Raw genomic sequence first — 56,988 nt, 5'->3', positions numbered from 1 at the left:
ATAGTGGTGCTGATGCTGACGACGGTACCCGACGCGGCGACGGCCGCGGCGCTCGCCGACGGTGCGCTCGACGCGCGGCTTGCCGCTTGCGTGTCGGAGCTCGGCACGATCAAGTCGCGCTATCACTGGCAGGGCAAGGTCGAAACGGCCGACGAGATCCAGTTGCTGTTCAAGACGAGCCCCGTGCGGGCGCTCGAACTGGAACGATTTATTCTTGCGCATCATCCGTACGAGACGCCCGAAATCGTCTCGTGGCAGGCGACGGCATCGGCCGCGTACAGCCAGTGGGTGACCAGCGAAACTCAACGTCTATTTCATGTTTAACGGTATGGCGCTTCCCGTGCGCGTGCGCGCGCTGCGGTTTCTTGCAGTTCTGTTGTCGTGCGTGCTCGTGCTGGGCGGGCTGTCGGTTGCGCGCGCGGCCGACGATTTCCTCGATCCGTCGGTTGCGTTCAAGTTCAGCGCGAGCGAATCGCCGGGACAGGTGGACGTCCGCTTCAAGGTCGCCAACGGCTATTACCTGTATCGCGAGCGGTTCTCATTCGCAGTGAAGAGCGGGCAGGCGACGCTCGGCGAGCCCCAATTGCCGGCCGGCCACGTGAAGTTCGACCAGACGTTCCAGAAGAACGTCGAGACCTATCGTGACGAAGTCGTGGTGCACGTGCCGGTCAAGCAGGCGTCGGGGCCGTTCGAGCTCGCGGTGACGTCGCAGGGGTGCGCAGACGAAGGGATCTGCTATCCGCCGGCGGAGCACGTCGTGAAGATCGACGGCGCCGCGCTGGGTGCAGCCGCATCGTCGTCCGGCGAAACGGCTGCCGGCAGCTGGTTCGACAAGGTCACGAGCGCCGATTTCGCGCAGTCGCTGCTCGAAGGGCACGGCTTCTTCACGATCGTCGCGCTGTACTTCGTCGCTGGCGTCGTTCTGAGCCTCCTGCCCTGTTCGTACCCGATGATTCCGATCGTGTCCGCGATCATCATCGGCCAGGGCACGCGCGCGACGCATGCGCGCGGCTTCGCGCTGTCGCTGACCTACGTGGTCGGCATGGCGCTGGTCTATACGGTGCTCGGCATCGCCGCGGCGCTGGTCGGCCAGAGTCTCGGCGCGTGGCTGCAGAACCCGTGGGTGCTCGGCGCGTTCGGCGTGCTGCTCACCGCGTTCGCCGTATCGCTGATTTCGGGTAAGGACATCGCGCTGCCCGAGCGCTGGCAGAACGGCGCGGCCGAGGCATCGAGCGCGCGCCGGGGCGGCCACTTCATCGCGGTCGCCGCGATGGGCGCATTGTCGGCGCTGGTCGTCGGCGCATGCATGACGGCGCCGCTGTTCGCGGTGCTCGCCTTCATCGCGCACACCGGCAATGCGCTGCTCGGTGGTGCGGCGCTGTTCGCGATGGGGCTGGGGCTCGGCGTGCCGCTGCTCGTGGTCGGCATCGGTGCGGGTACGGTGCTGCCGCGCGCGGGCGCATGGATGGATGGCGTGAAGGTGTTCTTTGGCATCGTGTTGCTCGCGGCCGCGCTGTGGATCGTGTGGCCCGTGCTCGCGGGCGGTCTGAAGATGGTGCTCGCCGCGTTGTGGCTGCTCATCGCGGCCGCGGCACTCGGGTTGTTCACGCCGAATGCCGGCGCCGCGTCGATCTGGCGCCGTCTGGGCCGCGGCGTGGGCGCCGCGCTCGCGATCTGGGCAGCGACGCTGCTCGTCGGCCTGGCTGCAGGGTCGACCGATCCCGTCAAGCCACTGGCCGTCCTTGCGGCTCGCACGGTTGCGTCGGGCGGTGCGGCGGCGGGCACGGCAGCCGCGCAGGACGGGCCCGCGTTCGCATCGGTGCGCTCCAGCAGCGAGCTCGACGTGTTGCTGAAGACGTCGGGCCGGCCCGTGATGCTCGATTTCTACGCCGACTGGTGCGTGAGCTGCAAGGAGATGGAGCATTTGACGTTTACCGACGCGCGCGTGCAGGCGAGGCTCGCGAAGCTTCACCTCGTGCGCGCGGATGTCACCGCGAACAACCCGGACGATCAGGCGCTGCTCAAGCGCTTCAACCTGTTCGGGCCGCCGGGCATCATCTTTTTCGATCGCAGCGGCAACGAAATCGGGCGCGTGGTCGGCTATCAGGCGGCCGAGACGTTCCTGCGCAGCCTCGATCGGGCCGCTGTCCCGACGGTATGACAGTGTCAGCCGGTGGCGAACCGGGGTGCTCGCGCGGCATGAGTTGACAGCTCGACGTCGGCACGCGGCCTCGATCGACGGTAAACAAAAAAACGGCGGAACACCGAGGTGTCCCGCCGTTTTTCCTTACGCCTGCCGGCGCGCGATCAGCGTTGCGCTTTCAGCAGACGCGCGGCGTCGAGCGCGAAGTACGTGAGCACGCCGTCGGCGCCTGCACGCTTGAACGCGAGCAGCGATTCGAGCACGACCTTGTCGTGGTCGAGCCAGCCGTTCATCGCGGCAGCCTTCAGCATCGCGTATTCGCCGCTCACCTGGTACACGTAGGTCGGGAAGCGGAACTCGTCCTTCACGCGACGCACGATGTCGAGGTACGGCATGCCGGGCTTGACCATCACCATGTCGGCGCCTTCGTCGATGTCGAGGCGCACTTCGCGCAGCGCTTCGTCACTGTTCGCCGGATCCATCTGGTAGGTCATCTTGTTGCCCTTGCCCAGGTTGGATGCCGAGCCGACCGCGTCGCGGAACGGGCCGTAGAACGCCGACGCGAACTTGGCCGAGTAGGCCATGATGCGCGTATGGATATGGCCGTCGCTTTCCAGCATCTCGCGGACCGCGCCGATGCGGCCGTCCATCATGTCCGACGGCGCGACGATGTCGACGCCTGCTTCGGCCTGCGCACGCGCCTGATCGACCAGGATCTCGATCGTGTCGTCGTTGATCACGTAGCCGTTCTCGTCGAGCACGCCGTCCTGGCCGTGGCTCGTGTACGGATCGAGTGCGACGTCGGTCAGCACGCCGAGCTCGGGGAAGCGCTTCTTCAGCTCGCGCACCGCACGCGGGATCAGGCCTTCCGGATTGGCTGCCTCGCGGCCGTCAGGCGTTTTCAGCGACGGCTCGATGGCCGGGAACAGCGACAGCACGGGCACGCCGAGTTCGACGCATTGCTCGGCGACATGCATCAGCAGATCGACGGACACGCGCTCGACGCCGGGCATCGACGGCACCGGCTGCCGTTCGTTGGTGCCGTCGACGACGAACACCGGATAGATCAGGTCGTCGGTGGTCAGGCGGTTTTCGCGCATCAGGCGCCGGGAGAAGTCGTCGCGGCGCATCCGGCGCGGACGATGAAGCGGATGGAAGCTCATGTCGATTGGGCAGAAATCAGGGCAGTAAGAACCTTACGGAACCCTTAGGTCATTTTCGGGAGCGTTGGTATATGATAGCGATCGAGCGGCACGCGTCGCGTGCAACTCCCCGCTTCTCCTCCCTGAGCGGGTGCCTGTCGTTTTTCGATTAGGCTGTTTGACCCGCCGTTAAACGGCGGGTTTTTTTATGAGCCGGCCGAATCCGCAGGCGCCGTCAGGTGCGCGCCGCCGATCCCGGCCGCGCGTTGCCCGATCATTGTGCTACAGGCTCGCTTTTTTCGTCGGCGACGGACGGCCGCACCCAGCTCTCGATCAGCTCATGCGCCTCGTCGAGTCCCGTGCGCTTCAGCGCGGAGAACAGCTGGACCGTCAGCTTGCCCTGGACGCCCTGGTCGCGATACGCATCCAGCCCCTTTTGCGCGGTCCGCAGCGCGTTGATGCTTTCCTGCCGCGTCAATTTGTCGCACTTCGTCAGCAGCGTGTGGATCGGCTTGCCGGTCGGCGTGAACCACTCGATCATGCGGCGATCGAGGTCGGTGAGCGGACGGCGCGAATCCATCATAAGGATCAGGCCGCAGAGCTGCGAGCGGGTCGCGAGGTAGGACGACAGCAGCATTTCCCAGTGCGCCTTCGCGGCGCCCGGCACTTCCGCGTAGCCGTAGCCGGGCAGGTCGACGAGGTTCGCGACGGGCTCGGCGGCCGGGCCGACGGAGAAGTAGTTGATATGCTGCGTGCGGCCGGGCGTCTTCGATGCGAAGGCCAGCCGCTTCTGGTTGCACAGCACGTTGATCGCCGTCGACTTGCCGGCGTTCGAGCGGCCCGCGAACGCGATTTCCGGCTGTACCGTCGGCGGCAGGTCGCGCAGATGGTTGACGGTCGTGTAGAAGCGGGCTTGATGGAGCAGAAAGGCCATGGGAACCGGAAGGACGGGCGGCGCGAGCCGCTTGGTGGAGGCGGGGTAGCCCCGATAGGCGCGGGAGCTTTCAACACGATATTGTACAATACGGCGGTTTTGCCGAAGGCCACCGGGCGCCTGCCTCGCGCTTTTATGTGGCTTCTGCGGTAGACTGGTCGCCGTCGTTTTTTGCAGAACCTCAAATTCCCACAAGACGAAACAGGGTGTGCGAATGAATCGACTGTGCAAGTCTCTGATGGTGCTTCAGGTTGCAGCAGGGTTCGTAGGTTTCGTAGCGGAGGCAAACGCGGCGGATGCGGCAAAGCCGGATCTCGACCGCGGCAAGGCGATTGCCGGGCAGGTCTGCGCGTCGTGTCACGGCGCCGACGGCAATAGCGCGTCGGGCAGTTTCCCGAAGCTTGCCGGCCAGCATCCCGAGTATCTGGTCAAGCAGTTGAACGACTTCAAGACGCAGCCGGGCGCGAAGGGGCCGGTGCGTACCAACGCGGTGATGGTCGGATTCGCGAGTGCGCTGAGCGCGGACGACATGCGCAACGTCGCCGCGTACTACGGGTCGCAGACGACGAAGCTCGGTACCGCACGCGATGCGGCGACCGTGCCGATCGGCCAGAAGATCTATCGCGGCGGCATCGCGGAGAAAGGCGTGCCCGCCTGCGCGAGCTGCCACGGGCCGACCGGGCAGGGGCTTCCGGTCCAGTACCCGCGTCTGTCGGGGCAGTGGGCCGATTACACGGTCGCGCAGTTGACCGCGTTCCAGCAGGGAGTTGGCGCGCGCAACAACAACGACGCGATGCATCAGATCGCGACGCGCCTGTCGGACAACGAGATCAAGGCCGTCGCGGATTACATCGCGGGCCTGCGTTGAGCGGTTGGTCGCGAATGGAATGACCGGGCGCCCGAAGGGCGTCCGGAGTCAGAACAAGAAAAGGGTGGGGCGCCGCACCGTTGCGGTCGCCTTGCCCTTTTTTGTTGTCAGTCGGAGTTTGAATGAGCGTTACCACGTCGGGATTGCAGTCGAAGTCGGGTCAGGGTGCGTCGAAGCGCGCAGTCGAGCTGCTGAGCTCGATGCGTTTCGCGATCGCGCTGCTGGTGGTGCTGTCGATCGCGAGCATCGTCGGCACGGTCCTGACCCAGGACGATCCGTATCCGAATTACGTGAACCAGTTCGGGCCGTTCTGGGCGGACATCTTCCGCTCGCTCGGCCTGTACAACGTGTACAGCGCGTGGTGGTTCATGCTGATCCTGATCTTCCTCGTCGTGTCGATCTCGCTGTGCGTGATCCGCAACGCGCCGAAGATGCTCGCCGATGCGAAGAGCTGGAAGGACAAGGTCCGCGAAGGCAGCCTGCGCGCGTTCCACCACAAGGCCGAGTACACGGCTTCCGGCACGCGCGCGACCGTTGCGGCGACACTCGCCACGTTCGTCACCAAGGCCGGCTACAAGCACGTCGTGCGTGAAACCGACGGCGCAACGCTGATCTCCGCGAAGCGCGGTGCGATGACCAAGTGGGGCTACATCTCAGCGCACGTCGCGATCGTCGTGATCTGTATCGGCGGCCTGCTCGACAGCAACCTGCCGATCAAATTCCAGATGTGGATGTTCGGCAAGAGCCCGGTCAACACGAGCGCGACGATCAGCGAGATTTCCCCCGACCATCGCCTGTCCGCGTCGAACCCGACGTTCCGCGGTTATGCGTGGGTGCCCGAGGGCCAGTTCGTGTCGACCGCGATCCTGAACCAGCCGAGCGGCTCGCTGATCCAGGACCTGCCGTTCTCGATCCAGCTCAACAAGTTCATCGTCGACTACTACACGACGGGCATGCCGAAGCTGTTCGCGAGCGACATCGTCGTGATCGATCGCGAGACCGGCCAGAAGATCCCGGCGCGCGTCGAGGTCAACAAGCCGTTCACGTACAAGGGCGTGTCGATCTACCAGTCGAGCTTCCAGGACGGCGGCTCGCAGATGCAGATGACGGCCTACCCGATGACGGGCGGCAACGCAAAGACCTTCCCCGTGCAGGGCACGATCGGCAGTTCGGCACCGCTGCAGATGCCGGGCGCCGACGGCGATACGATCGAGTTCTCCGATTTCCGCGCGATCAACGTCGAGAACATGGTCGACGCAAACGGCAAGCCGGACGTGCGCGGCGTCGCGAAGACGGCGTCGCTGAAGGAGGCGTTCGACGAACGGCTCGGCTCCGGCGCGAAGACGTCGAAGCCGATGCAGCTCCACAACATCGGCCCGTCCGTGCAGTACAAGATCCGCGGCAAGGACGGCCAGGCGCGCGAATTCAACAACTACATGCTGCCCGTCGACATGAACGGCGTGCGCGTGTTTCTCGCCGGCGTGCGCGCGAGCCCGAACGACCCGTTCCGCTACATGCGGATTCCGGCCGACAGCCAGGATTCGATCGGCGAATGGATGCACCTGCGCGCCGCGCTCGAGGATCCGGCCGTGCGTGCCGAAGCCGCCGCGCGCTTCGCGCAGCGTTCGCTGCCGGGCACCGACGCATCGCTGCGCGGCCGCCTGCAGGACAGCGCATCGAAGGTGCTGACCCTGTTTGCCGCCAGCGACGACAGCGTCGGCCGCGGCGCCGACGGCCAGCCGATCGGCGGCTTCCAGGCCGTGGCGACGTTCATCGATCGCTCGGTGCCGAAGGCCGAGCAGGAGAAGGCCGCGAGCCTGCTGCTGCGGATGCTCGAGGGCTCGATGTGGGAGGTCTGGCAGATCGCGCGCGAGCGGGCCGGCGAGCCGGCCGCCCAGCAGGGCACCGACACGATCCGATTCGTGCAGAACGCGATCAATGCGCTATCCGACAGCTTTCTGTATGGATCACCCGTCTATCTGCAGCTAGACTCATTCAAGCAGGTGCAAGCTTCGGTATTTCAGCTGACGCGCGCACCCGGCAAGAATCTGGTGTATCTTGGCAGCCTGCTGCTGGTCGCCGGCATCTTCTCGATGTTCTACGTGCGCGAACGGCGCCTCTGGTTCTGGCTCAAGGATGCCGGCCCGGGTGTCGAGGTGGTGATGGCGATGTCCACGGCCCGCAAGACCTTCGATTTCGAGAAAGAATTCGTGCAGACGCGCGACGCGGCTGGCGCCGCCTTGCGCGCCGCACCTCGCGACGCCTCGCCCGCCGGCGCGGCATCGACGGCCCGCCCGCCTGCCGGCGGCGGTTCCGATTCCGAGAATTCCACCCGGTAACATCATGGATCTCACGCAAGTCTCCTCTTCCCGTCGGGCGTCGGCCCAGGCCCCGGTTTCGGCGCCGCTGTTCGACGATCGTCCGTTCCTCGCGCGCCTGTCGCTGATCGACTGGCTGTTCGCACTGGCGCTCGTGGCGGGCGCGGGTTATGCGCTCGTGCACTACAACGCGCACATGGATTACTACGACAAGGCGGTGATGATCGGCACCGTGCCGGCGCTCGTCGCGCTCGGCTGGCGCTGGAAGCCGGCTCGGCTGATGATGGCGTCGATCGCCGTGCTGTCGCTGCTGTCGATCCAGATCTACCAGGGCGATCTCGCGCGCGCCGATTCGGCGTTCTTCCTCAAGTACTTCCTGTCGAGCCAGTCGGCGATCCTGTGGATGAGCGCGTTGTTCGTGCTCGCGACGATCTTCTACTGGATCGGCTTGCTCGCGCGCTCGGAAACGGGCGCCGCGATCGGCCAGAAGCTCACGTGGGTCGCCGTGCTGATGGGCTTCACGGGGCTGATGGTGCGCTGGTACGAGTCCTACCTGATCGGCGCCGACGTCGGGCATATCCCGGTATCGAACCTCTACGAGGTGTTCGTCCTGTTCAGCCTGATCACCGCGCTGCTCTATCTGTATTACGAAGGCCACTACGGCACGCGTTCGCTCGGCGCGTTCGTGCTGCTGGTCATCAGCGCGGCAGTCGGCTTCCTGATGTGGTACTCGGTCGCGCGCGATGCGCAGCAGATCCAGCCGCTCGTGCCTGCGCTGCAGAGCTGGTGGATGAAGATCCACGTGCCGGCGAACTTCATCGGCTACGGCAGCTTCGCGCTGTCGGCGATGGTGTCGGTCGCGTACCTGATGAAGGAGCGCGGCGTGCTCGCCGATCGCCTGCCGACGCTCGAGGTGCTCGACGACGTGATGTACAAGTCGATCGCGGTCGGTTTCGCGTTCTTCACGATCGCGACGATCCTCGGCGCGCTATGGGCGGCCGAGGCATGGGGCGGCTACTGGAGCTGGGACCCGAAGGAAACCTGGGCGCTGATCGTGTGGCTCAACTACGCGGCGTGGCTGCACATGCGGCTGATGAAGGGCCTGCGCGGCGCGGTTGCCGCCTGGTGGGCACTCACGGGCCTGCTCGTCACGACGTTCGCGTTCCTCGGCGTCAACATGTTCCTGTCGGGGCTGCATAGCTACGGCAAGCTGTAAGATTTCGGCCGCTCGTCCGACTATAAGACCGCCGGTGCACTGCGTGCCCGGCGGTTTTCTTTTGTAACGGGCGGGCGATCCGGGCGTCGAACGGCGCATGACGGGCCGGGTCGAACGCTCATGAAGCGTGCGCGCGGCGCATGCAGGAGGAGCAGCACGATGTGGATCAAACGCCCTTTGCGGAACGTACTGACCGGCGCCGATATCGCGCACAGCGAGATCACGCCGCGCGCGGTGTTCGAGAACCGGCGGCGCGTCTTGCAGGCGGCCGGCCTCGCGGCGGCGGGCGGGTTGCTCGGCGGCAGCGGTGCGGCATTTGCCGCGTATGCGTCGCCCGACGCGCGGGCGGCGAAGCTCGTGGCGAAAACGAACCCGAAGTTCGTCGCGGCCGACAAGGTGACGCCGTTCAAGGACATCACGTCCTACAACAACTTCTACGAATTCGGCACCGACAAGAGCGACCCGGCGCAGAACGCCGGCACGCTGCGGCCGCGCCCGTGGCGCGTGAGCGTCGAGGGCGAGGTGCTGCACCCGAAGGTGTTCGATCTCGACGAACTGCTGAAGCTCGCACCGCTCGAGGAGCGTGTGTACCGGCTGCGCTGCGTCGAAGGCTGGTCGATGGTGATCCCGTGGATCGGCGTGCCGCTGTCCGAGCTGATCAAGCGTGTGCAGCCGACCGGCAATGCGAAATACGTGCAGTTCGTCACGCTGGCCGATCCGTCGCAGATGCCGGGCCTCTCGACACCCGTGCTCGACTGGCCGTATTCGGAAGGGCTGCGGATGGACGAGGCGATGAATCCGCTGACGCTGCTGACGATGGGTGTCTACGGGCAGGTGCTGCCGAATCAGAACGGCGCGCCGGTGCGAATCGTCGTGCCGTGGAAGTACGGCTTCAAGAGCGCGAAGTCGCTCGTGAAAATCCGCTTCGTCGACCAGCAGCCGAAGACGAGCTGGAACACGTACGCAGCGAACGAATACGGCTTTTATTCGAACGTGAACCCGAACGTCGATCATCCGCGCTGGAGCCAGGCGACCGAGCGGCGCATCGGCGAGGACGGCTTCTTCACACCGAAGCGCAAGACGCTGATGTTCAACGGCTACGGCGATCTGGTTGCGTCGATGTATCAGGGCATGGACCTGAAAAAGAACTTCTGAGCGCGACGGTGAGAAACGACATGCCTCCTTCGACGCTGACACCCGCACGCGCAGCCGGCACGGGATCGACCGCACGCGCGGCCCGGGCCGGTGCGATCCGTACCGGCGCGCCGCGCTGGCTCGTGCCGGCCAAGGTGCTGGTGTTCGCGGCCGGCCTCTATCCGCTTGCGCGTCTCGTGCTGTTCGGGCTGACTGACCGGCTCGGCGCGAACCCGATCGAATTCATCACGCGCTCGACCGGCCTGTGGACGCTCGTGATGCTGTGCATCACGCTTGCCGTCACGCCGCTGCGGCGCATGACGGGCTTCGCGACGCTGCTGCGCTTTCGCCGGATGATCGGGCTGTTTGCGTTTTTTTACGCGACGCTGCATTTCACGACCTACCTGTGGTTCGACAAGTGGTTCGACGTCGTCGCGATCCTGAAGGACGTCGGCAAGCGCCCGTTCATCACGGTCGGCTTTGCCGCGTTCGTGCTGCTGATCCCGCTCGCCGCGACGTCGCCGCGCGCGATGGTGCGCCGGCTCGGCCGCCACTGGGCGACGCTGCACTGCGCGATCTACGCGATCGCGCTGTTCGGCGTGCTGCACTTCTGGTGGATGAGAGCCGGCAAGCACGATCTCGCGCAGCCGAAGCTTTACGCGGCGATCGTCGCCGCGCTGCTCGGCTGGCGGCTGGCCGCATGGGGATGGCGGCGCGTGCGCGCGTGACGGCACGGCCTGCAAAAACAAAAGGCGATGACCGGGAAGTCATCGCCTTGTTTCGCGAGCTGCGCGGGCGCCGTCGCGTCGCTACTGCGCGACGGCCGAGCCCGACGCCGGTGCGGGCATTTTCGATGCGTCGCTCGACAGTTCTGGCGTCAGCGTGAGCGGCGTGCCGGACGAATCGGGCACACTGTCGGATGACGCGTTTTCATCGGTCGGCTTCACGTCCGACGGCGGCGTGTCCTGCTGCTGGATCGGCTTGGGCAGCGGAGGCACGGTAGGCAGATAGAGCGGGCCGCTTTGACCGCAGCCGGCAAGAATCGCCAAAGCCGCTACAATCGCGCTCATCCGGAAAACGACTCGCATGATCGTCCCTGAACAATTGAACCGATAGAGTTTAGCATGTCCGATACCGAATACCTGACCCGTGCCGAGGCCGTGCTGACGGCCGTCGAGCGTACCGTCGACACCGCGAACGACGGCGACCACGACATCGATCTGGAGCGCAACGGCAGCGTCCTGACGCTGACGTTCGAGAATGGCTCGAAGATCATCGTCAACCTGCAGCCGCCGATGAAGGAAGTGTGGATCGCCGCGAAGGCGGGCGGATTCCACTACCGTTTCGTTGATGGCGAATGGCGCGATACGCGCACGGGCACCGAGTTCTACGCGGCGCTCACCGAATACGCGACGCAGCAGGCCGGCCTGCCGATCACGTTCAGTGCGTGACGGCCGGGGCGCCGGGCCCCGAACGTCGTACCAAAAGAAAAAGCGCCCCGCAGTTCATTCACGGGGCGCTTTTTTCATGTCCGTGGCTGCGGTCAGTGGCCGCGGAACAGGTTCATGATGTCCTGCTTTTCCTGCTCGTCGACGTGCGGCGCCGGCGCCGCTTCGTCGACGTTCTGCGCGGCCGGCGCCTGCGGCACACCGACCGTCGACACGAAACCGTGCCCCGGCGTGAAGTCGGTGAAGTACAGCTCGCTGCCGAGCGACTCGACGCCGTCCGGCACCGTCGGCTTGAACTCCGGCACGCCCTTCAGCGCCGCGCCCATGTAGTCGATCCAGACGGGCAGCGACAGGCCGCCGCCGGTTTCGCGATCGCCGAGGCTGCGCGGGTTGTCGTAGCCGATCCACGCGATCGCGGCGAGCGTGTGCTGGTAGCCGGCGAACCACGCGTCGTGCGAATCGTTCGTCGTGCCGGTCTTGCCCGCGAGGTCGGTGCGCTTCAGGATGTTGGTCCGCGCGCCCGTGCCGCGCTGCGCGACGCTCTGCAGCAGGCTGTTCATCACGTATGCGTTGCGCGCGTCGATCGCGCGCGGCGCGTTCTGCTCGGCGACGAGCGGTTGCGCGCGCGCGACGATCGCGCCGTTCGGATCGGTGACTTCGGCGATCAGGTACGGATTGACGCGGTAGCCGCCGTTCGCGAAGACCGAGTATGCGCCGGCCATCTGCAGCGGCGTGACCTGGCCCGCGCCGAGCGCCATCGGCAGGTAGGCCGGATGGCGCTCGGCGTCGAAGCCGAAACGCGTGATGTACTGCTGCGCGTACTTCGTGCCGATGTGGTTCAGGATCCGGATCGACACGAGGTTGCGCGAGCGCTGCAGCGCGGTGCGCATCGACATCGGGCCTTCGAAGCCGCCGCCGTAGTTCTTCGGCTCCCACGGCTGGCCGCCCGTTTCGGCGGCGCTGAAATACAGCGGGCCGTCGTTGATCACGGTTGCCGGCCCGAGGCCCTTGTCGAGCGACGCCGAGTAGATGAACGGCTTGAACGACGAACCCGGCTGCCGCCACGCCTGCGTGACGTGGTTGAACTTGTTCTTGTTGTAGTCGAAGCCGCCGACGAGCGAGCGGATCGCGCCGTCCTGCGAGATGATCGACAGGAACGCGCCTTCGACCTGCGGCAACTGCGTGATCGACCATTTGCCGGTGTCGCTCTTCACGACGCGGACGATCGCGCCCGGGCGGATGCGGCGGTTCGGCTGCGCGTTGGTCGACAGCGCGCCCGACGCGAAGCGCAGGTTGTCGCCTTCGATCGTCGCAGTGCTGCCGTCGATGAACGCGACCGTGATCTGGCGCGGGCTCGCGGCCGTGACGACCGCGGCTATCAGTTCGCCGTTGTCGGGGTGCTCGAGCAGCGCGTCGTCGATCGCCTGTTCGCGGTCGTCCGCACCGGCCGGCAGCTCGATGAAGCCTTCCGGCCCGCGATAGCCGTGCCGGCGCTCGTAATCCATGATGCCCTTGCGCAGCGCGGTGTACGCGACCTGCTGGTCAGCGGAGTCGATCGTCGTGACGACGTTGAAGCCGCGCGTGTAGGTCTCCTCGCGGTACTGCGCGTACATCATCTGTCTGACCATTTCCGCGACGTACTCGGCGTGCACGCTGAAATCGCGGCCCGGGCCCTTGACGACGAGCGGCTGCGCGACGGCCTCGTCGTACTGCTCGCGCGTGATGAAGTTCAGCTCGAGCATCCGCTGCAGGATGTATTCCTGGCGCACCTTCGCGCGCTTCGGGTTCACGACCGGGTTATACGCGGACGGCGCCTTCGGCAGCCCCGCGAGCATCGCCGCCTCCGCGAGCGTGATGTCCTTCAGGTCCTTGCCGAAATAGACCCGCGCGGCGCTCGCGAAGCCGTACGCGCGCTGGCCGAGATAGATCTGATTCATGTAGACCTCGAGAATCTGATCCTTCGTCAGCGCGCGCTCGATCCGGTACGCGAGCAGCATCTCGTAGATCTTGCGCGTGTAGGTCTTCTCGCTCGACAGGAAGAAGTTGCGCGCGACCTGCATCGTGATCGTGCTCGCGCCCTGCGATGCATGACCGTTCGTCAGCGCGACGAAGCCGGCGCGGATGATGCCGGTGAGGTCGACGCCGCCGTGATCGTAGAAGCGTGCGTCCTCGATCGCGAGGATCGCCTTCTTCAGCGAGTCGGGCACGTCCTTGAAATGGACGACGTCGCGGCGCTCTTCGCCGAATTCGCCGATCAGCACGTGATCGGACGTATAGATGCGCAGCGGCACCTTCGGGCGATAGTCGGTCAGCGCGTCGAGCGACGGCATGTTCGGCCACGCGACGACGAGCGCGTAGCCGAGCACGAGGCCGCCGGCCACGACGAGGGCCACGCACATCGCGGCGAAGCCGAGCAGGACTTTTTGCCACCAGGGACGCTTCTTCGGCTCCGGGGCGGGAGGCGGGGACGTAGGAGTCGTGGATTGCATAGGCATACCGGAAAACAGTCTCGCGATTATAGCTGCCCGGTAAGACCGGTCCTGACACGGGGGCTGCCCGCCGGAAAGCCGCGGGTTGACGTGTCTTCAGCATAGCCCGCGCACGGCTGTTCCGAGCCGATGCTGGCCGTTCGGCCGACTGTCGGCCGAACGCGCCGCTTTGCAGAATCAGGTCTCGGAAACGCGGCGTGGGCCGCGACGATCGCGGGAGGCCGGGATGGCGGGACGATGGGGGGCGCGGTTCGCGCAGGGCAGGCACGGGGCGACGGGAATCGACGTCGGTGCGGACGAGGTGAGGGTGGTCGCGCTGAGCCGGCGCGCCCGTGCTGTCGATGTGCGCGTCGAGGGGCTCGAGCGGGAGCCGGTCGGGTTGGCGGGCGGGCCGGAAGACGCGCGCTGGGCGGCGGTCGCGCGCTCGCTGGCGGCGGCCGTGTCGCGGCTGTCGGCGGCGGGTGTGCGGTGCGAGGTGTGCGGCGTGATGGCGCTGTGCGATGAAGAGATCCGTACCGCGACGCTCGACCTGGCCGGGCGTGGCGACGTCGAGGATGCCGCTCGGCAGGCGGCCGAGCGCATTTCGGGGCTGGCGCCGGACAGCCTCGCGTTCGACTGGCGGCAGGATGGCGGCGCGCAGTCTGGCGAGATCGAGGTCGCGGTGGCCCCGCTGGCGCTGCTCGAACGGCGGATCGACGTGGCCGCCCAGGCCGGTGTCGACCTGACGGCCGTCGACGGCGAGTCGGCGGCCGCGCTGCGCGCGTTGCGTTATGCGGCGCAGTTCGAGCTCGACGCGCATGGTCCCTATGCCGCGCTCTGGTTCAGCGACTCGGGCGTGCGAGCGTGGCGGGTCGACGGTGCGCTGGCCGCGCAGGTGCTCGCGCTGTCAGGCGGGGCGCCGGAGGCGTTCATCGACGCATTGCGCCAGCGCGTGCTCGGGGCCGTGCGTTGCGTACTCGTGGCCGGGGACGAGCGGTGCATCGCCCGTTTCGGGACGTCCGTGGCCGATATCGGCGACGTGCTCGGCGCGGTTGCGGTCCCGTTCGACTGCACGGGCTGGGATGGGCAGCCGTGCCCGCCCGCCGGCATGCCGGGCGGCCCTGCATTCGCTGTCGCGTTCGGGCTGGCGTTGCGCGGGGTGTGGGAATGATGACCGGTCGCATGCCGGTACGCGCGTCCGGGCCGGCTGAGGTCGATCGTGCGGGGCTCGGCGGCTTCAACCTGCTGCCGTACCGCGAGCGGCTGGCGCAGGCGTTGCGACGTCGCCGGGCCGCGCAGTGCGGGACGGCAATCCTGCTCGGCGTGCTCGGCGCCGGTCTGTGGACGGGCGCTGCCGCATGGCTGCGGTGGCGTGTGGACGCCGAGCACGTAAGCGTGGAGACGCGGCTGCGGCAGTTGCAGCCGCGAGTGGAAGTCGCGACGCGCGCCGCCAGTGCAGCAGCCGCCGCCGCTCGGCGCGGCGCGCGGGCAGCCGAACTCGCCGCGCCTTACCGGCGCGTCGCAGCGCTGCTGGCGACGCTGGCGCTGGTGCGAGACGACGCGGTTCGGCTCGACACGCTGCGCACGACACCGACGGGTGCCGAGCTCGATGTGCGCGCCACGAGTTACCGGGCGGCCGAGCGATGGCTCGCCGGGATGGCGCGCGAGCAGCGGGGCTGGCGGATCGATATCGACGCGTTGAAGCCTGCTTCGGATGCACCGGTCGCGTCGACGGGGATGCCGTTCCGGTTCTCGGTCCAGCTGAGCTGGCGCGATGCGATGTCGTCGCGGAAGGCGGCGGGAGGCGGAGCATGATGGCGATCGCGCATCGGCCTGCGCCGCGCGGCGAAGCATGGCTGCGCGGGATGCGGCGCGTGTCGCCCGAGGCTGCCCATGCGGCCGGCTGCGCGCTGGCGTTCGCAGCCGTGCTGGCAGGGGGAATTCATCTGGCGAATACCGCCGACTGGAGCGGGCTCGCGCACAGTCGCACGTTGCTGGCAGAGGCGCAGGTGCGTGAGGCCGATGCACGGCGCGTGCTTGCGGCCGCCGGGCAGCGGCGCGACGCAGGTCCGGCACCAGCGCGCGATGGCCGCTTGTCGCCTGCGCCGGAATGGGGCGCGCTGATGCTCGAACTGGCCGATCTCGCAGCGTCGAGCGGGCTGCGTCGCGTATCGATCGAACCGCAGCAAGCCAGCGGCACGGCGCCGGACGGCCGGCGCACGGTGCGTGTCGTCGCGGATGGCGGTTTTCGCGCGTTGTTGCACGTGGTCGGCGGGCTGGCGAGCTTCCCGGTGCTGGCGGTGCCGGCGGCGCTGTCTGTCGAGCGAGGATTGCAGGCGGCGCGCGTGGAAATGTCCGTCGACGTTTTTCCGGCGCTGCCGGCTGCAACGGGCGCTGGCGGCACGGTGGCGGTTCCGGCAGCGGCGCTCGACGAGGACCCGTTCGACACGGCTGGCGTGTCCGCAGCGGATGGTCAGGCTGCCCGCCTGGCCGGCACGATTCGCGATGCGCGCGCCGGTCTCGCGCTGTTCGACGGCGGCGACGGCACGTTCACCGCCGTGGCGCCCGGCGAAGCGCTCGGGGCTGCGCGCGTGGTGCGTGTCGAGCCCGCGGCCGTGACGCTCGCGACGGCGGACGGGGCGCACCGGCTCGTCCTCGATGACGGAGACCGGCCATGATGAAGTACGGATGTCGGGCACTCGCCGTCGTCTGGGCCGGATTGACGGCGGCCGGGGCAAGCGCGTCATTGCCACCGCTGCCGGCCGTCTGGCCAGCAGCGGCGATGGATGCGCAGGTGCCGGGCCTGCCGCCGCCCGAAGGCTTGGCCGATGGCGTGGATGATGCCGTGTCGGCGGGGGGCGGCCCGCAACGGTTCGATCACGCGGCTCACGCGGCACGTCAGGCAGAAACCGCCGCTCCGGCTCCCCGGCTGGAGGGGCCGCCGATCCCGTTGGCGCCGCCGGCCCGGATGAGCGACGACGCGGCACGGCAACCGGGCGATGCGAACGACGCGCGTCGAATCTCGCTGAATCTGCAGGGCGTCGGTCTCGCAGCTGCATTCGACGCGTTCGCCCGGTTCACGGGGCTCAGTATCGTCGTTGGCGAGCAGGTGCGCGGCACCGTCACGTTACGTCTGAACAATGTTCGCTGGCGCGATGCATTCGACACGCTGCTCGACACGCACGGGCTCGCGATGTCGCGGCGCGGCAACGTGATATGGGTCACGCCGGCGGCCGAACTGGCCGCGCGCGAACGCGAGCGCTTCGAGATGCACGCGCGGGCCGCCGATCTGGAGCCGCTCGCGAGCCGTACGTTTGCGCTGCACTACCCGCGCGCGCAGGACGTGCAACGGCTGCTGGCCGGCGCGACCGGCCAGCGCCTGCTGTCGAAGCGCGGCGCCGCGGCGGCCGATCCGCGCACGAACCTGTTGTTCGTCACCGATCTCGAACCGCGTATCGTGCAGATCGCGGGCCTGATCGACGCGATCGACCGGCCGTCGCGGCAGGTCCGGATCGAGGCGCGCATCGTCGAGGGCGAACAGGGCTTCTCGCGCAACCTCGGCGCACGCGTCGCGCTACGTGCGCAGGGGCGCCCGCCGTCGGGCGACGGCACCACGTTCACGGCGGACGCGCGCAACGCGCTCGACCTTGCCGCGCGGCCGCTCGGCGGCTTCGAGGCGGCAACCGCCGGCTTCACGCTGTTTGCCGCGCCGCTCAGCCGCGTACTCGACATCGAACTGAGCGCACTCGAAGCGCAAGGGCGGGGACAGATCGTTTCGCGTCCGCGCGTGGTGACCGCCGATCGCGTCAAGGCCATCGTCGAGCAGGGTTCGGAGCTTCCGTACCAGGCGAAGGTCGGCAACGGCGTGAGCGGCGTGCAGTTCCGCCGCGCGACGCTCAAGCTCGAGGTCGAGCCGCAGATCACGCCCGACGGGCGCGTGGTGCTCGACCTGGACGTGACGAAGGACAGCGTCGGCGAGCCGACGGCGGCCGGCCCGGCTATCCATACGAAGCACGTGCAGACGCGCGTCGAGGTCGAGGACGGCGGGACGGTCGCGATCGGCGGGATCTACGAGCAGCTGCGCCGGAACGATGTGACGCGCGTGCCGCTCTTGGGCAAAATACCGATTCTGGGCGCGCTTTTCCGGCACCGCGCGCAGCGCGACCAGCGCAGCGAACTGGTCGTCTTCATCACGCCGACCGTCGTCGATGCGCGCTGCGATGCGCGCGGCGCGGCTGGCGCGGATCACGACAAAACGGGGCCGGAAGCCGCCGGCGCAGGCTCGACAAGGCAGCCGCTTTGCCAGTAAGCTGCGCCACACACCAGCAAGATTGAAGCAGAGGAAGCCGTTGCAAGCGCGGGACCCACATGCAAACGTATTTTTCGTCGGCCTTATGGGAGCGGGTAAGACCACCGTGGGCCGTGCGGTCGCGCGTCGTCTCGACAGGACGTTCTTCGACTCCGACCACGAAATCGAGGCCCGCACGGGCGCGCGCATTCCGGTGATCTTCGAGCTGGAGGGCGAGACCGGGTTTCGCGATCGCGAAACGCAGGTGATCGCCGAGCTCACGCAGCGCGAGAACATCGTGCTTGCGACGGGCGGCGGCGCGGTGCTGCGCCCGGAAAATCGCGACTGCCTGAAAAGCAATGGCATCGTCGTCTATCTGCGTGCCAATCCGCACGATCTGTGGCTGCGCACGCGCAAGGACAAGAACCGCCCGCTGCTGCAGACCGAGGATCCGAAGGGGCGTCTCGAAGCGCTCTACGAAGTGCGCGACCCGCTGTACCGCGAATGCGCGGATTTCGTCATCGAGACCGGCCGTCCGTCGGTCAACGGTCTCGTCAACATGGTGCTGATGCAACTCGAACTGGCGGGCGTCATCGCCAAGCCGCTACAAGCATGATTACTGTCAACGTCGATCTGGGCGACCGCGCCTATCCGATTCATATTGGCGCCGGCCTGATCGGCCGCGCCGAGCTGTTCGCGCCTCACATCAAGGGTTCGTCCGTCACGATCGTCACGAACACGACGGTCGATCCGCTTTACGGCGACACGCTGCGCGCGGCGCTCGCGCCGCTTGGCAAGCATGTGTCGACGGTCGTGCTGCCGGACGGCGAGGCGTACAAGAACTGGGAAACGCTGAACCTGATCTTCGACGGCCTGCTGACCGGGCGCGCGGATCGCAAGACGACGCTCGTCGCACTCGGCGGCGGCGTGGTCGGCGACATGACGGGCTTTGCCGCCGCGTGCTACATGCGCGGCGTGCCGTTCATCCAGGTACCGACGACGCTGCTGTCGCAGGTCGATTCGTCGGTCGGCGGCAAGACGGGCATCAACCACCCGCTCGGCAAGAACATGATCGGCGCGTTCTACCAGCCGCAAGCCGTGATCGCGGACATCGGCGCGCTGGCGACGCTGCCCGAGCGCGAACTGGCGGCCGGTGTCGCCGAGATCATCAAGACCGGCGCGATCGCCGATGCGGAATTCTTCGACTGGATCGAGGCGAACGTCGACGCGCTGAACCGTCGCGAGCCGGCAGCGCTTGCGCACGCCGTGAAGCGCTCGTGCGAGATCAAGGCGAGCGTGGTCGCGGCCGACGAACGCGAAGGCGGCCTGCGCGCGATCCTGAACTTCGGCCACACGTTCGGCCATGCGATCGAGGCCGGCCTTGGCTACGGCGAGTGGCTGCACGGCGAGGCGGTCGGCTGCGGGATGGTGATGGCGGGCGACCTGTCGGTGCGGCTCGGCCTGCTCGACGAAGCGTCGCGGCAGCGGCTCGACGCGGTGATCGCGGCCGCGCATCTGCCGACCCGCGGGCCCGCGCTCGGCGACGCGCGCTACATGGATTTGATGCGCGTCGACAAGAAGGCCGAGGCCGGCGCGATCAAGTTCATCCTGCTGAAGCGATTCGGCGATACGCTGATTACGCAGGCGCCGGACGAAGCCGTATTCGCTACACTGGCGCAGACAACCCGGTAACGGCGGCCCGGATGCCCCGGCGCCCCTGACATGGAGGAGACGTGAGCGAGACATCCAGCAGCACACTGCCCGAAGCCGGCCGCGCATCCGCTGCGCCGGTGGCCGAGCCGCCGACGCTGGCGGCGCTGGAAGCCCATCTCGCTCCATATGCCGCGCACGCGTCGCAGTCGCGCGGCCGCCGCCATCCGGAAACGCCGCCGGCGGCGCGCACCGAATTCCAGCGCGATCGCGACCGCATCGTCCATTCGACCGCGTTTCGCCGGCTCGAATACAAGACGCAGGTCTTCGTCAATCATGAAGGCGACCTGTTCCGCACGCGCCTCACGCACAGCCTCGAAGTCGCGCAGATCGCGCGCTCGGTCGCGCGCAACCTGCGCCTGAACGAGGATCTCGTCGAAGCGATCTCGCTCGCGCACGATCTCGGCCATACGCCGTTCGGCCATGCCGGCCAGGACGCGCTGAATGCATGCATGCGCGAGCACGGCGGCTTCGAGCACAACCTGCAGAGCCTTGCGGTCGTCGACGAGCTCGAGGAACACTACGGCGCGTTCAACGGGCTGAACCTGTGCTTCGAGACGCGCGAAGGCATTCTGAAGCACTGCTCGCGCGAGAATGCGCGCAAGCTCGGCGCGCTCGGCGAGCGCTTCCTGCAGGGCCGCCAGCCGTCGCTCGAAGCGCAGCTCGCGAACATCGCGGACGAAATTGCCTACAACAACCATGATGTCGACGACGGCCTGCGTTCCGGCCTGATCACGATCGAGCAGCTCGCGGAAGTCGAGCTGTGGCAGCGCCACTACGAGGCGGCGCTCGCCGAATTCCCGCACCTCGAAGGCCGCCGCCTCGTGCACGAGACGGTGCGCCGCATCATCAACACGCTGATCGTCGACCTGATCGACGAGACGACGCGCAATCTCGCGCGCGTCGCGCCCGCGTCGCTCGACGACGTGCGCGCCGCGCCGCCGCTCGTGTCGCACAGCGCGACGGTCGCCGCGCAGGCGGCCGCCCTCAAGCGTTTCCTCTTCAAGAACCTGTATCGTCACTACAAGGTGATGCGCATGGCGAGCAAGGCGCAGCGCGTCGTCACGGGGCTGTTCGACGCGTTCATCGACGATCCGCGCCTGCTGCCGCCGCCGTACCAGTCGGACGACGCAGCGCAGCAGCCGCGTCTCGTCGCGCACTACATCGCCGGAATGACCGACCGCTTCGCGCTGAAGGAATACCAGCGCCTGTTCGTCATCAACGACAACTGACTGTCACAAACGATCACTAGACTTCGCCGGTTCAATGGCGACGGGAATGTTGCATACGCTGTTGGTAACGTTTTCATAGGAGAGAGGTCGATGAAGAAGAAGCCTGCGGGGACCATGGTTCGTTCGATCGCGCTCGGCGGCGCGCTGATGTTCGGAGTGCAGCACGTGGCGCTCGCCGCGACGGAGATCCAGTTCTGGCATGCGATGGAGGCCGCGCTCGGCGAGCGGGTCAACGCGATTGCCGAGCAGTTCAACGCGTCGCAGAGCGACTACAAGATCGTGCCGGTCTTCAAGGGCACCTACGACCAGGCGCTCGCGGCCGGCATCGCCGCCTATCGCAGCGGCAACGCGCCGGCGATCCTCCAGGTCTATGAAGTCGGCACGGCCACGATGATGCAGGCGAAGAAGGCCGTCGTGCCCGTCTACGACGTGTTCAAGCAGGCCGGCGTGCCGCTCGACGAAAAGGCGTTCGTGCCGACCATCTCGAGCTACTACAGCGACGCGAAGACGGGCCACCTCGTGTCGATGCCGTTCAACAGTTCGACGCCGGTGCTGTACTACAACAAGGATGCGTTCAAGAAGGCCGGGCTCGACCCGAACCAGCCGCCGAAGACGTGGGCCGACGTGCAGGCCGATGCCGAGAAGCTGCGCAAGTCGGGGATGGCCTGCGGCTTCACGACCGGCTGGCAGGGCTGGATCCAGCTCGAGAACTACAGCGCATGGCACGGGCTGCCGTTCGCGAGCCGCAACAACGGCTTCGACGGCACCGACGCCGTGCTCGAATTCAACAAGCCGCAGCAGATCGCGCACATCGCGTTCCTGCAGCAGATGGCGAAGGACGGCACGTTCACGTACGCGGGCCGCAAGGATGAAGCGTCGGCGAAGTTCTACAGCGGCGACTGCGGGATCCTGACGACGTCGTCGGGCGCGCTCGCGAACGTGCAGAAATTCGCGAAGTTCAGCTACGGCACGGGCATGATGCCGTACGACGCGAACGTGAAGGGCGCGCCGCAGAACGCGATCATCGGCGGCGCGAGCCTGTGGGTGCTGGCCGGCAAGGATCCGGCGACTTACAAGGGCGTCGCGAAATTCCTCGCGTACCTGGCATCGCCGGCCGTCGCCGCGAAGTGGCACCAGGACACGGGCTACCTGCCGGTCACGACGGCCGCGTACGATCTCACGCGCCAGCAGGGCTTCTACGCGAAGAACCCGAGCGCCGAAACCGCGATCAAGCAGATGCTGAACAAGCCGCCGCTGCCGTACACGAAGGGGCTGCGTCTGGGCAACATGCCGCAGATCCGCACGATCGTCGACGAGGAGTTCGAACAGGTCTGGGCGCAGAAGAAGTCGCCGAAGGACGCGCTCGATTCGGCGGCCTCGCGTGGCGACGAGCTGCTGCGCCGCTTCGAGAAGTCGGGCGGCTGAGCACGCATCGCTTCGTGCCGCCGGCCGCGCCGCGCTTGCGCGCGTGCGGTCCGGCGGCGCGGTTTCCTTTCCGTTTCGCCTGACCGGATATCCGCGATGCAATCCCGTTCCCGCTTCGGTACGAGCCTGGTGCCGTACCTGCTGATCGCGCCGCAGCTCGCGATCACCGCCGTATTCTTCCTGTGGCCGGCCGGCGTCGCGCTGTGGCAGTCGACGCAGATGCAGGACGCGTTCGGCACGTCGAGCGAATTTGTCGGCTTCGCGAACTTCACGCACCTGTTCGCCGATCCGCTGTATCTCGATTCGTTCCGCACGACGCTCGTGTTCAGCTCGCTCGTCACGGTGAGCGGGCTCGTCGTGTCGCTGTTGCTCGCCGCGTGCGCCGACCGCGTGACCCGCGGCGCGCGCGCGTATCGCACGCTGCTGATCTGGCCGTACGCGGTCGCACCGACGATCGCGGCCGTGCTGTGGGCGTTCCTGTTCAACCCGAGCATCGGGCTCATTACGTATGCGCTCGCGAAGGGCGGCATCGTGTGGAACCACGCTCTGAACGGCGGGCAGGCGATGTTCCTCGTCGTGCTCGCGTCGGTGTGGAAGCAGGTGAGCTACAACTTCCTGTTCTTCTACGCGGGCCTGCAGGCGATCCCGCGCTCGCTGATCGAGGCGGCGGCGATCGACGGCGCGGGGCCGGTGCGGCGTTTCTTCCACATCGTGCTGCCGCTGCTGTCGCCGACGAGTTTCTTCCTGCTGGTCGTGAACCTCGTCTACGCGTTCTTCGACACGTTCCCGGTGATCGACGCGGCCACCGGCGGCGGCCCGGCGCAGAGCACGAAGACGCTGATCTACAAGATCTTCGCGGAGGGCTTCCAGGGGCTCGACATCGGCAGCTCGGGCGCACAGTCGGTCGTGCTGATGATCATCGTCGTCGGGCTCACGGTGATCCAGTTCCGCTTCGTCGAACGCAGGGTGCAATACGCATGATCGAAAATCGCAAGGGTTTCGACCTGTTCTGCCACGCGGTGCTGGTCGCGGGCATCGTGCTGATCGTGTTTCCTGTCTACGTCGCGTTCTGCGCGGCGACGATGAATGCGCAGGAAGTGTTCACGGTGCCGCTGTCGCTCGTGCCGAGCACGCACCTGTTCGAGAACGTCGCATACATCTGGGGGCACGGCAGCGGCGGCACGACGGCGCCGTTCGGCCGGCTGCTCGTGAACAGCTTCGCGATGGCGCTCGGCATCGCGGTCGGCAAGATCGCGATGTCGATCCTGTCCGCGTACGCGATCGTCTATTTCCGCTTTCCGTTTCGCAACACGGCGTTCTGGCTGATCTTCGTCACGCTGATGCTGCCGGTGGAAGTGCGGATCTTCCCGACCGTGCAGGTCGTGTCGACGCTGCACCTGACGAACACCTACGCGGGGCTCACGCTGCCGCTGATCGCATCGGCGACCGCGACGTTCCTGTTCCGCCAGTTCTTCATGACGCTGCCCGACGAGTTGATGGACGCCGCGCGCATCGACGGCGCGGGCGCGCTGCGCTTCTTCTGGGACGTCGTGCTGCCGCTGTCGAAGACGAGCATCGCGTCGCTGTTCGTGATCACGTTCATCTACGGCTGGAACCAGTATCTGTGGCCGATCCTGATCACGACGGAGGCGTCGCTGTCGACGGCGGTGGTGGGCATCAAGACGATGATCGCGAGCGGCGACGCCGCGACCGAATGGCAATACGTGATGGCGGCGACGCTGCTGGCGATGATGCCGCCGCTCGTCGTCGTGCTGGCGATGCAGCGCTGGTTCGTGCGCGGCCTCGTCGATTCCGAGAAATAAATGACGGACGGCAACCGGGAGAAAGACCAAGTATGGCTGCGCTGAGCTTGAAGGGCGTCAGGAAATCCTACGACGGCAAGCAGCATGTGCTGCATGGCATCGACGTCGAGATCGCCGACGGCGAATTCATCGTGCTGGTCGGCCCGTCGGGCTGCGGCAAATCGACGTTGCTGCGGATGATCGCGGGGCTCGAGAGCGTGACGGACGGCGAGATCGCGATCGGCGACCGGGTCGTCAACGCGCTGGAGCCGAAGGATCGCGATATCGCGATGGTATTCCAGAACTATGCGCTGTACCCGCACATGACGGTCGCGCAGAACATGGGCTACGGGCTGAAGATCCGCGGGATCGAGCGTGCGGCGATCGACTCGCGGGTGGCCGCGGCCGCGAAGATCCTCGAGCTCGAGCCGCTGCTCGCGCGGCGGCCGCGCGAGCTGTCGGGCGGCCAGCGGCAGCGCGTCGCGATGGGGCGCGCGATCGTGCGCGAGCCGTCGGTGTTCCTGTTCGACGAACCGTTGTCGAACCTCGACGCGAAGCTGCGCGTGCAGATGCGGCTCGAGATCCAGCGGCTGCATGCGCGGCTCGCGACGACGAGCGTCTACGTGACGCACGACCAGATCGAGGCGATGACGCTCGCGCAGCGCGTGATCGTGATGAATCGCGGCTACGCGGAGCAGATCGGCGCGCCGGTCGACGTGTACGAGAAGCCGGCGACGGTGTTCGTCGCGGGCTTCATCGGCTCCCCCGCGATGAACCTGATGCACGGCCGGCTGTCGGACGACGGCGCGACCTTCACGGTCGCGGGCGGCGGCCCCGCGCTGCCGGTCGCCGGCGCGCCCGGTATCGGCGCCGCGATCGCCACCGGGCGCGACTGGGTGCTCGGCGTGCGCCCCGAACACATGACACCGCAGCCGGGCGTCGCGCAGGCGACGCTGCCCGTCGACTCGTGCGAGCTGCTCGGCGCGGACAATCTCGCACACGGCCGCTGGGGCAATCACGACGTCGCGGTGCGCCTGCCGCACGCGGACCGTCCGGCGCGCGGCACGGCGCTGGCGGCCGCGCTGCCCGCGCATCGGCTGCATTTCTTCGATCCCGAAACCGGCAAGCGTGCCGGCTGAACCTGCTGCATTTGCCGAGAGACCGACGATGACTTCCCGTACCGACTGGCCTTATCCTCGCGTCGTCGCCCATCGCGGCGGCGGCACGCTCGCGCCGGAGAACACGCTCGCCGCGCTCGACGAGGGGGCGCGACGCGGTCACCGGATGGTCGAGTTCGACGCGAAGCTGTCGGCTGACGACGTAACGTTCCTGCTGCACGACGACACGGTCGATCGGACCTCGAACGGCCAGGGGGCGGCGGCGGGCATGCGTTATGCGGCGCTGGCCGCGCTCGACGCGGGCGCGTGGCTCGACGCGCGCTTCGCGGGCGAGCGGATGCCGACGCTCGAGGCGGCGGCGGCGCGCTGCATCGCGCACGGCCTGGCCGCGAATGTCGAGATCAAGCCGTGCCCGGGGCGCGAGCGCGAGACGGGGGAGCGCGTGGCGGCCGATGCGGCCGCGTACTGGCGCGATGCCGCGGTGCCGCCGCTGCTGTCGTCGTTCTCGTTCGATGCGCTGCAGCAGGCGCGCGCGACCGTGCCGGCGCTGCCGTGCGGGATGCTTTACGAGGCGGTGCCGGACGACTGGCATGCGCAGGTTGTCGGCGCGCTCGGCTGCATATCGTTGCATGCAGACCACAAACGGCTCGACGAACCGCTCGTGCGCGCGATCAAGGCGGCCGGGCTGCGCATCCTGGCATACACGGTGAACGACCTCGAACGGGCGCGCGAACTCGCGCGCTGGGGCGTCGACGCGGTCTGCACGGACCGGATCGACCTGATCGCCTCCGATGCGCTGGATGACATCGCGTAGCGGCCGGTCCCGCGCGACGGTGGGTGCGGGAAGACCCTGAGACAAAAAAACGACGCCCCGGCGGGAATCCCGCCGGGGCGTTTTGCATCGTGGAGACGTTACGTCACGAAAATTCCGCTACAAATTGCAGCAGGATTAACCATTCCCCAAATATTCGACTACGCTTAGAAGCGGTAGCCGACGTTCAGGTACGTGACGATCGGGTTGAGCGAGATCTTCGCTTTCGACGTTTCGGTCAGGGTGCCGACCGGCGTCCGGCGGGCCGTCGTGAAGGTCGCGGTCACGCTGACCGGGATGTACGAGATCGACAGGCCCGCGAACCAGTGTTTCGTGAAGTTGTACGAGAAGCCGGCGTTGAAGACGGGCGCCCACTGGTTGCTGGTCGTCGCGCTGGTCGGGCCGCCGAGCACGCCGTTCTCGAACGTGCCGTTCGTGATCTTTGCGCCGGTGAACCAGACATACGTCGCGCCGACGCCGACATACGGACGGAACTTCGCGTTGGCGTCGTTGAAGTGGTAGCGAAGCAATACGGCGGGGCTCCACTGGTACGCACGGCCGAGTACGCCGAACTTTTCGAACTGACCCTTGCCTGTAATGTCGAACTTCGGCGGTATCCCCATAACGAGCTCGGTGGAGATGTGGTCGGTGACGAAGTAGCCAGTTGCGAGTCCAAGCGTGTCGGCGTCGTTGATGCCGGCGCCCGTGTTGGGAATCGATTGGTTGATGGGCGTGCCGCCAACGCGGTACACGAACAGCGGGTCGCTGCTGTCCTGCGGCGACAGGTGCAGCCAGCCGGTGCTGACGTAGAAATCACCTGCGGATTGTGCATGTGCCGTACCGCCCGCAAACGTGAATGCGAGCGCTGCGGCCCCCGTAATGGCCAGTTTTCGTTTCATTGTGTCTCCTCCGATCAAAGGCGTGCTCATTATGACGACTGCGTTTAAAACCAAACAAGCTCGGAAGTTAGAGTTTTCACCCTAGGATTAGCACGATCGTACGTATCCGCGCACCGACAGGACGGGCATTCTACGCAGGTGTGCATTTTCGGACCTCCGGGTATTTCCTAACGCGTTCAAACGGACATTCAGCATGGCACGGCTAGCACGACTCTACGTTCCCGACCAGCCGCAGCACGTGATACTGCGCGGCCTGGATCAGCAACCCGCGTTCGTCGACGACCAGGACTACGAACTCTTCATCGATTGCCTGAAGGCCGCCGCGCGCGATCATCACCTGTCGGTGCATGCCTATGTGCTGCTGCCGCGCCAGGTGCAACTCCTCGTGACGCCGAGCGACGAGGCGAGCCTGCCGAAAGCGATGCAGGCCGTCGGTCGCCGCTACGTCGCGCATTTCAACCGGCGTTATTCGCGGCGCGGCACCCTGTGGGAAGGCCGCTATCGCGCGACCGTGATCGAAGGCGAGCGCTATTTCCTGCTCGCGAGCCGCGTGGTCGAGATGAGCCCGGTGCGCTCGCAACTTGTCGCGACGCCCGAAGCCTATCGCTGGTCGAGCTACCGGCATCACGTCGGGCTCACCGTCGACAGCCTGATCACCGACCATCCGCTCTACTGGGCGCTCGGCAACACGCCGTTCGACCGCCAGCGTGCGTACAAGGAGCTGTGCGAGCAGCCGCTCGACGAGCGGCAGGCCGACCAGTTGCAGCAGGCGACGCTGAAGGGCTGGGTGCTCGGCGGCGAGAACTACCGCGAGTGGGCGGCGCGCACCGCGAACCGGCGCGTGTCGCCGCTGCCGCGTGGACGCCCCAGAAAGGTGCGTGAGAACACGCCGCCGATCCAGCAGTAACGCGGGAACGGCGGCCGGGAAGCGGCGCTACGGGCGCCGCTTCTTTTTGCACCAAAACGATGCGGCCCCAATAAAACAGCACCAGATCGAAGCATCCATTTAATTGGGGTTCTATCAAGCGGTTTTTGTTGCTATTCCTTTGATTCGTCGCGTATATTCCGAATTCCGGTGGCCCGGGCGAAGCATGCCCACCCACTGTCGGCCGCGCCGTCTCCCGTCGGGAGCGGGATCGACGGCAACAACAAAACGGTTCAATGGCCCTCCAGGCCCCCTTTACGACGGTGTCCCCATGAACGACCACCAGCAGCCGCTCGCCGCGGTGCCCGCCGCACAAGGTCTGTACGACCCGCAAAACGAACACGACGCCTGTGGCGTCGGCTTCGTCGCTCACATCAAGGGCAAGAAGAGCCACGAGATCATCCAGCAGGGTCTGAAGATCCTCGAGAACCTCGATCACCGCGGCGCGGTCGGCGCCGATCCGCTGATGGGCGACGGCGCGGGCATCCTGATCCAGATTCCGGACGCGTTCTATCGCGAAGAAATGTCGAAGCAGGGCGTGATGCTGCCGCCCGCCGGCGAATACGGGGTCGGGATGATCTTCCTGCCGAAGGAAAACGCGTCGCGTCTCGCGTGCGAGCAGGAGCTCGAGCGCACGGTGAAGGCCGAAGGCCAGGTCGTGCTCGGCTGGCGCGACGTGCCGGTCGACCATGCGATGCCGATTTCGCCGACCGTGAAGGCGAGCGAGCCGCTGATCCGCCAGATCTTCATCGGCCGCGGCAAGGACATCATGGTGACGGACGCGCTCGAGCGGAAGCTGTACGTGATCCGCAAGACGGCGAGCCACCGCATCCAGGCGCTGAAGCTCAAGCACGGCAAGGAATACTTCGTGCCGTCGATGTCGGCGCGCACGGTCGTCTACAAGGGGCTGCTGCTGGCCGGCCAGGTCGGCGTGTATTACCGCGACCTGCAGGACGCGCGCGTCGTGTCGGCGCTCGCGCTCGTGCACCAGCGCTTCTCGACCAACACGTTCCCGGCGTGGGAACTGGCCCACCCGTACCGGATGATCGCGCACAACGGCGAGATCAACACCGTGAAGGGCAACGTGAACTGGCTGAACGCGCGTACCGGCGCGATCGCGTCGCACGTGCTCGCCGACGACCTGCCGAAGCTGTGGCCGCTGATCTACCCGGGCCAGTCGGACACCGCATCGTTCGACAACTGCCTCGAGCTGCTGGTGATGGCCGGCTACCCGCTCGTGCACGCGGTGATGATGATGATCCCGGAAGCGTGGGAACAGCACACGCTGATGGACGACAACCGCCGCGCGTTCTACGAATACCACGCCGCGATGATGGAGCCGTGGGACGGTCCGGCCGCGATCGCGTTCACCGACGGCCGCCAGATCGGCGCGACGCTCGACCGTAACGGCCTGCGCCCGGCGCGCTACATCGTCACGGACGACGACCTCGTCATCATGGCGTCGGAAGCCGGCACGCTGCCGATCCCCGAATCGAAGATCGTCAAGAAGTGGCGCCTGCAGCCGGGCAAGATGTTCCTGATCGACATGGAACACGGCCGCATCATCGACGACAAGGAACTGAAGGACAACCTCGCGAACGCGAAGCCGTACAAGAGCTGGATCGACGCCGTGCGTATCAAGCTCGACGAGATCGAGCCGAAGGCCGAGGAAGTCGCGGCCGGCCGCACGCAGGGCGCCGCGCTGCTCGATCGCCAGCAGGCGTTCGGCTATACGCAGGAAGACCTGAAGTTCCTGATGGCGCCGATGGCGCTGCAGGGCGAAGAGGCCGTCGGTTCGATGGGCAACGACTCGCCGCTGGCGGTGATGTCGAACAAGAACAAGACGCTCTATCACTACTTCAAGCAGCTGTTCGCGCAGGTCACGAACCCGCCGATCGACCCGATCCGCGAGAACATGGTCATGTCGCTCGTGTCGTTCATCGGCCCGAAGCCGAACCTGCTCGACACGAACAACATCAACCCGCCGATGCGTCTCGAAGTGTCGCAGCCGGTGCTCGACTTCAAGGACATCGCAAAGATCCGCGCGATCGACCAGTACACGGGAGGCAAGTTCAGCGCGTACGAACTGAACATCTGCTACCCGGTCGCCTGGGGCAAGGAGGGCATCGAGGCGCGCCTCGCGTCGCTGTGCGCGGAAGCCGTCGACGCGGTGAAGTCGGGCTACAACATGCTGATCGTGTCGGACCGCAAGACGGACGCCGAGCACGTCGCGATTCCGGCGCTGCTCGCCACGTCGGCGATCCACACGCACCTCGTGCAGCAAGGGCTGCGCACGAGCACGGGCCTCGTCGTCGAAACGGGCTCCGCGCGTGAAACGCATCACTTCGCGCTGCTCGCGGGCTACGGCGCGGAAGCCGTGCACCCGTACCTCGCGATGGAAACGCTCGCGAAGATGGCAGAGGGCCTGTCGGGCGACCTGTCGCCGGAGAAGGCCGTCTACAACTTCACGAAGGCGGTCGGCAAGGGCCTGCAGAAGGTGATGTCGAAGATGGGCATCTCGACGTACATGTCGTACACGGGCGCGCAGATCTTCGAAGCGCTCGGCCTGTCGAGCGACCTCGTCGAGAAGTACTTCAAGGGCACGGCGTCGAAGGTCGGCGGCATCGGCCTGTTCGAAGTCGCGGAAGAGGCGATCCGCCTGCACCGCGACGCGTTCGGCGACAATCCGGTCCTGCGCGACATGCTCGACGCCGGCGGCGAGTACGCGTACCGCGTGCGCGGCGAAGACCACATGTGGACGCCGGATTCGATCGCGAAGCTGCAGCACGCGACGCGCAGCAACTCGTACCAGACGTACAAGGAATACGCGCACCTGATCAACGACCAGACCAAGCGTCACATGACGTTCCGCGGCCTGTTCGAGTTCAAGGTGTCGCCGGCGAAGGCGATTTCGATCGACGAAGTCGAACCGGCGAAGGACATCGTCAAGCGCTTTGCGACGGGCGCGATGTCGCTCGGCTCGATCAGCACCGAAGCGCACGCGACGCTCGCGATCGCGATGAACCGGATCGGCGGCAAGTCGAACACCGGCGAAGGCGGCGAGGACGAAAAGCGCTACCGCAACGAGCTGCGCGGCATTCCGATCAAGTCGGGCGAGACGCTGAAGTCGGTGATCGGCGACGAGATCGTCAGCGACATTCCGTTGAAGGACGGCGATTCGCTGCGCTCGAAGATCAAGCAGGTCGCGTCGGGCCGCTTCGGCGTCACCGCCGAGTACCTCGCGTCGGCCGACCAGATCCAGATCAAGATGGCGCAGGGCGCGAAGCCGGGCGAAGGCGGCCAGCTACCGGGCCACAAGGTGTCCGAATACATCGGCAAGCTGCGCTACTCGGTGCCGGGCGTCGGCCTGATCTCGCCGCCGCCGCACCACGACATCTACTCGATCGAGGATCTGGCGCAGCTGATCCACGACCTGAAGAACGTGAACCCGAGCTCGAGCATCTCGGTGAAGCTCGTATCGGAAGTGGGCGTCGGCACGGTCGCGGCCGGTGTCGCGAAGGCGAAGGCCGATCACGTCGTGATCGCCGGCCATGACGGCGGCACGGGCGCATCGCCGCTGTCGTCGGTCAAGCACGCGGGCACGCCGTGGGAACTCGGCCTCGCCGAAACGCAGCAGACGCTGGTGCTGAACCGCCTGCGCGGCCGCATCCGCGTGCAGGCCGACGGCCAGATGAAGACGGGCCGCGACGTCGTGATCGGCGCGCTGCTCGGCGCGGACGAATTCGGCTTCGCGACGGCACCGCTCGTCGTCGAAGGCTGCATCATGATGCGCAAGTGCCACCTGAACACGTGCCCGGTCGGCGTCGCGACGCAGGATCCGGTGCTGCGTGCGAAGTTCAAGGGCCAGCCCGAGCACGTCGTGAACTACTTCTTCTTCGTCGCCGAGGAAGTGCGCGAGATCATGGCGCAGCTCGGCATCGCGAAGTTCGACGACCTGATCGGCCGCGCCGACCTGCTCGATACGCGCAAGGGCGTCGAGCACTGGAAGGCGAAGGGCCTCGACTTCTCGCGCGTGTTCTACCAGCCGGAAGAATGCGAGGACGTCGCGCCGCGTCACGTCGACGTGCAGGATCACGGCCTCGAGCGTGCGCTCGACCACGTGCTGATCGAGAAGGCGAAAGCCGCGATCGAGAACGGCGAGCATGTGTCGTTCATCCAGCCGGTGCGCAACGTGAACCGTACGGTCGGCGCGATGCTGTCGGGCGTGATCGCGAAGAAGCACGGCCATGACGGCCTGGCCGACGACGCGGTGCACATCCAGCTGAAGGGCACGGCCGGCCAGAGCTTCGGCGCGTTCCTCGCGAAGGGCGTGACGCTCGACCTCGTCGGCGACGGCAACGACTACGTCGGCAAGGGCCTGTCGGGCGGCCGGATCATTATTCGCCCGACCAACGACTTCCGCGGCAAGTCCGAGGAAAACATCATCTGCGGCAACACGGTGATGTACGGCGCGATCGAAGGCGAAGCGTTCTTCCGCGGCGTCGCGGGCGAGCGCTTCTGCGTGCGCAACTCGGGCGCGACGGCGGTCGTCGAAGGCACGGGCGACCACGGCTGCGAATACATGACGGGCGGCACGGTCGTCGTGCTCGGCGAGACGGGGCGCAACTTCGCGGCCGGCATGTCGGGCGGCATCGCGTACATCTACGATCCGGAAGGCACGTTCGCGGCGAAGTGCAACAAGTCGATGGTCGCGCTCGAGCCGGTGCTGCAGCAGGCCGAGCAGGAGCGCACGGTCGATCGCGCACTCTGGCACGCAGGCACGACGGACGAAGCGCTGCTCAAGGGGCTCGTCGAGCGTCATTTCCAGTTCACGGGTTCGCCGCGCGCGAAGTCGCTGCTGGAAAACTGGGACGCGGCGCGCCGCCAGTTCGTGAAGGTGTTCCCGCACGAATACAAGCGCGCGCTGGGCGAGATCGGTGCGAAGAAGGCGGCGAAGGAAGTGCTGGCCGCCTGAGCGACGAACGACATAGCGAATGCCGCGCGCGCATGATTGCCGCGCGCGGCTCCCCCACCCGATACACCGAACAGAAGAGCACCTTATGGGCAAGGCAACCGGTTTTCTGGAGTTCGAACGCCGCCACGAGGCGTACGAAGCACCGCTCACGCGCGTGAAGCACTACAAGGAATTCGTCGCGGCACTGACCGACGCGGATGCGAAGGTCCAGGGCGCGCGCTGCATGGATTGCGGCATCCCGTTCTGCAACAACGGCTGCCCGGTCAACAACATCATCCCGGACTTCAACGATCTCGTTTACCGCCAGGACTGGCAGCAGGCGATCGAAGTCCTGCACTCGACCAACAACTTCCCGGAATTCACGGGCCGCATCTGCCCTGCGCCGTGCGAGGCCGCGTGTACGCTCGGGATCAACGAAGACCCGGTCGGCATCAAGTCGATCGAGCACGCGATCATCGACAAGGCCTGGGCGGAAGGCTGGGTGAAGCCTGAGCCGGCTGCGCACAAGACGGGCAAGAAGGTTGCCGTCGTCGGCTCGGGCCCTGCGGGCCTCGCCGCCGCGCAGCAGCTCGCGCGCGCGGGCCATGACGTGACGGTGTTCGAGAAGAACGACCGTGTCGGCGGCCTGCTGCGCTACGGGATTCCCGACTTCAAGCTCGAGAAGTGGCTGATCGATCGCCGTATGCGCCAGATGGAAGCGGAAGGCGTGACGTTCCGCACCAGCGTGTTCATCGGCAAGGATCCGCTGCCCGAGTCGATCGGCAGCCTCGCGAAGGAAACCATTTCGCCGGACACGCTGAAGGAAGAATTCGACGCGGTCGTGATCGCCGGCGGTTCGGAAACGCCGCGCGATCTGCCGGTGCCGGGCCGCGAGCTCGCGGGTGTTCATTTCGCGATGGATTTCCTGCCGCAGCAGAACCGCGTGAACGCGGGCGACAAGCTCGTCGACCAGCTGCTCGCCAAGGGCAAGCACGTGATCGTGATCGGCGGCGGCGATACGGGTTCGGACTGCGTCGGCACGTCGAACCGTCACGGCGCGAAGCAGGTCACGCAGTTCGAGCTGCTGCCGCAGCCGCCGGAAGAGGAAAACAAGCCGCTCGTGTGGCCGTACTGGCCGATCAAGCTGCGCACGTCGTCGTCGCACGAGGAAGGCTGCGAGCGCGACTGGGCGGTCGCGACGAAGCGTCTCGAAGGCAAGAACGGCAAGGTCGAGAAGCTGATCGCGGTGCGCGTCGAGTGGAAGGACGGCAAGATGCAGGAAGTGCCGGGCACCGAGTTCGAGATGAAGGCCGATCTCGTGCTGCTCGCGATGGGCTTCACGCAGCCGGCGGCGCCCGTGCTCGACGCGTTCGGCGTCGCGAAGGACGCGCGCGGCAATGCACGTGCGGCGACCGAAGGCGATCGTTCGTACTACACGTCGGTCGACAAGGTGTTCGCGGCAGGCGACATGCGTCGCGGCCAGTCGCTGGTGGTGTGGGCGATTCGCGAAGGCCGCCAGTGCGCGCGCTCGGTCGATGCGTACCTGATGGGGCATTCGGAACTGCCGCGCTGAACTGAATAGAGTGAGCGGGTTTCGATGAGAGCCGGGCGTCCGAAAGGGCGCCCGGTTTTTTTGTCGCTGGCGCGCGCCGATGCCCATCGGTCAGCCGGTACCGCGCGTTCCCCCGACGCCGTTCGATCCGGCCGCGTCGCTGCGCTGCGCTCGCCATTTTCGCGAAGCGTCGCCTAATCTGATCACATCCGTCGCCGATTTTCCATCATCTCCTTTCCTTTCGTTTTGTAATAATCCTTGAAAACTGTCATATCATGTCGCCCCTCGGGCCGCATTCGCGGTGGTCGCATGTGACCGACCCTATTTACAAGGACTCTGGATGGAAGCACTCCTGCATGGGCTGATCGACGCCGTCAACGGCGTGTTGTGGAACTACGTGCTGATTGCGCTGCTGCTCGGCGCCGGTGCGTGGTTCACGTTGCGGTTCCGGATGATCCAGTTGAAGGCGCTGTTCCTCAGCATGAAACTGGTCGGCAGCAAGGGCGAACCGGGCAGCATCTCGTCGTTCCAGGCGTTCGCGACCGGGCTCGCGAGCCGCGTCGGCACCGGCAACATCGCCGGCGTCGCGGTCGCGCTGACGGTCGGCGGGCCGGGCGCGATCTTCTGGATGTGGATGACGGCGCTCGTCGGGATGTCGTCCGCGTTCGTCGAGGCGACGCTCGCGCAGATCTTCAAGGTGTCGCACCCGGACGGCAGCTATCGCGGCGGCCCCGCGTACTACATCCAGACCGGCCTGCGTTCGCGCCGCTTCGGCGTGCTGTTCTCGCTGTCGCTGATCCTCGCGTTCGGCTTCGTGTTCAACGCGGTGCAGGCCAACGCGATCGCCGACGCGTTCCATACGTCGTTCGGCTGGAGCCGCGAGACGGTCGGCCTCGGTCTCGTGCTGCTGAGCGCGCCGATCATCTTCGGCGGCATCCGTCGCATCGCGACGGTCGCGCAGGTGATCGTGCCGCTGATGGCGATCGGCTATCTCGCGCTCGCGGTCTACGCGGTCGCGACGCATATCGCATTGGTGCCGGGCGTGATCGCACTGATCGTGAAGAGCGCGTTCGGCCTCGAGCAGGCGGCGGGCGGCCTGACGGGCTATGCGGTCAGCCAGGCGATCGCGATCGGCGTGAAGCGCGGGCTGTTCTCGAACGAAGCAGGGATGGGCAGTGCGCCGAACGCGGCCGCGACCGCGAGCACGCGGCACCCCGTCACGCAGGGGCTGATCCAGATGCTCGGCGTGTTCGTCGACACGATCGTGATCTGCAGCGCGACCGCATTCGTGATCCTGCTGTCGGGCCAGTACGAGCTCGGCACCGGCATGGAGGGCGCGGCGCTCACGCAGCGCGCGATCTCGAGCCACGTCGGCGACTGGGGCGGCATCTACATGGCCGTCGCGATCTTCTTCCTCGCGTTCTCGTCGGTGATTGGCAACTACGCGTATGCGGAAGGCAACGTCGAATTCATCACGAAGCGGCGCGGCGTGCTGCCGCTGTTCCGCGTCGCGGTGCTCGGGATGGTGATGTTCGGCAGCGTCGGGCAACTGCCGCTCGTGTGGGCGATGGCCGATACGAGCATGGGGCTGATGGCGATCATCAACCTGATCGCGATCCTCGCGCTCGGCAAGTATGCGCACGCCGCGTGGGCCGACTATCGCCGCCAGCGCGCGGCAGGCATCGCCGATCCGGTGTTCACGCGCAACACGATCCCGGAACTCGCGCGCGTGCTGCCGGCCGACGTGTGGGGCGAGCACGGCCCGCTGCCGCAGCGTCCGGTTTCCGCCGAAGCGGCGAGCGCGCCGCGTGCCGCGGTGAGCGGGTCATGACCGGCGACCGGCTCCGTGCGTTCGTCGCGCTGATGCCCGATGCGGCCTCGCGCGATGCGCTGCATGCGTTGCCGGTCACCCGCGGTGCACGGCGCACGCTGCCCGTGCAACTGCACCTGACGCTCGCGTTCATCGGCGCGATCGAACGGGAACGGTGCGACGCGCTGGCCGCGCACCTGCCCGCGCTCGCAGCCGCGCATGCTCTGCCGCTGCTGCCGGTCGAGCGGATCGCGTGGTGGCCGAGCCTGCCGCGTGCGAGGCTGATCGTCGCGGAGCTCGGTGCCGATCCGGCCTGCGTCGCGCTGAATGCCGGGCTGATGGCGCTGCTGGCTGAACTCGGCGTCCCGGTCGACCGGCGGCCGTTCCGGCCGCACGTGACGCTCGCGCGGCTGCCGCGCGACGCGGTCGGACAACCCGCGCACGGCGGCGCGCCCGGGCGGCCGGTCGTGCTGCGCATCGAAGCGCTGACGCTGTTCGAAAGCAGGTTGTCGCACGAGGGCGTGTCGCATCGGCCGATCGTATCGGCGCCGATCGCATGGGCGGACGGCCGGGCGGTGCGGTGAGCGGCGCTCGAGATGCAATGCGATGGCCGCGCGTTGTGCGGATCAGGCCATCGCGTCGTGTCACACCGCATCGCATCGACGGTGGTGCTACCCGGCACCCGGCCTACCGCCCGTAGCGCGCGAGCGTCAGGCCCGACAGGTCGATCTCCGGCTCGCGTCCGGTAACGAGATCCGCCACCACCTTTCCCGAACCCATCGACATCGCCCAGCCCGTCGAGCCGTGGCCGACGTTGAGCCAGAGCCCGTCGATACCGCTCGCGCCGAGCAGCGGCGGCCCGTCGGGCGTCATCGGCCGGCGGCCGACCCAGAAGCGCGCCGACGCGCGATCGGCCGCGTGCGGGAACCAGTCGTCGAGCACCTTCATCAGCGTATCGAGCGCCTGCTGCCGCAGCGCCGCGTGCCGGTTGCCGAGCTCCGCGGTGCCCGCCACGCGCAGCGCCGGGCCGAAGCGCGTGATCGCCGTCTTCAGCGATTCGTCCATCAGCGCGGCGTGCGGCGCCTTTTCATCGTCGGCGACCGCGAGTGTCGCCGAGTAGCCTTTCACCGGATACAGCGGCACGTCGATGCCGTGCGGCCGCAGCAGGCCGGCGCTGTCGACGCCGAGCGCGACGACGATCGCGTCGGCGGCGAGCGGTGCGTCACGTCGTGCGGCGGCCCCTTCTTCGTCCGATTCGATCCGCACGCCGCGCACCTTGCCGCCCGCGACGTCGAGCGCGCGGATCGCGGTGCGAAAGCGGAACGTCACGCCGTTCGACTCGCACAGCGTACGCAGTTCGCGCGTGAAGCGTGCGCAGTCGCCGGCTTCGTCGTCGGGCAGGTAGATGCCACCGACGGGCGCCTGCCGCGCCCAGCGCAGGCCCGGCTCGATCGCCGTGCAGCCGGCCGCGTCGAGTTCGCGAAACGCGATGCCGGCATCGCGCAGTACCTTCAGCGCGGGCTGCACCATCTCGACGTCGAATGCGCCGCGCAACAGTTGCAGGTAGCCGCGGCTCGCGCCGTAGTCGAACGGATAACGGTCGCGAAACGCATGCAGGCACGCGCGGCTGTAATACGCGATGCGCTGCATGCGCTGCTTGTTCACGCGGAACCGCTCGAACTCGCATTCGCGCAGCCAGCGCGCGATCCAGCGCCACTGCGCGGTGTCGAGCGTCGGCCGGAAGATCAGCGGCGACGCGGGCTTGAACAGGTACTTGAGGATCTTGCCGGGCATCCCGGGCGCGGCCCACGGCGTCACGTAGCCGGGCGCGATCACGCCCGCGTTGCCGAGGCTCGTCGCCTGCGCGACGTCGGCCTCGCGCTCGATCACGGTGACGTCGCAGCCAGCTTCGCGCAGGTGCCACGCGGTGGTGACGCCGATCACGCCGGCGCCGAGAACGATCACGTGCATGCGGTTTCCGGAACGAGGAGGGCGCTCACGACGCGACGGCCGGATCGTCGACGAGCGACTTGCCGCGCGTTTCCGGCAGCACGAGCGCGGCGACGATCACGAGCAGGTAGCCGCCGCCCGCGACGAGGCCGATCGCCTTCACGAGCGACATCGACTGCGACAGCGAGCCGACGAGAATCGGGAAGAACGAGCCGAGCCCGCGGCCGAGGTTGTAGCAGAAGCCCTGGCCCGAGCCGCGGATCGCGCCCGGATACAACTCCGACAGGTATGCGCCGACGCCCGCGAAGATCCCCTGCACGACGATGCCGAGCGGGAAGCCGAGCAGCAGCATCGCGGTATCGGTGATCGGCAGCATCGTGTACGCCATGCCGAGCGAGAACGAGCCGATCGCGAACAGGATGAACGACGCGCGGCGGCCGAGCCGGTCGGACAGGATCGCGCCGACCACGTAGCCGACGAACGAACCGACGATCAGCACGACGAGATAACCGCTCGTGTTGAACACGGACAGGTGGCGGACGGTTTTCAGGTAGGTGGGCAGCCACGTCGTGATCGCGTAGTAGCCGCCGAGCATCCCGGTGCACAGCGCGCTGCCGAACAGCGTCGCGCGCAGGTGCGGCGGCGAGAAGATCTCGAGGAAGTGGCCCGACACGCGGCCTTCGTCGCGCGCGCGGCGCGTGGCCGTATAGATGTCGGGATCGCTGACGTTGCGGCGGATGTACAGGATCCACAGCGCGGGCACGATGCCGATCCAGAAGCACGCGCGCCACGCGACCTGCTCGGGCAGCAGCGCGAAGAACGCCCAGTACAGGATCGCGGCCGCGGCCCAGCCGAACGACCAGCTGCTTTGCACGGTGCCGACGGCCTTCGCGCGATGCTCGGGCGAGCGGATCGTTTCGGCCATCATGATCGTCACGACCGACCATTCGCCGCCGAAACCGAAGCCCTGCAGCGTGCGCGTCGCGAGTAGCTGCCAGAACGAATGCGTGAAACCGGACAGGCACGTGAACAGTGCGAACGTCGCGATCGTCCACTGCAGCACGCGCACGCGGCCGTAGCGGTCGGCGAGGATGCCGGCGGCCCAGCCGCCGACTGCCGACGAGATCAGCGAACTCGTCGCGATCATCCCGGCCTCGCTCTTCGTCATTCCCCACGTGGCGATCAGCGTCGGGATCAGGAACGAGTAGATCATGAAGTCGAACGCATCGACCGCGTAGCCGCCGAATCCGGCGTACAGCGTCTTGCGCTCGCGCGACGACAATTCGTTGAACCACTGGAATGCCTGCATGCTTGCCGCCCCCTCTCGTCTCGTATCGAGCTGCCGCGTGACGGTTATTTTACGGTCGCGATGCGGCCGGCCAAAAAGGCCGATGCAGGTTCGTGCGGGAAAGCGGGTATGCGGGAAGGAGGGGGCGATGCCGCTTCAGAGCGTCAGGCCGCCGTCGACGTGGATGACCTGGCCGGTGATCTGCCGCGCCGCGTCCGACAGCAGGAACGCGATCAATGCGGCGACGTCGTCGGGTTCGGCGATCCGGCCGAGCGGTGTCGCCTGTTCGGCCTGCGTCCACGTGGCGGCGTTGCCGGCGCTCGGCCCGTGGTCCTTGCGTGTGAAGCCGGGCGCGACCGCGTTGACGGTGATGCCGCGCGCGGCGAATTCGGCGGCCGCGGTGCGCACCAGCGATTCAAGCGCGGCTTTCGCGGCGGCGGTGGCCGCGAACGGCGCATCGGCACGGTAGCGGTGCGCGACGAACGAACTGAGCGCGACGATCCGCGGCGCGGCCGACGCTTCGAGCAGCGGCCGCGCGCGGCCCGCGAGCGCGGAGAACGCGCCGGGCATCGCCGCGAAGGCGGACGCGAGCGTGTCCGCGGAAAGATCGGAAAAGGCCTGCCGCGCGGCGAAGCCGGCGTTCGCGACGAGCTGGTCGAGCCCGCCGAAGCGCGTGGCGGTTGCGTCGACGAGCGTGGCGGCGACGCCCGGCGCGGCGAGATCGCCGGTGAGCGTGATGCATTGCGCGCCGGCCGCCGTGCAGGCGCGCCCGACTTCGGCGAGCCGGGCCCGCGCCGCATCGTCCGCGCCGCGCGCGTGCAGTGCCAGCGCGATGCCGGGCGCCGCGAGTCGTCGCGCGAGCGCCGCGCCGATCCCCGAGCCTGCGCCGGTGATCAGCACGATGCGCGCGGCGCGTGCGCTCACGCAGCCACCTTGTCGCCGGCGTTCACGCGCTCGACGTTGATCGTGCCGACGTGGAACGCGGCCAGCGACTCGCGATGCGCGATGCTGACGATCGCGGCCTTTGGCAGCCGTTCGGCGAACAGGTGGTACAGGCGTGCCTCGTTGTCGGTGTCGAGCGCGCTGGTCGCTTCGTCGAGGAACAGGAAGTCGGGCTTGTGCAGCAGCACGCGTGCGCCGGCAAGGCGCTGCTGCTCGCCCGGCGACAGCACGCGCGTCCAGTGCGCGGTTTCGTCGAGGCGCTCGACGTAATCCTCGAGGCGGCATGCGCGCAGCGCGTCGCGGCACGCGTCGTCGCTGAACGTGTCGGGCGTCGCCGGATAGGTGAGCGCGGCCTTCAGCGTGCCGATCGGCAAATAGCTCGTCTGCGGCACGAACATCATCCGCGCGCCGACCGGCGCGTCGATCGCGCCGTCGCCGAACGGCCAGAGGCCCGCGAGCGCGCGCATGAACGTGCTCTTGCCAGAACCCGATTTACCGATCACGAGCCAGCGCGAACCCGGCTCGATCGTCACGTTGCCGATCTCCGCGAGCGCGTTGCCGTTCGGCAGCGCGAGCTTGAGCGACGACGTCGACAGCTTCGCCGCGTCGACGTAGTGCAGGTTGATGCCGCCGTGCTCGGTCGCGGGCGACAGGCTTTCCTTCAGGTGCGACGTGCCCATCACGCGCTTGAATTCGCGCAGACGGTTGACGGTGGCGCGCCATTCGACGAGGGTCGAGTAGCTGTTGATGAACCACGAGAACGAATCGCTGACGGTGCCGAACGCGGACGAGATCTGCATCAGCACGCCGAACGAGAACGCGCCCGCGAAGTACCGCGGCGCGGCGACGACGAGCGGGAAGATGATCGCGATCTGCCCGTAGAAGCTCAGCACGAACGTGAGGCGCTTCGTGTACTTCATCACGCGCCACCAGTTGTCGCGGATGCGCATGAAGAGGTTTTGCGCGTTGCCGGTCTCGGTTTTCTCGCCGTCGTAGAACGCGATCTGCTCGGCGTTCTCGCGCACGCGGATCAGCCCGAAGCGGAAATCGGCCTCGACGCGCTGCTGCTGGTAGTTGATCGACACAAGCGGATGGCCGACCTTCTGGATGATCAGCGAGCCGACCACCGCGTACAGCGCGGCCGCCCACACCATGTAGCCGGGAATCGAGATCGGCGTGGCGCCGAGCGTGAACGTCAGCGCACCGGCGAGCGACCACAGGATCGTGATGAACGACACGAGCGTGACGACCGTCGACAGCAGGTCGAGCGACAGCGCGAGCGTCGTGGTCGAGAACGACTGGAGGTCGTCGGTGATCCGCTGGTCGGGGTTGTCCGCGAGGCGGTCGCGTTCGATCCGGTAGAACGCGCGATCGCCGAGCCACTGGCCGAGAAAACGGTCGGTGAGCCACTGGCGCCAGCGGAAGCCGAGCATCTGCCGCAGGTAGCGGCCGTACACCGCGAGGATGATGAACGCGAACGCGAGCGCGGAGAACTGCATCAGCAGGTGCGGGAAGTCGTGGACGTCCTTCGACTGCAGCGCGTTGTAGAACTCGGCGTTCCACTTGTTCAGCCGGACGTTGATCCACACCACGCAGAGGTTGATCGCGATGATCGTGACCAGCAGCCCCCACGCGACTTTCCATTCGGACGATACCCAGTAGGGCTTGATGAGGCTCCATGCGGATACCGGGCGCTCGTCCTGCGGCGCGTCGGAGGCGGCGGAGCGGACGGGGTCGATCGATTGGGTCATGTGCTTCCTGATGAGTAGCCGGCGCGCGGGCCGGGCGAGGCCGGGCGCGCGCCACGATACGGCATGCCGGGGCGAGGCGCCGACTGACGGCGGGCGTTGCGGATGGTCGCCCGCGCGTCTTAAACGGCGCTTAAGGGCCGGCGGTGACGCGGCAACCGGCCGCTCGTGCGGCCGGCCTGCGGGCATTGTGCCAGAGCGGCGCGGCGCGCCGGCGAATTTGCCGCAGGGGACAGTTTGCGGCGCTTTCCGCTTTTATGGTCTAATGGCCGACGACGAAACAGGGGTGCTTTGCATGCGGCCGGCGGAAGTTCAGCGCGGTGCGGCGAGGCTGAGAAAGACCCTTCGCACCCGATCCGGGTAATACCGGCGAGGGAAGTTTCTGATCCCGCCGGGCCGCGCTGGCTGCCATCCCACATGGTCAGCGCCCGAGTCCCGCCCGGCCGGCCTTTGCTGCCGGTTTCGTCCTTTTGGGTACGCGTATGCGCGTTACGGAAGGAATGATGACCGCACAATCTTCAGTCTTTTGCATGGCTCCCGGCCCGATGTCGCGTGCGTTCGCACGGGACGGCGCGTGCGCGTCGACGTTCGTCGTGCGCGCCCGCGCGGTTCGCGAGGAGCGTGCGCGATGAACGTCCAGGATTCACGGCCCGCACGGCCCGATTTCGCGGTGCTCGGCGGCGGCCTCGTCGGCCGCCTGATTGCATGGCGGCTCGCGGGCGACGGGTATCGCGTCGCGCTCTACGAGCGCGGCGGCCCGGACGGCGAGCAGTCGGCCGCGTGGATCGCGGCCGCGATGCTCGCGCCGCTCGCGGAAGCGGCGAGCGCGGAACTGCTGATCACCGAGCTCGGCGTCGCGTCGCTCGCGCGCTGGCCGCAGTGGCTCGCCGAACTGCCCGAACCCGTATTCTTCCAGCATCACGGCACGCTCGTCGTCTGGCATCACGCGGACCGCGCGGAGGCGCCGCAGGTCGAGCGGCGCCTCCGCGCGAACGCGCCGGCCGACCTGTTCGACGGCGGCTTCGTCACGCTCGCGGGTGCGCAGGTCGATGCGGCCGAACCCGCGCTCGCGGGCCGCTTCGCGCGCGGCCTGCTGCTGCCGCGCGAAGGCCAGCTCGACAACCGCCAGGCGCTGCGCGCGCTCGCGGCGGGCCTCGCCGAACGCGGCGTCGACTTGCACTGGCACGTCACGATCGACGATGCGACCCTTCCCGCCGCGCATTTCACGATCGATTGCCGCGGGCTCGGCGCGAAATCCGCGCTGCCCGCGCTGCGCGGCATCCGCGGCGAAGTCGCGCGCGTGCATGCGCCCGGCATCGGGCTCACCCGGCCCGTGCGGCTGCTGCATCCGCGCTATCCGCTGTATATCGCGCCGAAGCAGGACGATCTCTACGTAATCGGCGCGACCGAGGTGGAGGGCGAGGACATGTCGCCCGTCAGCGTGCGCTCCGCGCTCGAACTGCTGAGCGCGGCGTTCTCCGTGCATCCGGCGTTCGGCGAGGCGCGCATCCTCGAACTCAATGCGCAGTGCCGGCCGACGCTGCCCGATCATCGCCCGGCGGTGATCTGGGACGGCGCGTCGACGCTCGCCGTCAACGGCCTGTACCGGCACGGCTTCATGATCGCGCCGGAAGTCGCGCACGCGGCGGCGGCGTTCGCCGAAGCCGCGCTCGGCGGCGCGTTCGGCGATGCCGACGCGTTCGCCGCGTGGCGCGCCGCCGCGCGTTGGCCGACGCTCCTTCACCACCGCAACGACGCGCGCCAGCCGGCCTGACGCGCGCCGCCGACCGAATCCGACGAAGCATCATGGATATCCAGATCAACCAACAGACCCTGACGCTGCCCGACGGCGCGACGGTGGCCGACGCGCTCGCCGCGTACGGCGCGCGTCCGCCGTACGCGGTCGCGCTGAACGGCAACTTCGTCGCGCGCACGCAGCATGCGGCGCGCGCGCTCGCGGCGGGCGACAAGCTCGACGTCGTGCACCCCGTCGCGGGCGGCTGAGTGCCGCCGGTTCGTCCCCGCACTTCCAGGAAAACGACATGACGTCCCTCACATCCGCCGACGCGCTGACGCTGTATGGCGAAACCTTCGCGAGCCGCGTGCTGCTCGGCACGTCGCGCTATCCGTCGCTGCAGTCGCTGTCCGATTCGATCGCCGCGTCGCGGCCGGGGATGGTGACGGTCGCGCTGCGCCGCCAGATGACGGGCGGCACGGCCGAAGCCGGCTTCTTCGACCTGCTCAAGCGCCACGCGGTGCCGCTGCTGCCGAACACGGCCGGCTGCCAGACCGTCGCCGAGGCCGTGACGACCGCGCACATGGCGCGCGAGGTGTTCGGCACCGACTGGATCAAGCTCGAGCTGATCGGCGACGACTACACGCTGCAGCCCGACCCGGTCGGGCTGATCGAGGCCGCCGCGCAACTGGTGAAGGACGGTTTCAAGGTGCTGCCGTACTGCACCGAGGATCTCGTGATCGGCCGGCGCCTGCTCGACGCCGGCTGCGAGGCGCTGATGCCGTGGGGCGCGCCGATCGGCACGGGCAAGGGCGTCGTGAACCCGTACGGCTTGCGCGTGCTGCGCGAGCGGCTGCCCGACGTGCCGCTGATCGTCGACGCGGGGCTCGGCGTGCCGTCGCACGCGTGCCAGGTGATGGAGTGGGGCTTCGACGGCGTGCTGCTGAACACGGCGGTGTCGCAGGCCACGCACCCCGAGATCATGGCGCGCGCCTTTGCGCAGGGCGTCGAGGCCGGCCGCGCCGCGTATCTCGCCGGGCCGATGGACGCGCGCGAGACCGCGCACGCGAGCACGCCGGTCGTCGGGATGCCGTTCTGGCACCAGGACGGGGGCGGCGCATGAGCGCGCGCTTCGCCGACACATTCTGGCCGCCGGCCGATGAACTGGCCGAAGCGGCCGAGCGGATTCGCGCACGGCTCGGCGACTGGCCGGGCGCGGCGGCGCCGTGGCGGCTTTGCGTGGCGGCGCCCGACGTGCCGGCCGACGGCGACGTGCTGATCGTGTCGGCCGGCGACCGCACCGCGCAGGCGCGCGCGTCGGCCGCGTCGCGACCGGCGTCGCCCGATGCGGTCGCGATCGAATTCGACGAGCAGGGCGCGGTACTGCATGCGTCGGCTGCGCGCTACGCGCTCGACGCCGCGCATCCGCTCGCGGACGACTGGATCGCGGCGCTCGCCGCATTTCTCGATTGCGGCTTCGCGCCGGTCGACGCGCTGGTGCTCGCGCTGGCGTGGCGCGACGGCGACGAGACGCGTGCGGTCGACGCATGGCCGGTCGACGCCGCGCGGTTCCCGCGCGTCGCCGGGCTGCCGGCCGCGCCCGAGCCCGCGTTCGCGCCGTGCCCGGCGCAGCTCGGCCTGTATCCGGTCGTGCCGGACGCCGAATGGGTCGAACGCGTGCTCGATTGCGGCGTGCGGACCGTGCAACTGCGCGTGAAAGGCGCGGCGCCGGACGCGTTGCGCCGGGAAATCGCGCGTGCGGTCGCGGCCGGGCGTCGTTATCCCGATGCGCGCGTGTTCATCAACGATCACTGGCAGATCGCTGCAGATGAAGGCGCATACGGCGTTCATCTGGGCCAGGAAGATCTCGAAACGGCCGATTTGGCCGCGATCGCGCGTGCGGGCCTGCGGCTCGGGCTGTCGAGCCATGGTTATTACGAAATGTTGCGGGCGCTGCACGAGCGCCCGAGCTATCTCGCGCTCGGCCCCGTGTACGCGACCGCGACCAAGGCCGTTGCCGCACCGCCGCAGGGCCTCGCGCGGATCGCCCGCTACGCGCGCTTTGCGGGCGCGCGGGCGCCGCTCGTCGCGATCGGCGGGGTGGGGCTCGATACGCTGCCTGACGTGCTGGCGACGGGCGTCGGCAGCGTCGCGGTGGTCAGCGCTGTCACGGCCGCGGCCGACTATCGGACAGCGCTTATTGCATTGCAGCAATGTTTTCCCGGACAATTTGACAATCATTGACCGCAGGGCCCGGAACGGCGTCACGACATCATTCCAATGCAGGCCCTATAATTCGGCGTTCTGCGTAAAAGGACTGTCCGCTCCGTGAGCCCCACTCCTACCGAGACCCTGCTGGAACTTCGCGACGTCGACTTTGGCTACGGCGACCGCCTCGTCCTGTCCAACCTGAACCTGCGCTTCGGGCGCGGGCAGGTCGTCGCGGTCATGGGCGGGTCGGGTTGCGGCAAGACGACCGTGCTGCGCCTGATCGGCGGCCTCGTGCGCGCGCGCCGCGGCCAGGTGCTGTTCGACGGCGCCGATGTCGGCGCGCAAACGCGCGACGGCCTGTATGCGCTGCGCCGCAAGATGGGCATGCTGTTCCAGTTCGGCGCGTTGTTCACCGACATGTCGGTGTTCGAGAACGTCGCGTTCGCGCTGCGCGAGCACACCGACCTGCCCGAAGACCTGATCCGCGACCTCGTGCTGATGAAGCTCAACGCGGTCGGCCTGCGCGGCGCGCGCGACCTGATGCCGTCCGAGGTGTCGGGCGGGATGGCGCGCCGCATCGCACTGGCGCGCGCGATCGCGCTCGATCCGCAGCTCATCATGTACGACGAACCGTTCGCGGGCCTCGATCCGATCTCGCTGGGCATCACCGCGAACCTGATCCGCACGCTGAACCAGGCGCTCGGCGCGACGTCGATCCTCGTCACGCACGACGTGCCGGAATCGTTCGCGATCGCCGACTACGTGTATTTCCTGGCCAACGGCGGTGTGCTCGCGCAGGGCACGCCCGACGAGCTGCGCGCGTCGACCGACCCGAGCGTGCGGCAGTTCATCGACGGCGCGCCGGACGGCCCGTTCAAATTTCATTACACGAGCCCGCCGCTTGCAGCGGATTTCGGGCTCGGCGGAGGGCGCGCATGATCAGCGCGATCGGACGTTACGTCATCGGCGGCCTCGAGCGCACGGGCTACGGCACGCGCCTGTTCGTGCGCCTCGTGCTGGAATTCTTTCCGCTGCTGCGCCGGCCGCGGCTTGTCACGAAGCAGATCCACTTCCTCGGCAACTATTCGTTCGTGATCATTGCCGTGTCGGGGCTGTTCGTCGGCTTCGTGCTCGGCCTGCAGGGGTATTACACGCTGAATCGCTACGGGTCCGAGCAGGCGCTCGGCCTCCTGGTCGCGCTGTCGCTCGTGCGCGAGCTTGGGCCCGTCGTCACCGCGCTGCTGTTTGCGGGCCGCGCGGGCACGTCGCTCACGGCCGAGATCGGCCTGATGAAGGCCGGCGAGCAGCTCACCGCGCTCGAGATGATGGCGGTCGACCCGATCAAGACGGTGATCGCGCCGCGCATGTGGGCGGGCATCATCGCGATGCCGCTCCTGGCCGCGATCTTCAACGCGGTGGGCGTGCTCGGCGGCTACGTCGTCGGCGTCCTGCTGATCGGCGTCGATCCGGGCGCGTTCTGGTCGCAGATGCAGGGCGGGGTCGAGGTCTGGGCCGACGTCGGCAACGGCGTGCTGAAGAGCATCGTGTTCGGGTTCGCCGTGACCTTCATTGCGCTGTACCAGGGGTATGAAGCGAAGCCCACGCCCGAAGGCGTGTCGCGCGCGACCACCAAGACGGTCGTGTTCGCGTCGCTCGCCGTACTCGGCCTCGATTTCCTGCTGACCGCGCTGATGTTCAGCTAGGCCTCAGCCAAGCCATATTTTGGGATGACGATGAAAAAGACTGCTCTCGACTTCTGGGTCGGCCTGTTCGTGGTGGTGGGCTTCCTTGCGGTGCTGTTCCTGGCGCTGAAGGTCGGCAACATGAGCTCGCTGTCGTTTCAGCCGACCTATGCGGTGAGGATGAAATTCGACAATATCGGCGGGCTGAAGCCGCGCGCGGCCGTGAAGAGTGCCGGCGTCGTGGTCGGCCGCGTGAAGTCGATCGGCTTCGACACGAACACCTACCAGGCGCTCGTGACGATCGATGTCGACGGCCAGTATCAGTTCCCGAAGGATTCGTCGGCGAAGATCCTGACGTCGGGCCTGCTCGGAGAGCAATATATCGGCCTCGATCCGGGCGGCGACACCGAAATGCTGAAGGCAGGCGACACGATCACGATGACGCAGTCGGCGATCGTGCTCGAGAACCTGATCGGCCAGTTCCTGTACAGCAAGGCCGCCGATGCGGGCGGCGCGAAGCCGGCAGCCGGCGCGCCGGCCGCACCCGCACCGGTGGCGGTGCCGGCGTCCGCCGTGTCCGCCGCGCCCGGTTCGGCAGCGCAATAACCACACGAGAGAATACAAGAGGGGAATGACCATGCAGACGATCCGCATCAGGCACGCCGCGCTCGCGGTGGCGGCAGTCGCCGCGTTGAGCGGTTGCGCGACCGTGCAGACGCCGACCAAGGGCGATCCGCTCGAAGGCTTCAACCGGACGATGTACAAGTTCAACGACACGGTCGACACGTACGCGCTGAAGCCGGTCGCGCAGGGTTACCAGAAGGTCGTGCCGCAGCCGGTGCGCGACAGCGTGACGAACTTCTTCTCGAACATCGGCGACGTTTACGTTGCGGCGAACAACATCGTGCAGTTGCGGATCGCGGACGGCGTCGGCGACATCATGCGCGTCGTGATCAACACGGTGTTCGGCGTCGGCGGCCTGTTCGACGTCGCGACGATCGCGAAGCTGCCGAAACACACCGCCGACTTCGGGGTCACGATGGGCCGCTACGGCGTGCCGTCGGGCCCGTATCTCGTGCTGCCGCTGCTCGGCCCGAGCACGGTGCGCGACACGGCCGGCCTCGGTGTCGACTACGTCGGCAACCCGCTGACCTATGTGAAGCCGGATGGCCTGAGCTGGGGCCTGTTCGGCGTGAATCTCGTCAACACGCGCTCGAACCTGCTCGGCGCGGGCGACGTGCTGGATGCCGCGGCGCTCGACAAGTATTCGTTCGTGCGCAACGCGTACCTGCAGCGCCGCCAGATGCTGATCGACAACGCGCGCGGCGAGGCAGGCTCGACGGCAAGCAACGATGCGCTGCCGAAGTACGACCTGCCGGACGACGGCGCGGCGCCGGCGGCCGCCGGCGCGGCCGGTTCGGCGGGTGCAGCGGCGGTGGGTGGTGCGGTGGCACCGGCGGGCGCATCGGGCACGGCGGTTGCTGCCCCGGCATCGGGCACGGCCGTTTCGCCGAACCCGGCCAGCGAAACGAACGTGCCGGCGATGCAGGTGGCGCCGCCGTCTCCGGGTGGGTTCCGCTTCCCGAGCATCCGGCTGCACTGACGGAATTACATTCGTTACAGCCGGAAACGATTCAGTCGGTAGCGCACGCGAACTTGCGCGTAAGCTACCTGCTCCAATCTTCGCATCGACTCATTCATGCAGGTCACTATGATGAAAAAACTGTTCCTGATCCCCGTTTTCGCGGCGCTGTTCTCGTTCGGCGGCGCAGCTCACGCGCAAGTCGACCAGTCGAACCCGCAGGCGCTGATCAAGACGGCGACGCAGCAAGTGCTCGACGAAGTCAAGCAGCAGACGATCAAGCAGGGCGACACCAATCGCATCATTACGATCGTCAACAAGGACATCCTGCCGTACACCGATTTCCGCCGTACCACGCAGCTCGCGATGGGCCGCAACTGGCGTACGGCGACGGCCGAGCAGCAGCAGCAGATTCAGGAGCAGTTCAAGCTGCTGCTGATCCGCACGTATTCGGGCGCGCTCGCGCAGCTGAAGCCGGACCAGCAGATCCAGTACCCCCCGTTCCGCGCGGATCCGGCCGATACCGACGTCGTGGTCAAGACGGTCGCGATGAACAACGGCCAGCCGGTCCAGATCGATTACCGCCTGTACAAGTCGGCGGGCGGCTGGAAGGTGTATGACCTGAACGTGCTCGGCGCATGGCTGATCCAGACGTACCAGCAGCAGTTCAACGAGAAGATCCAGCAAAGCGGCGTGGACGGCCTGATCCAGTTCCTGACGCAGCGCAACCAGCAGCTTGCCTCCGGCAAGCAAGCGTCGTGAGCGGCTTCGAAGCCGGCTCCTCGCTGACCGTCGCGAGCGCGAAGTCCGCGCTCGCGGACGGTCTGGCGCGCATCGTCGCGGGTGCGACCGCCGTCGATTGCGCGGCGCTGACGCAGTTCGACTCGTCCGCGCTCGCCGTGCTGCTCGCATGGCAACGTGCCGCCAAATCGCGCGGCGCGCCCCTCGACATCCTCAATCTCCCCCCGAAGCTCGCCAGCCTCGCGCGCGCCTATGGCGTCGACGCACTCATCGAAGGCGCCGAGCGACATTGACCCTGTCCGACCGGAGCCTGCCGCGCCAGCCGGCGCGCGCAAGCTTCAGGCCGCGCGCCTTCCGCGCCGGCTCCGCCAGCCGGTTTGCCCTATAATCAAGCGTTTTGCGGGGCAGTCAATCGGCGTCCGGCCCCCATTTTCTTTCGCAGCAAGCACAGAATAGGCGTCGCGGCCGTTGCGTCGCGCACAGTCATGTCAGCCATAGAAATCCGTCACGTCAAGAAGCGCTACAAGTCGCTTCAGGCGCTCAAGGGCGTCAGCCTGTCGGTCGAGGAAGGCGAGTTTTTCGGTCTGCTCGGCCCCAACGGCGCAGGCAAGACCACGCTCATCAGCATCCTCGCCGGGCTTGCCCGGGCCGACGAAGGCAGTATCTCGGTGCGCGGCCACGACGTCGTCAAGGACTTCCGTGGTGCGCGCCGCGCACTCGGCGTCGTGCCTCAGGAACTCGTTTTCGACCCGTTCTTCACCGTCCGCGAGACGCTTCGCATCCAGTCCGGCTATTTCGGGCTGCGCCGCAACGACGACTGGATCGATGAAGTGATGGCCAATCTCGATCTCACCGAGAAGGCGGACGCGAACATGCGCGCGCTGTCGGGCGGGATGAAGCGCCGCGTGCTCGTCGCGCAGGCGCTCGTGCACCGGCCGCCCGTGATCGTGCTCGACGAGCCGACCGCCGGTGTCGATGTCGAATTGCGCCAGACGCTGTGGAAATTCATCTCGCGCCTGAACCGCGAGGGTCACACAATCGTGCTGACTACCCATTACCTCGAGGAAGCCGAGTCGCTGTGCGACCGCATCGCGATGCTGCGCCGCGGCGAAGTGGTCGCGCTCGACCGCACCGACGCGCTGCTGCGCCGCTTCGCGGGGCTGCAGCTCTACCTGCGCTTGGCGACCGGCGCGCTGCCGGCCGAGCTGCGCGGGCTGGAGACCGATCCGGCCGCACGCGCGCCGGGCGAGCACCTGCTGCGCCTCACGAGCTACGACGATGTCGAACGCATCCTCGCGCAGTGCCGCGCGGCGGGCGGCACGTTCGACGAGATCGAGGTCCGCAAGGCCGACCTCGAGGATGTGTTCGTCCAGGTGATGAACGGGGCCGAGGTGATCGAGGGATTGGCATGAAACAAGAACCCCCACGCTCTCTGCGTTCGCTACCCCCCGAGGGGGCGCCCGGCACTCTTGGGGCGGCCCGGCGAGTGTCGGGAAGCGGTTTTCAAACGCTGTTCTACAAGGAACTGCTGCGTTTCTGGAAGGTGTCGTTCCAGACGGTGTGCGCGCCGATCGTGACGGCGCTGCTGTATCTGACGATCTTCGGCCACGCGCTGTCGGGCCGCGTCGAGGTGTATCCGGGCGTCGAGTACGTGAGCTTTCTCGTGCCGGGCCTCGTGATGATGAGCGTGCTGCAGAACGCGTTCGCGAACAGCTCGTCGTCGCTGATCCAGTCGAAGATCACCGGCAACCTGGTGTTCATGCTGCTGCCGCCGCTGTCGTACCGCGACATCTTCGGCGCGTACGTGCTCGCGTCCGTCGTGCGCGGGCTCGCGGTCGGCGCGGGCGTATTCGTCGTGACGATCTGGTTTATCCCGATGCATTTCGCGGCGCCGCTGTTCATCATTGCGTTCGCGCTGCTCGGCTCGGCAATCCTCGGCACGCTCGGCTTGATCGCCGGGATCTGGGCCGAAAAGTTCGACCAGCTCGCCGCGTTCCAGAACTTCCTGATCATGCCGCTGACGTTCCTGTCCGGCGTGTTCTATTCGACGCACTCGCTGCCGCCCGTGTGGCGCGAGATCTCGCGTCTCAATCCGTTTTTCTACATGATCGACGGCTTCCGCTTCGGGTTCTTCGGCGCGTCCGACATCAACCCGTTCGCGAGCCTCGCGATCGTCGCCGGTTTCTTCGTGCTGCTCGCGATGGTCGCGATGCGGCTGCTCGCGACCGGCTACAAACTGCGTCATTGATATCGACAGGCAGCGGCCGCCCCGGGGCGGCGCGCGCCGACAGGAGCCTTACACCATGTTGCCGACTCCCGAACAGGTCAAGCAATACATCGCCGGCGGTCTCGCCTGCACGCATCTGGAAGTCGAAGGCGACGGCCAGCATTTCTTCGCGACGATCGTGTCGGCGGCCTTCGAAGGCAAGCGGCCGATCCAGCGGCACCAGCTCGTCTATGCGGCGCTCGGCGATCGCATGAAGCAGGAAATTCACGCGCTCAGCATGAAGACGCTGACGCCCGCCGAATGGCAGAACGCATAACCGGAAATCACTGAGTGCAAGTCACCGTCAACGAGCGCGACGCCGTCCAGAGCGTCGCCACGGCACACCCGGCCGCCAACGGGGAATCGCACGGACATGGGATGGACAAGCTCGCGATCGAAGGCGGCCGCCGCCTGTCCGGCGAGATCGTCGTGTCGGGCGCGAAGAACGCCGCGCTGCCGATCCTGTGCGCGGGGCTGCTCACCGCCGATCCGGTCGAGCTCGACAACGTGCCGAACCTCAAGGACGTGCGCACCACGCTGAAGGTGCTGAACCAGATGGGCGTGAAGAGCGAGACCGACGGCTGCCGCGTGCAGCTCGATGCGTCGCGCGTCGACAACCTCGTGGCGCCGTATGAGCTCGTGAAGACGATGCGCGCGTCGATCCTCGTGCTCGGGCCGCTGCTCGCGCGCTTCGGCGAGGCGAAGGTGTCGCTGCCGGGCGGCTGCGCGATCGGCGCGCGTCCGGTCGACCAGCACATCAAGGGCCTGCAGGCGATGGGCGCCGAGATCAGCATCGAGCACGGCTTCATCGAAGCGCGCGCGAAGCGCCTGAAGGGCGCGCGCATCGTGACCGACATGATCACGGTGACGGGGACGGAAAACCTGCTGATGGCCGCGACGCTCGCCGACGGCGAAACGGTGATCGAAAACGCGGCCCGCGAACCGGAAGTGAGCGATCTCGCACACTTGCTGGTCGAGATGGGCGCGAAAATCGACGGCATCGGCACCGATCGCCTCGTGATCCAGGGCGTCGGGCGGCTGCACGGCGCGCGCCATTCGGTGATTCCCGACCGCATCGAGGCCGGCACATTCCTGTGCGCGGTCGCGGCGGCGGGCGGCGACGTGATGCTGACGGGCGTGCGCCCGCACATCCTCGACGCGGTGATCGACAAGCTGCGCGAAGCCGGCGTATCGATCGAGGAAGGCGACAGCTGGCTGCGCGTGAAGATGGACCGCCGGCCGTCGGCGGTGACGATCCGCACGTCGGAATACCCGGCGTTCCCGACCGACATGCAGGCGCAGTTCATGGCCCTCAATACGGTCGCGACGGGCACCGCGCAGGTCGTCGAGACGATCTTCGAGAACCGTTTCATGCACGTGCAGGAGCTGAACCGGCTCGGCGCGAACATCACGATCGACGGCAACACGGCGCTCGTGACGGGCGTCGAGAAACTGTCGGGCGCGAACGTGATGGCGACCGATCTGCGCGCGTCGGCGAGCCTCGTGATCGCCGGGCTGCGTGCCGACGGCGAAACGATCGTCGACCGCATCTATCACCTGGACCGCGGCTACGACCGCATGGAAGCCAAACTGACCGCCGTCGGCGCGAACGTGCGCCGCCTCTCCGGGAGCCAAGCATGAGCGTGCCGCTGACCCTCGCCCTGTCGAAGGGCCGGATTTTCGAGGAAACCCTGCCGCTGCTCGCCGCAGCCGGCGTGCAGGTGGCCGAGGATCCGGAAACGTCGCGCAAGCTGATCCTGCCGACGACCGACCCGAACCTGCGCGTGATCATCGTGCGCGCGAGCGACGTGCCGACCTATGTCGAATACGGCGCGGCCGATTTCGGCGTGGCCGGCAAGGACGTGCTGGTCGAGCACGGCGGCTCGGGCCTGTACCAGCCGATCGATCTGAACATTGCGCGCTGCCGGATGTCGGTGGCGGTGCCGGCCGGCTTCGACTATGCGAACGCGGTGCGCCAGGGCGCGCGCCTGCGGGTCGCGACGAAGTACGTCGAAACGGCACGCGAGCATTTCGCGGCGAAGGGCGTGCACGTCGACCTGATCAAGCTGTACGGCTCGATGGAACTCGCGCCGCTGGTGGGCCTGGCCGACGCGATCGTCGACCTCGTCAGCTCGGGCGGCACGCTGAAGGCGAACAATCTGGTCGAGGTCGAGGAGATCATGGCGATCTCGTCGCGCCTCGTCGTGAACCAGGCTGCGCTGAAGTTGAAGCGCGCGGCGCTCAAGCCGATCCTCGACGCGTTCGAACGCGCGTCGCAGAATGGCGGTTGAGCGCATCACCGTAACGGAACTCCCATGGCCATCACCATCCGCAAACTCGATTCGACGAGCGACGGCTTCGACGCCGCGCTGCGTGCGGTGCTCGCATTCGAAGCGAGCGAAGACGAGGCGATCGAGCAATCGGTCGCGCAGATTCTCGCCGACGTGAAATCGCGCGGCGACGCCGCGGTGCTCGAGTACACGAACCGTTTCGACCGGCTGAACGCGGACAGCGTCGCCGCGCTCGAACTGCCGCAGGATGCGCTGCAGACGGCGCTCGACGGCCTCGCGCCGAAGGCGCGCGCGGCGCTGGAAGCGGCCGCGGCGCGCGTGCGCGCGTACCACGAGAAGCAGAAGATCGAGTGCGGCACGCATAGCTGGCAGTACACGGAAAGCGACGGCACGGTGCTCGGCCAGAAGGTCACGCCGCTCGACCGCGTCGGCCTGTACGTGCCGGGCGGCAAGGCCGCGTATCCGTCGTCGGTGCTGATGAACGCGATTCCCGCGCGCGTCGCGGGCGTCGGCGAGATCGTGATGGTCGTGCCGACGCCGGACGGCGTGAAGAACGACCTCGTGCTCGCCGCGGCGCTGCTCGGCGGCGTCGATCGCGTGTTCACGATCGGCGGCGCGCAGGCGGTCGGCGCGCTCGCGTACGGCACGGCGACGGTGCCGCCCGTCGACAAGATCTGCGGGCCCGGCAATGCATACGTCGCGTCGGCGAAGCGCCGCGTGTTCGGCACGGTCGGCATCGACATGATCGCGGGGCCGTCGGAAATCCTCGTGCTGTGCGACGGCACGACCGATCCGAACTGGGTCGCGATGGACCTGTTTTCGCAGGCCGAGCACGACGAACTCGCGCAGTCGATCCTGCTGTGCCCGGACGCCGCGTTCCTCGAGCGCGTCGAGAAGGCGATCAACGAGCTGCTGCCGTCGATGCCGCGCCAGGACGTGATCCGCGCGTCGCTCGAAGGCCGCGGCGCGCTGATCAAGGTGCGCGACATGGCCGAGGCATGCCGGATCGCGAACGACATCGCGCCCGAGCACCTGGAAATCTCGGCACTGGAGCCGCAGCAATGGGGCCAGCAGATCCGCCACGCGGGCGCGATCTTCCTCGGCCGCTATACGAGCGAGAGCCTCGGCGACTACTGCGCGGGCCCGAACCACGTGCTGCCGACGTCGCGCACCGCGCGCTTCTCGTCGCCGCTCGGCGTGTACGACTTCATCAAGCGCTCGAGCCTGATCGAGGTCAGCGCCGAAGGCGCGCAGACGCTCGGCGAGATCGCGTCCGAACTCGCGTACGGCGAGGGGCTGCAGGCGCACGCGAAGAGCGCCGAGTTCCGGATGAAGGGGTAACCCGCGCGCTCTGCGCGGGGCCGGGGCGGGCGCTGACGCGCCGCCCCCGGTTGAGGAGACGCAGCGCAGGGCGGCAGCCGCCGCCTTGCCGACCATTTGATGCCGGCGCGACGCACGCCGGCTTGAAACCATGACGACGCCACAAGACATCATCCGCCGCGACGTGCTCGCGATGACGAGCTACCCGGTGCCGGACGCGAGCGGATTCGTGAAGCTCGACGCGATGGAGAACCCGTATCCGCTGCCCGAACCGCTCGCGGCGGCGCTCGGCGAGCGTCTCGCGCAGGTCGCGCTGAACCGCTATCCGGCGCCGCGCCCGGCCGCGCTGCTCGACAAGCTGCGCCACGCGATGGGCGTGCCGGCCGCATGCGACGTGCTGCTCGGCAACGGGTCGGACGAAATCATCAGCATGATCTCGGTCGCGTGCGCGCAGCCGGGCGCGAAGGTGCTCGCGCCGGTGCCGGGCTTCGTGATGTATGAACTGTCCGCGAAGCTCGCGCAGCTCGAATTCGTCGGCGTGCCGCTGAAGGCCGACCTGACGCTCGACGTCGACGCGATGCTCGCGGCGATCGCAGAGCACCGCCCGGCGATCGTCTATCTCGCGTACCCGAACAACCCGACCGGCACGCTGTACGACGATGCCGACGTCGAGCGGATCGTCGCGGCCGCGCGGCACAGCCTGATCGTGATCGACGAGGCGTACCAGCCGTTCGCCGAGCGCTCGTGGCTGCCGCGCGCTGCCGAGTTCGACAACGTCGTCGTGATGCGCACGGTGTCGAAGCTCGGCCTCGCGGGCATCCGCCTCGGTTATCTCGTCGGGCGGCACGCGTGGCTGACCGAATTCGACAAGGTGCGTCCGCCTTACAACATCAACGTGCTGACCCAGGCGACCGCCGATTTCCTGCTCGACCACCTCGACGTGCTCGACGCGCAGGCGGCCGAACTGCGCGCGGAGCGCGCGCGCCTCGCGCAGGCCGTGGCCGCGCTGCCGGGCGCGACGGTGTTCCCGAGCGC

Annotated in this window: 51 protein-coding genes and 1 riboswitch (2 of these 52 cut by a window edge); of the genes, 42 read left to right on the top strand and 9 right to left on the bottom strand. The window is 67.5% G+C overall.

The features are described from left to right. Together cutA and dsbD are read left to right on the top strand one after the other, a co-directional pair. Positions 1 to 324 carry the 3' portion of a divalent-cation tolerance protein CutA gene (cutA, locus tag ACNQQL_RS12480; RefSeq protein WP_347064299.1) on the top strand. 3 nt of this gene lie to the left of the window's left edge, so the window shows 324 of its 327 coding nt (coding positions 4-327); the start codon falls outside the window, past its left edge; its stop codon occupies positions 322 to 324. Continuing rightward, on the top strand, positions 317 to 2,161 hold the full coding sequence (dsbD, locus tag ACNQQL_RS12475; RefSeq protein WP_347064298.1) for a protein-disulfide reductase DsbD: 1,845 nt from the start codon (positions 317 to 319) through the stop codon (positions 2,159 to 2,161). The genes cutA and dsbD overlap by 8 nt, the downstream gene beginning before the upstream one ends. A 146-nt stretch (positions 2,162 to 2,307) precedes the next feature. Here dsbD and hemB read toward each other — a convergent pair whose 3' ends face one another. Both hemB and yihA read right to left on the bottom strand, forming a co-directional pair. Further along, positions 2,308 to 3,306, bottom strand: coding sequence for a porphobilinogen synthase (gene hemB, locus ACNQQL_RS12470; protein WP_034183609.1), 999 nt, complete (start codon positions 3,304 to 3,306; stop codon positions 2,308 to 2,310). Between the two features lie 253 nt (positions 3,307 to 3,559). After that, positions 3,560 to 4,219: a ribosome biogenesis GTP-binding protein YihA/YsxC gene (gene yihA / locus ACNQQL_RS12465; protein ID WP_347064297.1), complete on the bottom strand. Its 660-nt coding sequence runs from the start codon at positions 4,217 to 4,219 to the stop codon at positions 3,560 to 3,562. Between the two features lie 214 nt (positions 4,220 to 4,433). Here yihA and ACNQQL_RS12460 point away from each other — a divergent pair, with 214 nt between their 5' ends. From ACNQQL_RS12460 to msrQ, 5 genes are all read left to right on the top strand, one after another. After that, on the top strand, positions 4,434 to 5,087 hold the full coding sequence (locus ACNQQL_RS12460) for a c-type cytochrome (RefSeq protein ID WP_072443826.1): 654 nt from the start codon (positions 4,434 to 4,436) through the stop codon (positions 5,085 to 5,087). A gap of 122 nt (positions 5,088 to 5,209) precedes the next feature. Beyond that, a complete protein-coding gene (locus ACNQQL_RS12455; RefSeq protein ID WP_347064296.1) occupies positions 5,210 to 7,426 on the top strand; it encodes a cytochrome c biogenesis protein ResB in 2,217 nt (738 codons plus the stop codon). Positions 7,427 to 7,430: 4 nt separating this feature from the next. Beyond that, on the top strand, positions 7,431 to 8,621 hold the full coding sequence (gene ccsB / locus ACNQQL_RS12450; RefSeq protein ID WP_072443831.1) for a c-type cytochrome biogenesis protein CcsB: 1,191 nt from the start codon (positions 7,431 to 7,433) through the stop codon (positions 8,619 to 8,621). Between the two features lie 159 nt (positions 8,622 to 8,780). Beyond that, complete coding sequence (gene msrP / locus ACNQQL_RS12445; RefSeq protein ID WP_347064295.1) at positions 8,781 to 9,776, top strand: protein-methionine-sulfoxide reductase catalytic subunit MsrP; 996 nt, start codon at positions 8,781 to 8,783, stop codon at positions 9,774 to 9,776. A gap of 20 nt (positions 9,777 to 9,796) precedes the next feature. After that, positions 9,797 to 10,483, top strand: a complete 687-nt coding sequence (gene msrQ / locus ACNQQL_RS12440; RefSeq protein WP_347064294.1) for a protein-methionine-sulfoxide reductase heme-binding subunit MsrQ — start codon at positions 9,797 to 9,799, stop codon at positions 10,481 to 10,483. Between the two features lie 81 nt (positions 10,484 to 10,564). Here msrQ and lptM read toward each other — a convergent pair whose 3' ends face one another. Then, a complete protein-coding gene (lptM, locus tag ACNQQL_RS12435; protein ID WP_347064293.1) occupies positions 10,565 to 10,843 on the bottom strand; it encodes an LPS translocon maturation chaperone LptM in 279 nt (92 codons plus the stop codon). Between the two features lie 36 nt (positions 10,844 to 10,879). Between lptM and cyaY the strand changes: the two genes are divergently transcribed. Then, positions 10,880 to 11,206 carry an iron donor protein CyaY gene (gene cyaY, locus ACNQQL_RS12430; protein ID WP_047899594.1) on the top strand — a complete coding sequence of 109 codons (327 nt, stop codon included), beginning with the start codon at positions 10,880 to 10,882 and terminating at the stop codon, positions 11,204 to 11,206. A gap of 92 nt (positions 11,207 to 11,298) precedes the next feature. Here the strand turns inward: cyaY and ACNQQL_RS12425 are convergent, their stop codons facing one another. Further along, positions 11,299 to 13,692, bottom strand: a complete 2,394-nt coding sequence (locus ACNQQL_RS12425) for a penicillin-binding protein 1A (protein ID WP_347064292.1) — start codon at positions 13,690 to 13,692, stop codon at positions 11,299 to 11,301. Between the two features lie 226 nt (positions 13,693 to 13,918). Between ACNQQL_RS12425 and ACNQQL_RS12420 the strand changes: the two genes are divergently transcribed. From ACNQQL_RS12420 to ugpQ, 12 genes are all read left to right on the top strand, one after another. Continuing rightward, the gene (locus tag ACNQQL_RS12420; protein WP_347064291.1) at positions 13,919 to 14,842 is read left to right on the top strand and encodes a competence protein ComA; all 924 of its coding nucleotides are present in this window, start codon (positions 13,919 to 13,921) and stop codon (positions 14,840 to 14,842) included. Beyond that, the gene (locus tag ACNQQL_RS12415) at positions 14,842 to 15,486 is read left to right on the top strand and encodes a fimbrial protein (RefSeq protein WP_347064304.1); all 645 of its coding nucleotides are present in this window, start codon (positions 14,842 to 14,844) and stop codon (positions 15,484 to 15,486) included. The genes ACNQQL_RS12420 and ACNQQL_RS12415 overlap by 1 nt, the downstream gene beginning before the upstream one ends. After that, positions 15,483 to 16,349 carry a pilus assembly protein gene (locus ACNQQL_RS12410; RefSeq protein WP_347064290.1) on the top strand — a complete coding sequence of 289 codons (867 nt, stop codon included), beginning with the start codon at positions 15,483 to 15,485 and terminating at the stop codon, positions 16,347 to 16,349. The genes ACNQQL_RS12415 and ACNQQL_RS12410 overlap by 4 nt, the downstream gene beginning before the upstream one ends. Beyond that, positions 16,346 to 17,980 carry a type IV pilus secretin PilQ gene (gene pilQ, locus ACNQQL_RS12405; protein ID WP_347064289.1) on the top strand — a complete coding sequence of 545 codons (1,635 nt, stop codon included), beginning with the start codon at positions 16,346 to 16,348 and terminating at the stop codon, positions 17,978 to 17,980. The genes ACNQQL_RS12410 and pilQ overlap by 4 nt, the downstream gene beginning before the upstream one ends. A 40-nt stretch (positions 17,981 to 18,020) precedes the next feature. Further along, a complete protein-coding gene (gene aroK, locus ACNQQL_RS12400) occupies positions 18,021 to 18,575 on the top strand; it encodes a shikimate kinase AroK (RefSeq protein WP_072443844.1) in 555 nt (184 codons plus the stop codon). Continuing rightward, complete coding sequence (aroB, locus tag ACNQQL_RS12395) at positions 18,572 to 19,651, top strand: 3-dehydroquinate synthase (protein WP_347064288.1); 1,080 nt, start codon at positions 18,572 to 18,574, stop codon at positions 19,649 to 19,651. The genes aroK and aroB overlap by 4 nt, the downstream gene beginning before the upstream one ends. Positions 19,652 to 19,692: 41 nt before the next feature. Further along, on the top strand, positions 19,693 to 20,901 hold the full coding sequence (locus ACNQQL_RS12390; RefSeq protein ID WP_072443846.1) for a deoxyguanosinetriphosphate triphosphohydrolase: 1,209 nt from the start codon (positions 19,693 to 19,695) through the stop codon (positions 20,899 to 20,901). Positions 20,902 to 20,991: 90 nt separating this feature from the next. Next, positions 20,992 to 22,326, top strand: a complete 1,335-nt coding sequence (ugpB, locus tag ACNQQL_RS12385; protein WP_347064287.1) for a sn-glycerol-3-phosphate ABC transporter substrate-binding protein UgpB — start codon at positions 20,992 to 20,994, stop codon at positions 22,324 to 22,326. Between the two features lie 96 nt (positions 22,327 to 22,422). After that, complete coding sequence (ugpA, locus tag ACNQQL_RS12380) at positions 22,423 to 23,307, top strand: sn-glycerol-3-phosphate ABC transporter permease UgpA (protein WP_204425499.1); 885 nt, start codon at positions 22,423 to 22,425, stop codon at positions 23,305 to 23,307. Then, on the top strand, positions 23,304 to 24,149 hold the full coding sequence (gene ugpE, locus ACNQQL_RS12375) for a sn-glycerol-3-phosphate ABC transporter permease UgpE (RefSeq protein ID WP_347064286.1): 846 nt from the start codon (positions 23,304 to 23,306) through the stop codon (positions 24,147 to 24,149). The genes ugpA and ugpE overlap by 4 nt, the downstream gene beginning before the upstream one ends. Positions 24,150 to 24,181: 32 nt before the next feature. Further along, complete coding sequence (locus ACNQQL_RS12370; RefSeq protein WP_072443850.1) at positions 24,182 to 25,267, top strand: sn-glycerol-3-phosphate import ATP-binding protein UgpC; 1,086 nt, start codon at positions 24,182 to 24,184, stop codon at positions 25,265 to 25,267. Positions 25,268 to 25,295: 28 nt separating this feature from the next. Next, positions 25,296 to 26,060 (top strand): glycerophosphodiester phosphodiesterase, encoded by a 765-nt coding sequence (ugpQ, locus tag ACNQQL_RS12365; protein ID WP_347064285.1) that lies wholly within the window; start codon positions 25,296 to 25,298, stop codon positions 26,058 to 26,060. Between the two features lie 164 nt (positions 26,061 to 26,224). On the opposite strand, the gene ACNQQL_RS12360 is transcribed toward ugpQ, so the two are convergent. Then, on the bottom strand, positions 26,225 to 26,956 hold the full coding sequence (locus ACNQQL_RS12360) for an OmpW/AlkL family protein (protein WP_034183629.1): 732 nt from the start codon (positions 26,954 to 26,956) through the stop codon (positions 26,225 to 26,227). A 193-nt stretch (positions 26,957 to 27,149) separates the two neighbouring features. On the opposite strand from ACNQQL_RS12360, the gene ACNQQL_RS12355 reads away from it, so the two are divergent. The 5 genes from ACNQQL_RS12355 (at position 27,150) to thpR (ending at position 36,781) form a co-directional block, all read left to right on the top strand. After that, positions 27,150 to 27,863: a transposase gene (locus ACNQQL_RS12355; protein ID WP_027783329.1), complete on the top strand. Its 714-nt coding sequence runs from the start codon at positions 27,150 to 27,152 to the stop codon at positions 27,861 to 27,863. A 289-nt stretch (positions 27,864 to 28,152) separates the two neighbouring features. Further along, a complete protein-coding gene (locus ACNQQL_RS12350; RefSeq protein ID WP_347064284.1) occupies positions 28,153 to 32,856 on the top strand; it encodes a glutamate synthase-related protein in 4,704 nt (1,567 codons plus the stop codon). 85 nt (positions 32,857 to 32,941) lie between these two features. Then, positions 32,942 to 34,408: a glutamate synthase subunit beta gene (locus ACNQQL_RS12345; RefSeq protein WP_347064283.1), complete on the top strand. Its 1,467-nt coding sequence runs from the start codon at positions 32,942 to 32,944 to the stop codon at positions 34,406 to 34,408. Positions 34,409 to 34,727: 319 nt separating this feature from the next. Beyond that, a complete protein-coding gene (locus tag ACNQQL_RS12340; RefSeq protein WP_347064282.1) occupies positions 34,728 to 36,218 on the top strand; it encodes an alanine/glycine:cation symporter family protein in 1,491 nt (496 codons plus the stop codon). Beyond that, a complete protein-coding gene (gene thpR, locus ACNQQL_RS12335; protein WP_347064281.1) occupies positions 36,215 to 36,781 on the top strand; it encodes an RNA 2',3'-cyclic phosphodiesterase in 567 nt (188 codons plus the stop codon). Before ACNQQL_RS12340 ends, thpR begins: the two co-directional genes overlap by 4 nt. 103 nt (positions 36,782 to 36,884) lie before the next feature. Here the strand turns inward: thpR and ACNQQL_RS12330 are convergent, their stop codons facing one another. The 4 genes from ACNQQL_RS12330 to ACNQQL_RS12315 form a co-directional block, all read right to left on the bottom strand. Beyond that, a complete protein-coding gene (locus tag ACNQQL_RS12330; protein WP_347064280.1) occupies positions 36,885 to 38,168 on the bottom strand; it encodes a D-amino acid dehydrogenase in 1,284 nt (427 codons plus the stop codon). A gap of 25 nt (positions 38,169 to 38,193) precedes the next feature. After that, positions 38,194 to 39,456, bottom strand: a complete 1,263-nt coding sequence (locus tag ACNQQL_RS12325; RefSeq protein WP_034183636.1) for an MFS transporter — start codon at positions 39,454 to 39,456, stop codon at positions 38,194 to 38,196. A gap of 135 nt (positions 39,457 to 39,591) precedes the next feature. Further along, complete coding sequence (locus ACNQQL_RS12320) at positions 39,592 to 40,359, bottom strand: SDR family NAD(P)-dependent oxidoreductase (protein ID WP_347064279.1); 768 nt, start codon at positions 40,357 to 40,359, stop codon at positions 39,592 to 39,594. Next, on the bottom strand, positions 40,356 to 42,128 hold the full coding sequence (locus ACNQQL_RS12315; RefSeq protein ID WP_072443866.1) for an ABC transporter ATP-binding protein/permease: 1,773 nt from the start codon (positions 42,126 to 42,128) through the stop codon (positions 40,356 to 40,358). Before ACNQQL_RS12315 ends, ACNQQL_RS12320 begins: the two co-directional genes overlap by 4 nt. Positions 42,129 to 42,397: 269 nt before the next feature. Beyond that, a riboswitch (TPP riboswitch) is annotated at positions 42,398 to 42,520 on the top strand. 233 nt (positions 42,521 to 42,753) lie between these two features. Here ACNQQL_RS12315 and ACNQQL_RS12310 point away from each other — a divergent pair. The 17 genes from ACNQQL_RS12310 to hisC form a co-directional block, all read left to right on the top strand. Continuing rightward, positions 42,754 to 43,899 (top strand): FAD-dependent oxidoreductase, encoded by a 1,146-nt coding sequence (locus ACNQQL_RS12310; RefSeq protein WP_347064278.1) that lies wholly within the window; start codon positions 42,754 to 42,756, stop codon positions 43,897 to 43,899. A 32-nt stretch (positions 43,900 to 43,931) separates the two neighbouring features. After that, positions 43,932 to 44,129, top strand: a complete 198-nt coding sequence (thiS, locus tag ACNQQL_RS12305) for a sulfur carrier protein ThiS (RefSeq protein WP_027783340.1) — start codon at positions 43,932 to 43,934, stop codon at positions 44,127 to 44,129. Between the two features lie 38 nt (positions 44,130 to 44,167). Further along, positions 44,168 to 44,983 (top strand): thiazole synthase, encoded by an 816-nt coding sequence (locus ACNQQL_RS12300; RefSeq protein ID WP_059232578.1) that lies wholly within the window; start codon positions 44,168 to 44,170, stop codon positions 44,981 to 44,983. Continuing rightward, positions 44,980 to 46,104, top strand: a complete 1,125-nt coding sequence (gene thiE, locus ACNQQL_RS12295) for a thiamine phosphate synthase (RefSeq protein ID WP_347064277.1) — start codon at positions 44,980 to 44,982, stop codon at positions 46,102 to 46,104. Before ACNQQL_RS12300 ends, thiE begins: the two co-directional genes overlap by 4 nt. 84 nt (positions 46,105 to 46,188) lie before the next feature. Beyond that, a complete protein-coding gene (locus ACNQQL_RS12290; protein WP_006477138.1) occupies positions 46,189 to 47,010 on the top strand; it encodes an ABC transporter ATP-binding protein in 822 nt (273 codons plus the stop codon). Beyond that, on the top strand, positions 47,007 to 47,774 hold the full coding sequence (gene mlaE, locus ACNQQL_RS12285) for a lipid asymmetry maintenance ABC transporter permease subunit MlaE (protein WP_072443872.1): 768 nt from the start codon (positions 47,007 to 47,009) through the stop codon (positions 47,772 to 47,774). The genes ACNQQL_RS12290 and mlaE overlap by 4 nt, the downstream gene beginning before the upstream one ends. 24 nt (positions 47,775 to 47,798) lie before the next feature. Continuing rightward, complete coding sequence (mlaD, locus tag ACNQQL_RS12280; RefSeq protein WP_072443874.1) at positions 47,799 to 48,359, top strand: outer membrane lipid asymmetry maintenance protein MlaD; 561 nt, start codon at positions 47,799 to 47,801, stop codon at positions 48,357 to 48,359. Positions 48,360 to 48,390: 31 nt separating this feature from the next. Beyond that, complete coding sequence (locus ACNQQL_RS12275) at positions 48,391 to 49,356, top strand: VacJ family lipoprotein (protein WP_072443926.1); 966 nt, start codon at positions 48,391 to 48,393, stop codon at positions 49,354 to 49,356. Positions 49,357 to 49,467: 111 nt separating this feature from the next. After that, positions 49,468 to 50,097 (top strand): ABC transporter substrate-binding protein, encoded by a 630-nt coding sequence (locus ACNQQL_RS12270; protein WP_347064303.1) that lies wholly within the window; start codon positions 49,468 to 49,470, stop codon positions 50,095 to 50,097. Next, on the top strand, positions 50,094 to 50,369 hold the full coding sequence (locus tag ACNQQL_RS12265) for an STAS domain-containing protein (protein ID WP_072443876.1): 276 nt from the start codon (positions 50,094 to 50,096) through the stop codon (positions 50,367 to 50,369). The genes ACNQQL_RS12270 and ACNQQL_RS12265 overlap by 4 nt, the downstream gene beginning before the upstream one ends. A gap of 192 nt (positions 50,370 to 50,561) precedes the next feature. Next, on the top strand, positions 50,562 to 51,488 hold the full coding sequence (locus ACNQQL_RS12260) for an ABC transporter ATP-binding protein (RefSeq protein WP_072443878.1): 927 nt from the start codon (positions 50,562 to 50,564) through the stop codon (positions 51,486 to 51,488). Beyond that, positions 51,485 to 52,324: an ABC transporter permease gene (locus ACNQQL_RS12255; RefSeq protein WP_239483364.1), complete on the top strand. Its 840-nt coding sequence runs from the start codon at positions 51,485 to 51,487 to the stop codon at positions 52,322 to 52,324. The genes ACNQQL_RS12260 and ACNQQL_RS12255 overlap by 4 nt, the downstream gene beginning before the upstream one ends. 55 nt (positions 52,325 to 52,379) lie before the next feature. After that, positions 52,380 to 52,619: a BolA family protein gene (locus ACNQQL_RS12250; RefSeq protein WP_006477131.1), complete on the top strand. Its 240-nt coding sequence runs from the start codon at positions 52,380 to 52,382 to the stop codon at positions 52,617 to 52,619. Between the two features lie 14 nt (positions 52,620 to 52,633). Next, positions 52,634 to 53,983: a UDP-N-acetylglucosamine 1-carboxyvinyltransferase gene (gene murA, locus ACNQQL_RS12245; RefSeq protein WP_347064276.1), complete on the top strand. Its 1,350-nt coding sequence runs from the start codon at positions 52,634 to 52,636 to the stop codon at positions 53,981 to 53,983. Continuing rightward, positions 53,980 to 54,633 carry an ATP phosphoribosyltransferase gene (hisG, locus tag ACNQQL_RS12240; RefSeq protein WP_034183648.1) on the top strand — a complete coding sequence of 218 codons (654 nt, stop codon included), beginning with the start codon at positions 53,980 to 53,982 and terminating at the stop codon, positions 54,631 to 54,633. The genes murA and hisG overlap by 4 nt, the downstream gene beginning before the upstream one ends. Before the next feature lie 24 nt (positions 54,634 to 54,657). Further along, a complete protein-coding gene (hisD, locus tag ACNQQL_RS12235) occupies positions 54,658 to 55,974 on the top strand; it encodes a histidinol dehydrogenase (RefSeq protein ID WP_072443884.1) in 1,317 nt (438 codons plus the stop codon). Positions 55,975 to 56,104: 130 nt separating this feature from the next. Beyond that, on the top strand, positions 56,105 to 56,988 hold the 5' portion of the coding sequence (gene hisC, locus ACNQQL_RS12230) for a histidinol-phosphate transaminase (protein WP_072443886.1). It continues 190 nt past the right edge of the window; only the first 884 of its 1,074 coding nucleotides appear in the window; the start codon lies at positions 56,105 to 56,107; its stop codon lies off the right edge, out of view.

Source organism: Burkholderia sp. LFS061 (assembly GCF_047978125.1).
Lineage (GTDB): Bacteria > Pseudomonadota > Gammaproteobacteria > Burkholderiales > Burkholderiaceae > Burkholderia > Burkholderia pyrrocinia_C.
This window is presented reverse-complemented; position numbering and strand designations above follow the sequence as displayed.

Bases quoted from the DNA above. Each gene is read 5' to 3' on its own strand.
- dsbD (WP_347064298.1), top strand. From the start codon at position 317: ATGTTTAACGGTATGGCGCTTCCCGTGCGCGTGCGCGCGCTGCGGTTT.
- hemB (WP_034183609.1), bottom strand. From the start codon at position 3,306: ATGAGCTTCCATCCGCTTCATCGTCCGCGCCGGATGCGCCGCGACGAC.
- yihA (WP_347064297.1), bottom strand. From the start codon at position 4,219: ATGGCCTTTCTGCTCCATCAAGCCCGCTTCTACACGACCGTCAACCAT.
- ACNQQL_RS12460 (WP_072443826.1), top strand. From the start codon at position 4,434: ATGAATCGACTGTGCAAGTCTCTGATGGTGCTTCAGGTTGCAGCAGGG.
- ACNQQL_RS12455 (WP_347064296.1), top strand. From the start codon at position 5,210: ATGAGCGTTACCACGTCGGGATTGCAGTCGAAGTCGGGTCAGGGTGCG.
- ccsB (WP_072443831.1), top strand. From the start codon at position 7,431: ATGGATCTCACGCAAGTCTCCTCTTCCCGTCGGGCGTCGGCCCAGGCC.
- msrP (WP_347064295.1), top strand. From the start codon at position 8,781: ATGTGGATCAAACGCCCTTTGCGGAACGTACTGACCGGCGCCGATATC.
- msrQ (WP_347064294.1), top strand. From the start codon at position 9,797: ATGCCTCCTTCGACGCTGACACCCGCACGCGCAGCCGGCACGGGATCG.
- lptM (WP_347064293.1), bottom strand. From the start codon at position 10,843: ATGCGAGTCGTTTTCCGGATGAGCGCGATTGTAGCGGCTTTGGCGATT.
- cyaY (WP_047899594.1), top strand. From the start codon at position 10,880: ATGTCCGATACCGAATACCTGACCCGTGCCGAGGCCGTGCTGACGGCC.
- ACNQQL_RS12425 (WP_347064292.1), bottom strand. From the start codon at position 13,692: ATGCAATCCACGACTCCTACGTCCCCGCCTCCCGCCCCGGAGCCGAAG.
- ACNQQL_RS12420 (WP_347064291.1), top strand. From the start codon at position 13,919: ATGGCGGGACGATGGGGGGCGCGGTTCGCGCAGGGCAGGCACGGGGCG.
- ACNQQL_RS12415 (WP_347064304.1), top strand. From the start codon at position 14,842: ATGACCGGTCGCATGCCGGTACGCGCGTCCGGGCCGGCTGAGGTCGAT.
- ACNQQL_RS12410 (WP_347064290.1), top strand. From the start codon at position 15,483: ATGATGGCGATCGCGCATCGGCCTGCGCCGCGCGGCGAAGCATGGCTG.
- pilQ (WP_347064289.1), top strand. From the start codon at position 16,346: ATGATGAAGTACGGATGTCGGGCACTCGCCGTCGTCTGGGCCGGATTG.
- aroB (WP_347064288.1), top strand. From the start codon at position 18,572: ATGATTACTGTCAACGTCGATCTGGGCGACCGCGCCTATCCGATTCAT.
- ugpB (WP_347064287.1), top strand. From the start codon at position 20,992: ATGAAGAAGAAGCCTGCGGGGACCATGGTTCGTTCGATCGCGCTCGGC.
- ugpA (WP_204425499.1), top strand. From the start codon at position 22,423: ATGCAATCCCGTTCCCGCTTCGGTACGAGCCTGGTGCCGTACCTGCTG.
- ugpE (WP_347064286.1), top strand. From the start codon at position 23,304: ATGATCGAAAATCGCAAGGGTTTCGACCTGTTCTGCCACGCGGTGCTG.
- ACNQQL_RS12370 (WP_072443850.1), top strand. From the start codon at position 24,182: ATGGCTGCGCTGAGCTTGAAGGGCGTCAGGAAATCCTACGACGGCAAG.
- ugpQ (WP_347064285.1), top strand. From the start codon at position 25,296: ATGACTTCCCGTACCGACTGGCCTTATCCTCGCGTCGTCGCCCATCGC.
- ACNQQL_RS12360 (WP_034183629.1), bottom strand. From the start codon at position 26,956: ATGAAACGAAAACTGGCCATTACGGGGGCCGCAGCGCTCGCATTCACG.
- ACNQQL_RS12355 (WP_027783329.1), top strand. From the start codon at position 27,150: ATGGCACGGCTAGCACGACTCTACGTTCCCGACCAGCCGCAGCACGTG.
- ACNQQL_RS12350 (WP_347064284.1), top strand. From the start codon at position 28,153: ATGAACGACCACCAGCAGCCGCTCGCCGCGGTGCCCGCCGCACAAGGT.
- ACNQQL_RS12345 (WP_347064283.1), top strand. From the start codon at position 32,942: ATGGGCAAGGCAACCGGTTTTCTGGAGTTCGAACGCCGCCACGAGGCG.
- ACNQQL_RS12340 (WP_347064282.1), top strand. From the start codon at position 34,728: ATGGAAGCACTCCTGCATGGGCTGATCGACGCCGTCAACGGCGTGTTG.
- thpR (WP_347064281.1), top strand. From the start codon at position 36,215: ATGACCGGCGACCGGCTCCGTGCGTTCGTCGCGCTGATGCCCGATGCG.
- ACNQQL_RS12330 (WP_347064280.1), bottom strand. From the start codon at position 38,168: ATGCACGTGATCGTTCTCGGCGCCGGCGTGATCGGCGTCACCACCGCG.
- ACNQQL_RS12325 (WP_034183636.1), bottom strand. From the start codon at position 39,456: ATGCAGGCATTCCAGTGGTTCAACGAATTGTCGTCGCGCGAGCGCAAG.
- ACNQQL_RS12315 (WP_072443866.1), bottom strand. From the start codon at position 42,128: ATGACCCAATCGATCGACCCCGTCCGCTCCGCCGCCTCCGACGCGCCG.
- ACNQQL_RS12310 (WP_347064278.1), top strand. From the start codon at position 42,754: ATGAACGTCCAGGATTCACGGCCCGCACGGCCCGATTTCGCGGTGCTC.
- thiS (WP_027783340.1), top strand. From the start codon at position 43,932: ATGGATATCCAGATCAACCAACAGACCCTGACGCTGCCCGACGGCGCG.
- ACNQQL_RS12300 (WP_059232578.1), top strand. From the start codon at position 44,168: ATGACGTCCCTCACATCCGCCGACGCGCTGACGCTGTATGGCGAAACC.
- thiE (WP_347064277.1), top strand. From the start codon at position 44,980: ATGAGCGCGCGCTTCGCCGACACATTCTGGCCGCCGGCCGATGAACTG.
- mlaE (WP_072443872.1), top strand. From the start codon at position 47,007: ATGATCAGCGCGATCGGACGTTACGTCATCGGCGGCCTCGAGCGCACG.
- mlaD (WP_072443874.1), top strand. From the start codon at position 47,799: ATGACGATGAAAAAGACTGCTCTCGACTTCTGGGTCGGCCTGTTCGTG.
- ACNQQL_RS12275 (WP_072443926.1), top strand. From the start codon at position 48,391: ATGCAGACGATCCGCATCAGGCACGCCGCGCTCGCGGTGGCGGCAGTC.
- ACNQQL_RS12270 (WP_347064303.1), top strand. From the start codon at position 49,468: ATGAAAAAACTGTTCCTGATCCCCGTTTTCGCGGCGCTGTTCTCGTTC.
- ACNQQL_RS12260 (WP_072443878.1), top strand. From the start codon at position 50,562: ATGTCAGCCATAGAAATCCGTCACGTCAAGAAGCGCTACAAGTCGCTT.
- ACNQQL_RS12255 (WP_239483364.1), top strand. From the start codon at position 51,485: ATGAAACAAGAACCCCCACGCTCTCTGCGTTCGCTACCCCCCGAGGGG.
- ACNQQL_RS12250 (WP_006477131.1), top strand. From the start codon at position 52,380: ATGTTGCCGACTCCCGAACAGGTCAAGCAATACATCGCCGGCGGTCTC.
- hisG (WP_034183648.1), top strand. From the start codon at position 53,980: ATGAGCGTGCCGCTGACCCTCGCCCTGTCGAAGGGCCGGATTTTCGAG.
- hisD (WP_072443884.1), top strand. From the start codon at position 54,658: ATGGCCATCACCATCCGCAAACTCGATTCGACGAGCGACGGCTTCGAC.